Source organism: Xanthomonas sp. D-109 (assembly GCF_017746095.1).
Classification (GTDB): domain Bacteria; phylum Pseudomonadota; class Gammaproteobacteria; order Xanthomonadales; family Xanthomonadaceae; genus Xanthomonas_A; species Xanthomonas_A sacchari.
This window is the reverse complement of the sequence record NZ_JAGHWV010000014.1, coordinates 53,207-110,481: the sequence shown is the minus strand read 5'-3', so window position 1 is coordinate 110,481 and position 57,275 is coordinate 53,207. Positions and strand designations below refer to the sequence as shown.

Genomic DNA, 57,275 nt, shown 5'->3' with positions numbered 1-57,275 from the left:
GCATCGCCGCCGAGACCCCGGGGGCCTACTTCATCAACCAGTTCGGCAACCCCGACAACCCGGCCGCGCACGAGTTCGGCACCGGCCCGGAGATCCTGCGGCAGATGGACGGCCGGCTGGACGCGATCGTGTTCGGCTGCGGCAGCTCCGGCACCATGACCGGCCTGTCGCGCGCCTTCGCCGCCGCCTCGCCGCACACCGAACTGGTGCTGGCCGACCCGGTCGGCTCGATCCTGACCGAGTACATCGAGCAGGGCACGGTCAGCGAGAAGTCCGGCAGCTGGCTGGTGGAGGGCATCGGCGAGGACTTCCTGCCGGCGATCTCCGATTTCAGCCGGGTCAAGAAGGCCTATTCGATCAGCGATGCCGAGAGCTTCCACACCGCACGCGAACTGCTGGCCAAGGAGGGCATCCTCGGCGGCTCCTCCACCGGCACCCTGCTGGCCGCGGCGCTGAAGTACTGCCGCGCGCAGACCGAGCCCAAGCGGGTGCTGGTGTTCGTCTGCGACACCGGCAACAAGTACCTGTCGAAGATGTACAACGACTACTGGATGCTGGACAACGGCTTCCTGGAGCGCCCGCAGCACGGCGACCTGCGCGACCTGATCCTGCGCCCGTACAGCCAGCGCGACACCGTGGTGGTCGGCCCCAAGGACCTGCTGACCACCGCCTACCAGCGCATGAAGCTGTACGACGTGTCGCAGCTGCCGGTGATGGAAGGCGATCAACTGGTCGGCATCGTCGACGAAAGCGACGTCTTGTTGCACGTATATGGCGATGAAGCGCGGTTCCGCGACCCCGTGGCCACGGCGATGGTCAGCAAGCTCGACCGGCTCGACGTCAAATCGCCGATCGAGGCCCTGCTGCCGGTGTTCGACCGCGGCCAGGTCGCCATCGTGATGAACGAGGGCGCCTTCCTCGGCCTGATCACCCGGATCGACCTGCTCAACTACCTGCGCCGCCGGGTGCAGTAATCCCTGCGGTCTGAACGGCCCCGGCTGCATGGGGCCGTTCAGACCGCGCTGCTAGAATCACGCCCCTTTTCCGGTAACCCCACATGACGGACAACACGTCGAACCCCCATGGCGACGGCTCCGCGCTGGCGCTGGCGACCCTGGCCATCCATGGCGGACAGCACCCGGACCCGTCCACCGGCGCGGTGATGCCGCCGATCTACGCGACCTCCACCTACGCCCAGTCCAGCCCCGGCGAGCACCAGGGCTTCGAGTACTCGCGCACCCACAACCCGACCCGCTTCGCCTACGAGCGCTGCGTGGCGGCCCTGGAGGGCGGCAGCCGCGGCTTCGCCTTCGCCTCCGGCATGGCCGCCACCGCCACGGTGATCGAGCTGCTGGACAGCGGCAGCCACGTGATCGCCATGGACGACCTGTACGGCGGCAGCTACCGGCTGTTCGAGCGCGTGCGCAAGCGCACCGCCGCGTTGGAGTTCGGCTTCGTCGACCTGACCGACCCGGCCGCGTTCGAGGCGGCGATCCGCCCGACCACCAAGATGGTCTGGATCGAGACCCCGACCAATCCGATGCTGAAGATCGTCGATATCGCGGCGATCGCCGCGATTGCCCGCAAGCACGGCCTGCTGGTGGTGGTCGACAACACCTTCGCCTCGCCGCTGCTGCAGCGGCCGCTGGCGCTGGGCGCGGACATCGTGGTGCATTCGGCGACCAAGTACCTCAACGGTCACTCGGACATGGTCGGCGGCATGGCCGTGGTCGGCGACAACGCCGAGCTGGCCGAGCAACTGGCCTTCCTGCAGAACTCGGTGGGCGGCGTGCAGGGCCCGTTCGACAGCTTCCTGGCCCTGCGCGGGCTGAAGACCCTGCCGCTGCGCATGCGTGCGCACTGCGACAACGCCCTGGCGCTGGCGCAGTGGCTGGAGACGCACCCGGCGGTGGAGAAGGTGATCTACCCCGGCCTGCCCTCGCACCCGCAGCACGCCCTGGCCGGCCGGCAGATGACCGGCTACGGCGGCATCGTCTCGATCGTGCTCAAGGGCGGCTTCGACGCGGCCAAGCGCTTCTGCGAACGCACCCGCCTGTTCACCCTGGCCGAATCCCTGGGCGGCGTCGAAAGCCTGGTCAACCATCCTGCGGTCATGACCCATGCCTCGGTGCCGGTCGCGCGCCGCGAGCAACTCGGCATCAGCGATGCGCTGGTGCGGCTGAGCGTGGGGGTGGAGGATGTGGGGGATTTGCAGCAAGACCTGGAGCGCGCGCTGGCATGAGCGCGTGGCGGTGGAGCCCCTCCGGTGAATGACTTTCGCCGGCGCGGGCCGAAAGGCCTGCTTTTGCTCAATCTATCTGCCTGGATCAGGCAGCGTAGCGGGCTGGGCGTGCTCTATCGTAAATTGCCACTTTCCTGGCGTGTGGGCGCCGCCCGGCTGCTATCGGCGCCGTCCGCCGAGAGCGCGCGTTTTGCGCGGACGCCTGCATGGGATATCCCGTTACCGTCGGTGGTTGCCGGCCCAGTCGCACCGATGCAGGCTACTGCTGGCCCGGGGGTCAATATTCTTGGCTATGTCCGCGGACAGTTTGGCTTGGGCGAGAGTCTGCGCATGTACGCGCGTGCGCTGATCGAGGCTGGGTTGCCGGTGCGATTGTTCGATATCGACCTGAGTCTGCCGCATGGCTGGGATGACCACAGTTTGGATGCATGGATTGGCGATGATCTGCCATATCCAGTCAGTATTATGTTTGTTAATCCCGATTATCTGGAGCGGGCACTCGATTTCGTAGGCGTCGAGCGTCTCTCGGGAAAACATCTGATCGCCTGTTGGTTCTGGGAGCTCGAGCGCGTCCCTGAGGCTTGGCTTCCCGCAATTGGCTTGGTCGACGAAATCATGGTTGCCAGTCGCTTCATTGAAGATGCATTCTCCAAGGTCACGGACAAGCCGATCTTGCGCGCACCACAGCCACTGTCGGCCATTGGCGACAGCGGTCTGCAACGCGCAGATTTTGGGCTCGAAGAAGGTAAATTCATCTTTCTGACGACCTTCGACTTCAACTCCTGGGTTGAGCGCAAGAATCCCTATGCCGCGATTGCGGCGTTCAAGCGTGCGTTTCCGCAAGGACGTGATGATGTGTGCCTACTGGTGAAATCCAGCAATGGCTATCGCCACCAGGATTGGTTTCGGCGCTTGCTCAACGAGGCGGCGACCGACCCGCGGATCATCGTGCGCGACGAAGTGATTGATCGTGCTCATGTTTATGCGTTGCAGCGCTGCTGCGATGCGTATGTCTCGCTGCATCGGGCCGAGGGCTTCGGTTTGGGGTTGGCGGAGTGCATGGCGATGGGTAAGCCGGTGATTGCGACAGCCTGGTCGGGTAACCTGGACTTCATGGAGACGGGCAACGCGATGCTTGTGGGATATCGGCTCGTGCCCGTGCGCGAGGGCGAGTATCCACACGAGCCAGGCGATGTTTGGGCCGAACCCAGCTTGGAAGAGGCGGCCGCGTTCATGCAAAGGCTTGCCGACAACCCGGCCGAAGCAATGGAAATCGGACAGCGTGCGGCGGAGTCCGTTGGTGCACTTCTTTCGCCGCAGCGCGCTGCCCTCGTCATCGAGACTCGCTTGCGCGAACTTGCCGCCGGTCCGGCGATACATTCTTATTACGATACGGATACCTCATGTCATCATTGATTGCGGCAGCATGGCGCTACCGGGGCTTCATCGCCTCGTCGATCGCCAACGATTTCCGCTCCAGGCTTGCACGTAGCAAGCTGGGCACCCTCTGGATCGTTCTGCAGCCATTGGCGCAGGCATTGATTTTCGCGGTCGTGCTATCGAACGTCCTCGCGGCCAAGCTGCCTGGCGTCGACAATCGCTTCGCTTTCGCGGTCTACCTGCTTTCTGGTCTCTTGTGCTGGTCCGCTTTCGCCGAGATCGTGCAGCGTTGCCTCACCGTTTTCATCGACAATGGCTCGCTGCTCAAAAAGATGCAGTTTCCGCGGATCAGTTTGCCGTTGGTCGCGGTCGGTTCGGCGCTGGTCACTAACGTCGCCTTGCTCGCCGTCATCTTGGTGCTGGTGCCGATCTTGGGCGTCTCGCTGACACCGGCGCTGCTGTGGTTGCCCTTGTTGCTGCTGATCAACGTCGCATTGGCGACCGGAGTCGGCCTGCTCCTCGGTACGCTCAACGTGTTTGCACGCGACATCGGCCAGATCATGGCGGTGGTGATGCAGTTCTGGTTCTGGATGACGCCGATTGCGTATCCCGCACAGGTCGTTCCTGAAAGGTTCCAGGCGATCCTGCGACTCAATCCTGTCGCCGCACTGGCGACTGGATACCACGACATCTTCCTTTATGGTCGTGCGCCGCAGAACTCGCTTGTCTATCCGGCCGTTTGTGCATTGGTCGCACTGGCCCTTTCGTTTTTCGTTTTTCGGCGCGCTTCGGCCGAGATGGTGGATGCGCTATGAGCAATTCGGTACTGGTTGTCGATGGAGTGGGTAAGTGCTACCGAAGTTACGGGAGCGAACTGCAGCGCTTCGCCAGTTGGTTCGGCATTCCCGTCAAGCCGCAGTCCGAGCATTGGGTGCTGCGGAATATCTCATTCCGGATTGGACGCGGTGAAGCCGTGGGCCTGGTCGGACAGAACGGCGCTGGCAAGAGCACGTTGCTCAAGATCATCACGGGGACCGTCCGCCCAAACGAAGGTTCTTTGACGGCCAATGGGCGCATTTCGGCGCTTCTGGAGCTTGGACTGGGTTTCAATGCAGAGCTAACCGGTCGCGAGAACGCCCGCCATGCTCTCGGCCTGATGGGGACATCGAGCCATGAAATTGAATCGATGCTCGAATCGATCGAGGAGTTTGCCGAGGTTGGCGAGTACTTCGACCAGCCGATCCGTGCCTACTCGAGCGGCATGCAAATGCGCGTGGCCTTCAGTGTGGCGACTGCTGTGCGGCCGGAGACCCTGATTGTCGACGAGGCGTTATCGGTCGGAGACTCGTACTTCGTACACAAGTGCTTCAAGCGGATACGTGAGTTTCGTGAGGCCGGCACGACGTTACTGATTGTTTCCCATGATCCTGGAGCCATTCAGGCCTTGTGCGATCGCGCGCTGTTGATCGAGGGGGGGCGGCTGATCAAAGATGGCGATCCGCAGGAAGTCATGGATTACTACAACGCCCTGATTGCCGAAAAGGAAAATAAGAGCGTCAGGACTGCAAGTACCGATGACGGTCGTACGGCGACCGAATCGGGCACTGGCGAGGCAGTGTTTGAGTCGATTCAACTTCTCGACGAGGCGGGTGATCCAGTTGAGTATGTTGGCGTGGGCGATGCGGTGACCCTGCGCTACAAGATTCGCGTTCACGAGCCTATCGACCGGCTCGTGCTCGGCTACATGATCAAGGATCGTCTGGGCCAGCCGGTTTTCGGCACGAATACCCACCACACCGGCCAGACTCAAGAGCGGCTGCAGGCGGGGGATCAATTAATCGCCGAGGCGCGCTTCCCGATGAACCTAGGCCCTGGGACGTACTCGGTCTCTGTGGCGTTGGCTAGCGCCGAAACCCATTTGGTCAAGAATTACCATTGGCGCGACTTGGCCTTGGTGTTCAATGTCGCCAATATCCGCCACGATACCTTTGTTGGTACTGCCTGGATTCCACCAATCCTGTCGATCGAAGTCCCGCGCGGAGAGCACTTGCCGTGACGCCGCAGCCGAAGCCCGTTGTCACCTCCTCGCCAGCGCTGATGGAAATGAGCGTGGGCGAGATCCTGCGGAAGATCAATACGGCCGTACTCAGAAAAACGGCAACCGGAGTCACCGGCGTCGATTCCCTGTTTTGGCCGGAAAACTTTGAAATATGGACTGCGGCCGCACCCGCAACGCCGCCGCGAGAAGTCTATGACTTGGCCGATCTGCTTTCTCAAGACGATGCCGACTTCGTCAGCAATGCATATCGTGTGCTGTTGCGTCGTGCGCCGGACTCGGCCGGGTTTCTCGGAAATATCGAAGCGATACGTCGAGGTGCGCAGACCAAGCTGGAAGTCATCGCCTCGCTGCGCTTTTCGCCCGAGGGCATGGCCGTCGGCGTACCAGTACGTGGGTTGCGTCTTGCCTGGTTGCTGCATCGCTGGAAGCGCAAGCCGCTGGTGGGTCCCATTCTCTCCTGGGCCTATGAGCTGCTCTGCCTAGGGCGTCGCGGAAAACAATTGGACTGGCTGGAGGTGCGCGGAGCGCGCGAGGTTCATCGATTGGGGCGGCACGTCAATCATGTTGTCCTTGAGGCGGGTGGCCGGCTTGAGGCGATCGAGCATGAGCTCTCTGCGTTGCGGGAGGCTCGCAAGGCGCTGGAGATTCTGGTGCAATCCAACGTGTCCTCGCTTGTCGAGATTGCAAGTTTTGCGCGAGAGCTGCCCGCGCGCCTGGAGCGTGATCAGGCAATCCTGTCGCGTCTGGAGGCGCGCGAAGGCCAACTGGCTGAGGAGGAAGCGCGGCGTGCCGCTCTTGCGCCACAGTTGGACGCGCTCTATGCATCTTTCGAAGATCGTTTCCGTGGACCCGAGTCGCTGATTCAGGCGCGTGCACGTCCCTATTTGCAGTTCGTTCGCGAGTGCGGCGCGGGGACGTTGGAGGCCCCGGTCATCGACGTTGGCTGTGGGCGTGGGGAGTGGCTCGCATTGTTGCGTGACGAAGGACTGCATGCGCGCGGCGTCGACCTCAGTTCACGTTTCGCCAATGATGCGACGGCGCGAGGTTTGGATGTGATCGAGGGGGATGCAGTCGACGTGCTCCGCGCCATGCCTGCGGGCAGCGTTGGCGCGGTCACCTCGATGCACTTGGTCGAGCACTTGCCATTTGACCGTGTTGTGGAATTCCTTGACGTGTGTCGTCACGTGTTGCGGCCCGGCGGCCTGTTGATCCTGGAAACGCCGAATCCCGAGAATCTGGATGTGGCGACGATCTATTTCTACATGGATCCCACCCATCGCAATCCACTGCCGCCAGAGATGTTGCGTTGGGTCGTCGAGGCGCGTGGTTATCCGGATGCAAGGATCGAGCGGCTCAGCGAGGCGCGCGAGTTGAGCGCCCCCTCTCTGCTTCCCGACGCTCTGCCTGGATCGCCCTCTGTCAACAGCCTCATCGCACGCACGCACGTCGCTCCCGACTACGCGATCGTTGCCCATCGTGGGGAAAATTCACATGAATGATGTTCGCAAGAAGCTTCTTGTCACCGGTGCCGGCGGGTTTGTCGGAAAGCATCTGCTGGATGCCGTGGCTCATGGGTACTTTGGTGATGTCGAGGCCGTGCTGTTGCAGGCCGGAACCGACTTGCGCGATATGGCCGCAACCGAAAGTGCATTGGGTGACGCGTGCCCTGATGCGGTAATCCACCTCGCTGCACAGAGCTTCGTACCGCAGTCGTTCGACGACCCTGAGGAGACGCTGCAGATCAACTTGATCGGCACGCTGCATCTGCTTCAGGCACTTGCTCGAAAAGGCTTCACCGGGCGGTTCTTGTATGTCAGCTCCGGTGATATCTACGGGCGCGTGCCCGAGTCCAATCTCCCTGTCGACGAGGCGCTCTTGCCGGAGCCCCGCAACCCGTATGCCGTCAGTAAATGGGCCGCCGAGCAACTCTGCCTGCAGTGGCACCGCAGCGAAAAGCTCGACGTGGTGATTGCGCGCCCATTCAATCACGTGGGCGCTGGCCAAAATGATCGTTTCGTGCTTTCTTCTCTCGCCAGGCAGGTGGTCGCCATTGCTGCGGGGCGGCAGCCTCCGGTGATCGAAGCTGGGGATATCGATACGACGCGCGATTTCAGCGATGTGCGCGATGTCGTCTCGGCCTATGCTTCTTTGCTGGCGCGTGGCAAGTCCGGCGAAACCTATATTGTTGCGTCTGGCGTAGAGCGCCGCGTCCGCGATTTGCTCGTTGAAATGTGCCGTCTCACCGGCATCGAAGTGGAAGTCCGCCAGGACCCCGCCAAGATGCGACCGGCCGAGCAGAGGCGCATGGTGGCCAGTTCGGCAAAACTCCAGCGCGATACCGGCTGGGCCCAAGCTTTCGACATACAATCAACGCTGTCTGAAATTCTCGAACATGCAAGGAAAAATCAATGAGTAAGAACGCTCTGATCACTGGGATCACCGGCCAGGATGGTGCCTACCTATCCCGGCTTTTGCTGTCCAAAGGCTACAAGGTGTATGGCATCCTTGCCCGGCGCAGCAGCGACACGCTGTGGCGCCTGCGCGAATTGGAGATTGCCAATGACGTCGTCCTGCTCGATGGCGATCTGACGGACCTGTCCTCGCTTATTCGCGCCATGCATGTGTCCAAGGCCGACGAGGTTTACAACCTTGGTGCCCAGAGCTTCGTCGGGTCGTCTTGGCAGCAGCCGATCCTGACGGCCCAGGTCGATGGAGTTGGCGCGCTCAACGTGCTTGAGGCCGTGCGCATTGTCAATGACAAAGCCCATTTCTACCAGGCATCCACCAGCGAGATGTTTGGCCTGATCCAGGCCGAGATGCAGAGCGAGTCGACGCCCTTCTATCCGCGCAGCCCATACGGCGTTGCGAAGTTGATGGCGCACTGGGCGACGGTGAACTACCGCGAGAGCTTTGGAATGCATGCTTCGAGCGGCATCCTTTTCAACCACGAGTCCCCGCTGCGGGGTATCGAGTTCGTGACCCGCAAGGTCACCGACGCCGTGGCTCGGATCAAGCTGGGCAAGCAGCGCCAACTGCGCCTTGGTAATATCGACGCGAAGCGAGATTGGGGCTTTGCCGGAGACTACGTCGAGGCGATGTGGCTGATGACGCAGCAGGCGGAAGGCGGCGACTATGTGGTTGCCACCGGCCTCACCACGACGGTGCGCGACATGTGCAAAATCGCCTTTGGCCACGTAGGCCTGAACATGGACGATCACTTGGTGATCGACGAGAAGTTTTTCCGTCCGGCCGAGGTGGACGTGCTGCTCGGAAATCCTGGTAAGGCGATGGAGAAGCTTGGTTGGAAGCCCAAGACCTCCCTGGAACAGCTGATCACAATGATGGTGGACGCGGATATGCGTCGACTCTCCATCTGAACGACTAAGTAGGGGGAGTACGGTGCGTCTAGCTATCGACATGCAGGCGTGCTTGACCGATTCTCGCGATCGCGGCATCGGCAGGTATGCTGACAACTTAGTTGCCGAAATGGTGCGTCAGCGTCAGGACGACGAGATCCTGTTGGCGCTTGATGGCGCGGACCCTTCGCGTCTGCGTCAAGCGCGATCGCGCCTGCGCCATCAGTATGTGCGTGCGGCAACGACAGTGATGCACTACCCCACAAACGCTTTTGTCGATCATGATGCGCTGCGGATGCAAAGTGCCGCTCGTCTTCGTGGCAGATTCTTCGAATCATTGGGTGTGGATGCACTGTTGCATACCAGCCACTTTGAAACGCGTGGCAGCTACACAACCGCAATTGACTGGGCAGCAGATCCACGACCCGGAACGGCCGTCATTGCATACGATGTGATACCGCTGCTTTACCCCGATCGTTATCTTGAGCCGGATCCGTTTTTGGCTGAATGGTATCCGCGCAAGTGTGAGAGCTTCAGTAAATTCGATTGTTTTTTGTCCATCTCACAAGCTACACGCGTAGATTTGATCGAGAAACTGGGTATTTCTCCAGAAAAGATTCACATAATCAATGCCGGACTCGATCCGGACATGCTTGCCATTGCGCAGGCCGATTTACCTGTGGATGAGACCATCTTGGCGCGTCGGGGCATCGACGCGCCCTTCGTGCTGATGGTCGGCAACGGGGACTGGCGCAAGAACACCATGGGGGCGGTCGAGGCGTTCGCACGGTTGCCGCGTAGCCTCCAGAAGAAATATCTGCTTGTACTCACCCAAGTCGGTACGGATGTCAAAGAGGCGCTCGCAGGGGCCTTCTCGCAGATAGCACCGCGGGTGCGCGTGCTTGGCCGGGTCGACGATGTCGAGTTGGCGACATTGTACCGGGCGTGTCGAGTGTTCTATTTTCCTTCGTTTTATGAGGGCTTTGGTCTTCCTGTGCTTGAGGCAATGGCGTTTGGTGCGCCTGTTTTAAGTGCCAACACAGGCAGTCTGCCTGAAGTCGTGCACGATCCGCGTTGCCTGTTCGACCCGCACGACATCGACGCGGCTGCATCGCTTCTTGAAGCCGCGCTGGAAGATGTGGCCTTTCGCGAGGTGTTGGTTTCCGGCGTCAAGGCTCATGCTTGGAAGTATGACTGGGCGTCCTGTGCTGAAACCGCGCTCACGGCGATGCGGACTCTGGCAGGCGAAGCGAAAGCGGCGCAGCCTCAGTTTGGAAAGGTCGACGAGTTCGACCGCTTGCGAGTGACGCAGGACGACATCGATGCCTGGTCAGAGCTTCTTATTGCTGCGCCCGATGCGGGTGGCTCTTTGGAGGGAAGCCTGACAGCCGCCGCTGCGCGAGGTCGGCGCCGAATACTAGTTGATGTCAGCGAGGTGGTGCGACTGGATGCACGCAGCGGCATTCAGCGTGTTGTCCGCAATTATTGCGCCGGCCTTCATGCGCTAGCTGAAGATGCCCAGGTGGAGGTTCAGCCTATTTGCTGGACTGAGCACGGCATCCTATACGCAAGTGACTACGCCTCCAGCCACTTGGGTATGCCAATTGACACGGTCAACGCCGGCATGCGAGTTGCGGTGAAGCCGAACGATCTGCTGTTGATGCTCGATTCGTCGTGGTGGAGTCCGGAACGATTCGATGCCCTGCATGCACAGGTGGCGGCTGCAGGCGGCGAGGTAGTCTGGATGGTCTACGATCTGATCCCCTTGCTGGTGCCACACACCTGCGATCCTGGCATGCCGCCGGCCTTCCGGAGATGGCTTGAGCATGCTGCCGCCACTGCGGATGGGTTTGTCTGCATTTCTGAGGCGACGCGGCAGGATCTTGAGCGCTTCCTGGATGAGCAGCCTGCTCATCCGGTGGCAAGACCCTGGACGCGTGCGATGCACCTGGGCAGCGATCTGGAGTCTGGCCAGGTCGTCGGCCACGCTTCAGAAACGATTGCTTCGCTGCTGGAAGGATTAGGGGCCAGACCGTTGGTCCTGGCAATTGGTACGGTCGAACCGCGTAAGGACTACGCCACTATCCTTGCTGCCTTCGAAAAAGTGTGGGCACGTGGCGGTGATGTCGCGTTGGCCATCGTCGGCAAGCATGGATGGAATGTCGAAGAGCTTGTGCTGCAACTCAAATCGCATCCGCAATTGGGCACGCGACTTTTCTGGTTGCAGGGAGTTTCCGATACGGACCTTCACCATTTGATGGACAGGGTGGACGTCTTGGTTCAGGCGTCGATCGCGGAAGGGTTTGGTTTGCCCGTGGTAGAAGCAGGTAGTCGCGGCAAGCCGCTTTTGCTCAGCGATCTCGACGTTTTCAAGGAGATCGCGGGCGAGGAGGCAAGCTACTTCCCGGTAGGTGATGCAGAGGCGCTGGCAGCTGAAATCGAACGCGGTGTGGCTGATGGGTGGAAGGTGCCGGCCGATATCCGGACTTTGACGTGGCGCGAATCGTCGCGTGGATTGATGGAGAAGTTGCTGTATTAGAGCGCGCCTTGGCGCTAGAGGAGCCGCCCGGTACTCCTTTGAATTTCAGTTCGGCTCGCAGCCATTCCCGGAGGAATGGCCGCGAGAAAGGATTACCCGACAACCGTGCTCGGATGTAAATCGATGGCCGGGACAGAGCTTCGCTTCGCCGTTGGGTCGGTTAATCGCTCTTCCATCACGGCGCTGTTGTAGATCTGGCGCTGGTCGTTCATGTCATCAAACACCATATTTTTTCACAAGGTGCTGGGACGCTTCAGTATGCGTCCATGACATGGTGTTCTTGCGAGCCGCGCTAATAACAGGCGCTATTTACTGTCGATGGATTCGAACAGCGCCCCACTTGAGCAATGTGCCGCCGGCATTGATGATTGGAAAATCCAATTCCTACCCGAAATGTGGTCTGCATGATCGGAATGGATGCAGTTTTTCCACCATCAGTTTTCTGGGTGATGCCCTTCCGAAAAGCTATCCGATTGTCGTATCAGATCCAGATGAACCCTGCTTGGCATGCATGGCGCCCTTTTACTGAGCGAGTAAGTCATCTGGCTAGTCAGGCAAATGACGTCGGCGGCGATCGCAAAAGCAGGCGCCGCCGACGTCGCGTTACTCAGTGGACTGGCTCGATAGCGAGTCGCTGCAATGCAAAGCCGAGTTGTCGCCCATCCCCGCCAATCCCAGCGGAAACAGGGCTAAACGCATTTGGCGTTCTGATTTCGAGTGTGCACAAGTCACAATCAAGTGTGGCTTCCACGGAAGCGGAACCCTTCAGCGTAGCGGAGTAGATCTGCTTACCAGAGAGCAGGACTTCAACCTGTTGCTCCTTGATGTTTCCTCCTAGGAAGGGCGCAACTTGTAAGGTCATGCGATCGCCTCGATGCGCTTTGAACTGCAGGGCGGCGCCACTTCCCAGGGAGTAAACGAAATCGCCTGTCGGTTCAGTGGTTGAAAACGAAGCGATAGAACAGTCCCTAATAGCCTCGCCGATGGCGTGGTCTCCTGCGTACATTTTTTGAGCCATTGCTGGTACGCAAAATGCATCCAGGTTGAGCGGCGATTGCTTCGGGGGATTCTCCCCGCTGCGCGGATTGATGAATATGGGGCTGGAAACCGTGTTGAGCGATAAAAGATCAAGGGAGTGCTGTTTCCCGAACATGAACTCCCAGTCGCGGTTCACGTAGACCGATGCGCCTTCACGGACCAGCTCAAGCACCAGTGCGGTCGTCATGGGCCATGACTCAGTTGTCACATCAACGAGCACGGTTTTCCCCTTCGCGGAGGGCATGATCTGAGACGGAAGCGTATATGTTTCCGCGCTCGAGAATGCCGGGTGGGGTTTGTAACTCAAGATAATGAAAACCCCAGCAAGCAAAAAAACTGCGGGGGCGATGGGTTTCGCGTACTTCTGTAGTAGCGCTGCGGCTCCTTCCATGATCAGGAAGAAGCTGATGGCGACCAAGGCGTAGACATAAAACGAGTTGAATTCATAGAGAGGGCCTGTAATACGCGTGGCCCAGAATATGGACATGACCAATGCGATCACAGCGGCGAGTGCCACATTCCTGTACCCGTGAGTTCGCTGACGCAGGGGGCCAAAGAGAATCGCTAGAGCGGAGATGCACAGAAAAACAGCTGCAGGCCACGCGCTTGCCAATGTGACATTGTTGCTTGCGGCGGCCTCTGGATACGCGTCAAACAGCCAGAAACCCAGGATGTAGCGCAGGGCGGAAGGAAAAGATGGGCGCGGATCTTGGTTGGCGTGTAGGTAGGCAAGAACTTCCTGGATATTGGATGGCCTTATAAAGATCGCGTTAATGAGAATGGGGAGCGCAAAAATGAACGACATCACAAGCAGCCACGTCAGCGTCCGAGCATGCGGTCGCCAATTCTTACCCGTGCTCAGGATCCAGCCGACGGTTCCATAAGCGGCAACGGGAATGACCAGTGCCGCCTGCGCTATGTGTCCATGTACGCAGAATCCGAAGGCAAGCGCCAGCGCGATTAGACCCGAATCCTTTCCTCTAGATGCTGCGGCTGCCGCAATCACCAGCAGAAGAAACGGTCCGAACAGAACGTGAGGCGGCCAGATGCTTGAGAGACTTCCGAAGGTCGTCAGGCCGAGGACGACGATAACAGCCAGTACCAAGGTGCTTGCAGCCCGCTTGGAGTCGCACACGAGCGCACAGAGGCTGGCCGAGAGGGCCACAAAAAAGCTCTGCAGGAGTATGCCAGCCAGGACATGCGCTTGATGCGGGCTGTTTACCAGGTGTAAAAGCTTGAAAAAGACCAGTTCGCCGAGCGCATAGACGTAGAAGAATGCCGGGCCAGGGTGGTGGAAGTGCCAGCGAGAATAGTTTCCCAGCAGCTCCTTCAACGCTCCTGCGTTGGCAATCTGCAGGCCATTCGCCGCGAAGTCGCCGGATTCAAGGACTGCGGGGCCAAAAAGGAACTGGAATGTTCCGACGAACTGGGTGCACAGGATCACCACGAACGCGGTAAAGAAGATCATCCGCAGATCTGGCTTGGTCAAGCTACTTGTGGATGGCCCTTTGGGGAAAAGGAGGGCATTGGTATATTTCATGAGCATCGTATTTATGATATCGGTGAAGGGCGAATTCAACGAGGCGCGTTCATTGCGGTGAGGCGATCTTGAAGCTCAGATGCTTGTGCCCAATAAAGCTCGTGAAGATGGGAGTGATCACGCCCACGGCGTGTGCAACGGCTTCGGGATAAAAATTGAACCCGACTGATGGGAAAAGCCAGCGTGCCAGCAGCAAGCTGATCGCGATCGTCTGCAATATGGCGAGTATGTTCACGGTCACGAACCAGAACGCCTGCTTATGCAGCGCGTTTCCCGCTTTTTTGAACACGAACTGGCGGTTAAGCACGAACGCGATCGTCATGCCAATCAGGTAGGCCAGCGCGATAGCGGGGACATAAGCAAGCCAATGGCTCAGGAGGATTCGCGAGGAAAAGTTGGCCGCGGCAGCAATGCCTCCCACGACCACAAAGCCGATGAACTGACGACTGATCATGCCTGCGACAGCGCCGTTCGCGCGAGCTGGCTCCCTACTGCAATGCTCTCATTGATCGAGCGATCTTCCGGGTAGTAATACGCCGTATCGGCCATGTAGAAGCCTTCCAGCGGCGTCTTCATCGGCGGCAGCATGTCCTGGAAACCAGGCGGGCAGATGGTCTGCGCGTACTCGTAGCGATGGCAATGGGTGGCGCGGATCCACTCCGGCTTGAAGTCCGGATTGATCATCGGCAGGTAGCTGATGACTTCGTCGATCAGCTGCTGGTTGCTCCATTGCCACTTCGGATGGGTCTTGGGCATGTAGTAGGGCGCATACACGATGTGCTCGCCGGGGCCCTTGCCGGGATTGAGGTTGCTGTACTCGATCAGGCCGGGGATGGCGATCCGGTCGTCGCTGATGTTCATCCAGAAGTTCTCGCTGACCGGCTTTGACAGCTTCAGGATCACGCAGGCGACCGGGATGTTCTCGATCGCGGCGACCTGGTCGGCGAAGGTCTTGGGCAGGCCGGGCACCATGCCAGGTACGTACTGGATCGGTGCGGTCGACACCACGCCATCGTAGGCATGATGGCCGTCGCGGGTGCGGATGCCGGTGACCTTGCCGTCGACCGAGGCGACCTCTTCGATCGGTTGCGACAGCAGGATGTGTCCGCCCAGACGCGTCACTTCCGCGGCCATGCGTTCCAGCAGCACGGCCGAGCCGCCTTCCAGATAGCCCATGCTTTCGTTGAACAGATTGCGGCGCGACAGCGCCACGCGCTTGATACGGGTACCGATCCACGACGCGGACAGGTCGTTCTGGTACTCGAAGAACTTCAGCGCGAAGGCCTTCTCCCACATCACCTTGTAGGCCTTGGGGCCGATCCAGCGGGTGATCCAGTCGCGCGCGTTCTCCTTGTCCAGCGCGGTCCAGTCGCTGATGCCCTTGGTGTGCATGACATGCAGGGCATAGCGGATCTTGTCGACCAGGCCCAGGTGCGGGAAGCCGAGCAGCGCGAACGGCGTTCCCCACTTGTGCAGCTTGCCCTGGTAGTAATACCCCATCTTGGTGTCCGTCCAGTGCAAGCGGTCGGACAGCTTCAGGTCCTCGAGCAGCTTGAACAGCGGGAAATCGGTCTTGCAGATGAAGTGGTAGTAGCGCTCGATGCGCAGGCCGTCGAAATCGAAGTCCGCGGACATGCCGCCGATGCGGTCGTCGCGTTCGTAGACGTCGACCTGGTGGCCCTTCTTCAGCAGTTCCATGGCAGCCATCAGGCCCATGGGGCCGCTGCCGACAATCGCGAATGTACTCATAGTTCCAAGTCTCGTAGGACGGTTCAGCGCTTGAGCACGATGTGGCTGTAGCGCGGGTCGGTATAGCTTTCGCGGATCGCGTCTTCGAACGGGGTCTGGCGCACGCCGAACACCGCTTCGGTATCGACGCCCTTGAAGTCGTCGCCGGCGCTGAGCGCCTTCAACTGGTCGGCGGTGAACGGCGGCTTGGAGCTGAAGAGCGAATACACGCGCAGCAGGAAGGCGAAGAAGCCGATCGGGATATGCACGATCAGGGTGTGCAGCTTCTTGACCCGCTTGATCGTCTTGATGATGTCGACGTAGTCCACGCGGGTATCGCCTACGATGTCGTAGACCTCGCCATCCGGTTCGCGTTCGATGCACTTGGCGATGCAGCGGCAGAAATCCCGCTCGTACAGCGGCTGGCGCATGAAGCGGCCATCGCCCGGGATCGGGAACACCGGCGTCCTGGCCATGAAGCGCGACAGCCAGCCCAGATGCTTGGGATCGAACCAGCCGAACATCAGGGTCGGGCGCAGCACGCAGTGCCGCAGGCCGCTGGCGACCACCATCTCTTCCTGCGCGCGTTTGGTGTTGGTGTAGTCGTCCTTGGCCACCGAGTTCACCACCGAGGAGCTGATGTGCACCAGGTACGGCACCTTCGCCGCGCGGCAGGCATCGAGCACGTGCGCGGTCGCGGTCAGGTTGTTGCGGGTGAACAGGTCGGTGGTCTTGCCGGTGATCTGCGCGTGCAACTGGGCCACGCACGCCGCGCCCTCGAATTCGCGCGCCCAGTCGCCAGGCTCGGCCAGATCCGCCTTGACCACGCGCACGGCCGGATGCAGTTCGCGCAGGATCTGCAGGTTGTGCGCATGCTTGTCGATCGCCACCAACTGGGTGTAGCCCTGCTGCTCCAGTTCGACGATCAGGTTCTGGCCGACCAGGCCTGCGGCGCCGGTAATGACGATCTTGGCGTGTTTGTCGGTCATGTCAGAGCTTGATCCTGCGGAAGACGAATTCGGGAATGGATTTGATGACGAACATGATCGCCCACCAGAAACCGGGCAGGTAGGCGACCGCGCGGCGGCCGTCGACCGCGCGCAGGATGCCCTTGGCGACCTGGTCGGGCTTGGCCCACAGCGCGCCCTTCTTGAAGGCGGCGGTCATCGGCGTATCGACGAAACCCGGCTTGATCGTGAGCACGTTGATGCCCTCCGGGCGCAGGCGCTGGCCGAGGCCGCTCAGGTAGGCGCTGACCGCGGCCTTGGCGCTGCCGTACAGGTAATTGCTGGCGCGGCCGCGGTCGCCGGCCACCGACGAGATCACCGCCAGCGTCGCGCCCGTGCGCAGGCGCGGCACCAGTGCGGCGCACAGCGCGATGGTCGAGGTGCCGTTGGTGGCGAACTCGCGCATCGACAGTTCGACCGAGGCGTCGCACGCGGCCTGGTCGGGCAGCGTGCCGTGGGCGATCAGCACCACGTCCACGCCACCCAGCGCGGCCCAGGCGGCATCGAAGGCCGCGGCATGGCCGGCGCTGTCGTTGACGTCGAGCACGCCGACGCTGGCCTTGCCGCCGCGCGCCGACAGGTCCGACGCGATCGCGTCCAGGCGCGCGGCCTGGCGACCGAGCAGGTGGAGGGCCGCGCCGCGCGCAGCGTAGTGCCGGGCGGTAGCCTCGGCGATGGCCGAGGTGGCGCCGATGATGAGGACGCGTTGCATGTTCACTCCGTGACCCGGCGCCAGAAGCCGGAAGAAAAGCGGGGATCGAGATAGCGGCTGAAGTCCTGCCAGCGGGCATAGGCGCGCTGGAACGAGGCGGCGGACATGCGCGCGTCCTTGGCAGGGTACAGAGCGCCGCCAGCGGCGTCGACAATCCGGTCCAGCCGCTCCAGCAGGCGCAGCACATCGGCGCCGTCGTTGGGGAAATCCAGCGCCAGGGTGGTGCCCGGCCGCGGGAAGGACAGCATGCCGCGTGCAGGTATGTCGCCGAATTCCTTCAGCACGGCCAGGAAGGAGCCGCTGCCGCTGCGGGCGATTTCCGCCAGCAGCGCGTCCACGCCGTCGCGCGCGGTGGCTGGCGGCAGCACGCACTGGTATTGCAGGAAGCCGCGCGGGCCGTACATGCGATTCCAGTGGCGGATGCCGTCCAGCGGGTAGAAGAACGGCAGCAGGTGGCTCAGCCGGCGCTTGCTGCGCGCGGGCTGGCGCCAGTAGTACAGCGCGTTGAACGGCCGCAGCGACAGCTTGTTGACCAGCGAGACGGGCGGGGTCAGCGGCATCGCCAGGCCCTTGCCGGGCGAGGCCGGGCGTTCCTCGGGCAGGCCGGCGCAGTGATCGGCGCGGGTGAAATGGCCGCGGCCGCGGGCGCGACCGCTGGCCAGGCAGTCGATCCAGGCGACGCTGTACTCGTGGCTGTCGGCCGAGGCCGCGGACAACGCAAAGAATTCGTCGAGCGAGCCGAAGCGGATGTTCTCCGTCTCCAGCGCCGGACCCGGCACGCGGCGCAACTGGATCTCCGCCCAGGTGATCAGCCCGGTCAGGCCGAGTCCGCCGACCGTGGCCGCGAACCAGCCGTCTGCATCGGCGTCGGGCGTGCACAGGCGGCGGCTGCCGTCGCTGCGCAGCAGCTCGAAGGCGCGCACGTGGTGGCCGAAGTTGCCGGTGCGGTGATGGTTCTTGCCGTGCACGTCGTTGGCGATGGCGCCGGCCACGGTGACGTAGCGGGTGCCCGGCGTCACCGGCAGGAACCAGCCCTGCGGCAGGACCAGGTCGATGATCTCGGCGAGCGTGACCCCGGCCTCGCAGCGCAACACGCCGGTCGCCGGGTCGAAGCCGATGAAGCGGTCCAGGCCGCGCGCGCACAGCAAGGTGCCGTCGGGATTGAGGCAACTGTCGCCGTAGCTGCGGCCGTTTCCGCGCGGCAGCGCGTTGCCGGCGAAGGCCGGCAGGGCCGCCGCCCGGTCGGCGATCGGCAGCAGCGTCTGCGTCGCGCGCGGATAGCGTCCCCAGGACTGCCCGGCATCGGCCATCAGATGGCGCTCAGCGCGAACAGCCCGCACAACACCACGACCACCTGGCTGACCCGGTCGGTGGCGGCGAACACGATCGGGTCGTCGTGCATGTCGCCGCGGTGCGCCACGATCCAGACCCGGCTGACCCAGTACAGCAGCACCGGGCAGATCAGCCAGAGTATTTGCGGGTGGCGATACAACGACATGCTCGCCGGGCTGTTGATGTACAGCGCCATCACCAGCACCGCGATGTAGCCGGCGGCCGCGCCCATCGACTGCAGCAGCACCAGGTCTTCCACCGAATAGGCGCGCCCGCTGGCCTTGGTCTTGCCGCTGCCCAGCATCGCGTGCAGTTCGGTGTAGCGCTTGAGCAGCGCCAGCGAGAGGAAGATGAACATCGAGAACGCCAACAGCCAGAACGACAGTTCCAGGTCGATGGCCACCGCGCCGCCGATGATGCGCACGGTGTACAGCGCCGCCAGCAGCACCACGTCGATCATCACGATGCGCTTGAGCCGCAGCGAGTACGCCAGCGTCATCACGTAGTAGGCCAGCAACACCAGGGTGAAGTGCAGGTTGCAGGCCAGCGACAGCGCCAGTCCGGCCACGGTCAGCGCGGGGGCGGCGAACAGGCCCTGCAGCAGCGGCAGCCGGCCGGCGGCGAACGGCCGCTTGCGCTTGCGCGGATGCTGGCGATCGGGCGTGAGGTCGAGCAGGTCGTTGAGCACGTAGACGCCGGAAGCGCACAGTCCGAACGCCACCATGGCGATCACCGACTGCAGCACCGATTCGCCCTCCAGGAAGCGGTGCGCGGTGAGCAGCGGCACGAACACCAGCAGGTTCTTCAGCCACTGGTGCAGGCGCAGCGCCTTGAGCCAGGCGCGGGCGCGCGGCGGCGCCGGCCAGTGCCCGTGCACGGTGGTGCGCTGGGCGGCGGCCGCGCGCAAGCCGTTGCCGTTGTTGACCACCCAGGCGCCGCCGGCCTTGTCCCACACGTGCAGGTCCACGCGGCCATTGCCGGCATAGTCGAAATTGCCTTCGCCGAATCGCTGCACCAGCACGTCGGCCTTGTTGCGGCCGGACAGGTTGCGCTGGCCGTCGCTGGCGATGACCTCTTCGAACAGGCCCAGGTGCGCGGCGATCGGCGCGACCAGCAACTGGTCGGAGGCGGTGCACAGCACGCGCGGGCGCTGCGGCGTGGTGCGCAGCAGCTCCAGGACGTGCTCGTTGTAGGGCAGGGTCTCGGCCGGGAGGGTGACCCGGGCGGCCAGTTCGCGCTTCAGCGCGGCCTTGCCGCGCAGCAGCCACAGCGGCAGCAGGAACACGTACAGCGGGTTGCGCGCCAGCAGGGCCAGCAGGGACTCGTAGAGGATGTCCGAGTTCAGCAGCGTGCCGTCCAGATCCACGCAAAGCGCGCGCCCTGAGACAGCCGGGCGGTCGGCGGAAGGGCTGGGTGGGAGGGACATGCTGCGGCCTGGGGATGCATAGCGGGGCCGCGATTATAACCAGCGGTTCAGGCGGCCTGGCGTCGTTGCAGGAATTCGGTGGCCCCCATCGCCAGGGCGCCCACGGCGACCGCGTACCAGAGCGTCACCAGCCGCGCGGCGACCGCGACCGCGATCGCATCGGCGGTGGCGACACCGAGCCGGTCCAGCATCAGCACGATCGCCAGTTCGGTGGTGCCGACCCCGCCTGGGACGAAGGACAGCGCGCCGATCAGCATCGCCAGCGGGTAGATGCCGAACGCGACCAGCGGGTCCAGGTCCAAACCAAGGCCGCTGCACAGCCCGACGAAGACCGCCGAGGTCAGGCCCCAGGCGCCGGCGCCCGCGATCAGGCTGCGCACCATCTGCGCGGTGCCCAGGCAGGCGCGCAGCTCCGTGGCGGCGAACACCGCAAATTGCGCGGCGCTCCGCAGCCAGCGCCCGGGCAAGCGCCGGCCCACCCCGTCCAGCCAGGCCAGCAGGGCCGGCCAGGCGGCGGCGCCGAACAGCAGGGCGACGAAGCCCAGCACCACCGCGGCGAGCGTGCCCAGGGTGGGGAAGACCGGTGCGGCCAGCAGCGACAGCGCCAGGATCACCAGCAGGTCGGAGGCGCGCTCGAACACGAACACCGCCAGCGTCCGTCCCGCCGGTACGCCCATGCGGGCGAAATAGCGGATGCGCAGCAATTCCCCGGCCTTGCCGGGCGTGGCGGTCAAGGCGAAACCGGACAGATAGGCGGCCCAGCCCAGCCAGAACGGCACTGCGTGGCCTTGCCGTTGCAGCAGCCAGCGCCAGCGCCAGAAGCGGAACAGGTAGCTGGCCGAGACCGGCAGCACCGCCACTGCCAGCAACGGCCATATCGTGCCCAGCCTGGCGAACGTGCCGTTGCCGCGGTCCACCCACCACAGGGCGGCCAGGTAGCCGCCGCACAGCAGCACGACGAACAGCGCCAGATGATCCGCACGGTGGCGCGGCGCGGGCACGCCGTCGGCGCCGTGCGGCATCATCCCCAGGTCTCGCGCGCGGCTCAGCCCAGCGCCTTTTCCAGTTCCGGCAGCACCGTGAACAGGTCGCCGACCAGGCCGATGTCGGCGATCTCGAAGATCGGCGACTCCGCGTCCTTGTTGATCGCGACGATGGTGCCGGCGTCCTTGATGCCGGTCAGGTGCTGGATGGCGCCGGAAATGCCGACCGCCACGTACAGCTCCGGGGCGATGATCTTGCCGGTCTGGCCAACCTGCAGTTCGTTGGGCACGTAGCCGGCGTCGACCGCCGCGCGCGAGGCGCCGACCGCGGCGCCCAGCTTGTCGGCGAGCTGATAGACGATCTGGAAGTTCTCCGCCGAACCGACGCCGCGGCCGCCGGAGACCACGCGCTTGGCGCTCTGCAGGTCGGGACGGTCGGACTTGCCCGCGGCCAGGCCGACGAAGCGGGTGTGGCTCGGCAGCGTCGCATCGACGTTGGCCGCTTCGACCGCCGCGCTGCCGCCTTGCGCCGCTTCCGGCCACGAGGCGCTGCGCACGGTGGCGACCACGATCTGGTCGGCCGGGGCCTGCACGCTGATGATGGCGTTGCCGGCGTAGATCGGGCGCTTGAACGCGTAGTCGCCGTCCACCGCCATCAGGTCGGAGATCTGGTTGACGCCGAGCAAGGCGGCCACCACCGGCATCAGGTCCTTGCCGAAGGTGGTGGAGGGACCGAACACATGGGTGTAGCCGGTCGCCAGCGCGGCGATCTGCGGGCCCAGCACCTGCGCGATGGCGTGTGCGTTGGCGGGGTTGGCGACGGTGAGGACGCGGGCGACGCCGGCGATCTGCGCGGCCTGGGCAGCCACCGCGGCCGGATCGGACGCCAGCACCACGATGTCGATGGCCTCGGCCGACAGCGCCTGCGCGGCGCTGACGCACTTGGCGGTGGCGGCGTTGAGCTGCCCGTTGAGATGTTCGGCGACGATGAGGATCTTGGCCATTACAGCAACCCCTTCTGCTTGAGTGCGGCCACCAGTTCGGCGGCATCCTTGACCATCACGCCGCGGCTGCGCTTGGCCGGCGGGGCGTAGTGGGTGGTGGTGAGGCTGTCGTTGGCCTCCACGCCCAGGTCGGCGAAGGCCAGCGTCTGCAGCGGCTTGCTCTTGGCCTTCATGATGTCCGGCAGCTTGATGAAGCGCGGCTCGTTCAGGCGCAGGTCGGTGGTGACCACCGCCGGCAGGTCCACTTCCAGGGTCTCCAGGCCGGCGTCGACCTCGCGGGTCACCGTCGCCTTGCCGTCGGCCACCACCAGCTTGCCGGCGAAGGTCGCCTGCGGCCGGCCCCACAGCGTGGCCAGCATCTGCCCGGTCTGGTTGGCGTCGTCGTCGATCGCCTGCTTGCCCAGGATCACCAGGTCCGGCTGCTCCTGCTCGACCAGCTTGAGCAGGGTACGCGCGGCGGTCAGCGGCTGGATCGCCGCGTCGGCGACCACGTGGATGGCGCGGTTGGCGCCCATGGCCAGGCCATTGCGCAGGTGCGCGGCGGCGTCGGCCGGGGCGATGGTGGCGACCACCACCTCGCTGGCGATACCGGCGTCGCGCAGGCGCAGGGCCTCTTCCAGAGCGATTTCGTCGAACGGGTTGGCAGAGAGCTTGACGCCCTCGGTGACCACGCCGGAGCCGTCCGGCTTGACCTGGATGCGGACGTTGTAGTCCACCACGCGCTTGTAGGCGACGAGGATTTTCATCGTGTACGAGATCCTTCAGCAGTGCGGGAAGGCCCGGCCGCGGCGGCTGGCACGGGGCAGTCGGAGGATTCTAACCGGGCGCGGGAGACCATGCGAGGGCGTATGGTCAAGTCCGGTCGGCGGACTGAACGGCGCCCGTCGCGCAGGCGCATCGCACTGCCTCCTGGGCGTTATCCTTACTGGTTACGCTCCAGCGATTCGGTCTGGCGCGCCTGCCAAGACACAGGAGAAAGGCATTGGCGACGTGGCTCGTAACCGGCGGTGCCGGTTTCATCGGCGGCAATTTCGTGCTCGAGGCAGTGGCGCGCGGCGTACGCGTGATCAACCTGGACGCACTGACCTACGCCGGGAACCTGAACACGCTGGCGTCGCTGGAGGGCAACCCCGAACACGTCTTTGTGCACGGCGATATCGGCGACCGCGATCTGGTGGGCCGCCTGCTCACCGAGCACCAGCCCGACGCCGTGGTCAATTTCGCCGCCGAGAGCCATGTGGACCGGTCGATCGACGGCCCCGGCGCCTTCATCCAGACCAATGTGGTCGGTACCCTCGGCCTGCTGGAGTCGGTGCGCGATCACTGGAAGGCGCTGCCGGACGGCCGCCGCGACGCGTTCCGTTTCCTGCACGTATCCACCGACGAGGTCTACGGCTCGCTCGGCGAGACCGGCAAGTTCAGTGAAACCACGCCGTATGCGCCGAACTCGCCGTACTCGGCGTCCAAGGCCGCGTCCGACCACCTGGTGCGCGCGTTCCACCACACCTACGGCCTGCCGGTGCTGACCACCAACTGCTCCAACAACTACGGCCCGTACCACTTCCCCGAGAAGCTCATCCCGCTGGTGATCGCCAAGGCGCTGGCATGCGAGCCGCTGCCGGTGTACGGCGACGGCAAGCAGGTGCGCGACTGGCTGTTCGTCGGCGACCACTGCGAGGCGATCCGCACCGTGCTGGCCAAGGGTAAGGTCGGCGAGACCTACAACATCGGCGGCAATTCGGAGAAGCAGAACATCGAGGTGGTGCAGGCGATCTGCGCGTTGCTGGACGCGCGGCGTCCGCGCGAGGACGGCAAGCCGCGCGCCAGCCAGATCACCTACGTCGCCGATCGGCCCGGCCACGACCGCCGCTACGCCATCGATGCGTCCAAGCTGAAGAACGAGCTGGGCTGGGAACCGCACTACACCTTCGAACAGGGCATCGCGCTCACCGTGGACTGGTACCTGAGCCATCAGGACTGGGTGCAGGGCGTGCTCGATGGCAGCTATCGGCTGGAGCGCATGGGCGCAGTTGCCTGATGTACACGACGTTTGACGTCCATGCTCACTGTGGCGCATATCGCTTCACCAGGACACGCACATGACCGAACGCAAGGGAATCATCCTCGCCGGAGGGTCCGGCACCAGGCTGTATCCGATCACCCAGGCGGTCAGCAAACAATTGCTGCCCGTCTACGATAAGCCGATGATCTACTACCCGCTCAGCGTGCTGATGCTCGCGGGCATTCGTCAGGTGCTGGTGATCAATACGCCCCACGAGCAGGCGCTGTTCCGCAGGCTGCTGGGAGACGGGGCGCAGTGGGGCATGGAGATCCAGTACGCGGTGCAACCCAGCCCCGATGGATTGGCGCAGGCTTATCTGATCGGGCGTGATTTCGTCGACGAAAAGCCAAGCTGTCTGGTGTTGGGCGACAACATCTTCCACGGCCATGGGTTGACCGAGACCTTGCGTCGCGCCGATGCCCGCACGCACGGCGCGACCGTGTTTGGCTACTGGGTGAACGATCCACAGCGTTATGGCGTGGCGGAGTTCGACCAGTCCGGCAAGGTGATCGATATCGAGGAAAAGCCCACGGTGCCGCGGTCCAACTATGCGGTGACGGGCCTGTATTTCTACGACGGCGATGCCAGCCGGCATGCCGCAGAGCTGAAGCCCTCCGCCCGAGGCGAACTGGAGATCACCGATCTCAATCGGCGCTATCTCCAGGAAGGACAACTGCACTTGGAAGCGCTGGGACGTGGCTATGCGTGGCTGGATACCGGTACGCATCAATCGTTGCACGAAGCCTCCAATTTCATCGAGACCATCCAGGCGCGCCAAGGGCTGCAAGTCTGCTGCCCGGAGGAGATCGCGTTCCTGCAGGGATGGATCGACGCCGAGCAATTGCAACGTTTGGCGCTTCCAATGGTCAAGAACAGCTATGGCCTGTATCTGCAGGCGCTGGCAAAACGAGGAAAGCTTCTTTGAACCTGATCGAGACCGCGATACCCGGCTGTGCCGTCATCGAACCCAGGGTGTTCGGCGACGCGCGCGGCCATTTCTTCGAAAGCTGGAACGCCGAGCGGTTTGCGCAGGCCGGTTTGCCGGCCGCGTTCTTGCAGAGCAACGTTTCAGTCTCTTCAAAGGGCGTGCTGCGCGGCTTGCACTATCAGTGGCCGCGGCCGCAGGGCAAGTTGGTCAGCGTCCTGGAGGGCGAGGTCTATGACGTCGCCGTGGACATACGCCGCGGTTCGCCTTACTTCGGTCGCTGGGTTGCCGCCATCTTGAGCGCGGAGAACCACAAGCAATTCTGGATCCCGGAGGGCTTCGCCCATGGGTTCGCAGTGCTGTCGGAGCGCGCGGTATTCAGCTATCTCTGCACCGATGTCTACGTCCAGGAAGCGGATGCTTCGGTGCGCTGGGATGACGCCGATATTGCCGTGGACTGGCCGATCAATGCACCGTTGCTGTCGGCCAAGGACGAAAAGGCGCCCTTCCTGAAGGACATTGCGCAGGACCGTTTGCCGGTCTACCAGCCATGAGCGTGCTGGTCTTCGGCGGCAACGGCCAGGTCGGGCAGGAACTGCTGCGCGCGCTGGCCGGGCAGGGACCGGTGATCGCGACCACGCGCAGAGGCCAGCTGCCCGACGGCAGTGGCTGTGAGCGTGCCGATTTCGACCAGCCGCAGACCCTGGGCGAACTGCTGGACCGGCTGCGGCCGACGGCGGTGGTCAATGCCGCGGCCTATACCGCGGTCGATCGCGCCGAACAGGACGCCGAGGCGGCGCACCGCGCCAATGCCGAAGCGCCGGCGGCGATCGCTGCCTGGTGCGCGGCGCATGGCACACCGCTGGTGCATTACTCCACCGACTATGTGTTCGATGGCCAGGGCACACAGCCCTATCCCGAGGACGCGCCGACCGCGCCGCTGGGCGTGTACGGCGCCACCAAGCTGGCCGGCGAGCAGGCGATCCGCGCGTCCGGTGCGCAGCACGTGATCTTCCGTACCGCCTGGGTGTATGCCGCGCACGGGAACAATTTCCTGCGCACCATGCTGCGCGTCGGCGCCGACCGCGACGAACTGCGGGTGGTCGCCGACCAAGTTGGCACACCGACGCCAGCGGCGCTGATCGCCGATGTCACCGCGCGGGTACTGGCGCAGCGCGCGACGCTGCCGTCCGGGATCTGGCATCTGACCGCGACCGGCGAGACCACCTGGCACGGCTTCGCCGAGGCGATCTTCGCCGAGGCGGTGGCGGCGGGGCTGTTGCCGCGCGCGCCGCGGCTGCTGCCGATCACCACTGCGGAGTATCCGACCCCGGCCAGGCGCCCGGCGTATTCGCGCCTGGACGTGTCCCGCCTGCAGCGCGATTTCGCGCTGGAACTGCCGCAGTGGCGCGATGGCCTGCACCAGGTGGTCGGCACACTCGCTGCGGCAGCGCCGGCGGCCTGAGACGGCGCGCACTGCAAAACAGCATCGATGAAAAACAAAGAGCCGGGCAGTGCCCGGCTCTTTGCGTTTGCGGCGGATGCCGGACTCAGGTGCGCCCGTAGGTGTCCTCGAAGCGCACGATGTCGTCCTCGCCCAGGTAGCTGCCCGACTGCACTTCGATCAGCTCCAGCGGCAGCTTGCCGGGGTTCTTCAAACGATGCGTCACCCCGAGTGGGATGTAGGTGCTCTGGTTCTCGGTGAGCAGCAGCACCTCGTCGCCACGGGTGACCTCGGCGGTGCCGCTGACCACGATCCAGTGCTCGGCACGATGGTGATGCATCTGCAGGCTCAGCGTGGCACCGGGCTTGACCGTGATGCGCTTGACCTGGAAGCGCTGGCCGTTGTCGATCGAATCGTAGGCGCCCCACGGGCGGTACACCTTGCGGTGCCAGGTGGCTTCGGAACGGCCGTTGGCCTTGATCTTGCCGACGACGTCCTTCACTTCCTGGATGCGCTCCTTGTGCCCGACCAGCACGGCGTCGTCGGTCTCCACCACCACCACGTCCTGCAGGCCCACCATCGCGATCAGGCGCGAGCCGTAGGCGTAGGTGTTGCGGCAATCGATCTCGATGACGTCGCCGTGGTGGGCGTTGCCGTTGGCGTCCTGCGGCGACACGTCCAGCAGCGCCGACCACGACCCGACATCGCTCCACTTCGCGTCCAGTGGCACCACCACCGCGTCGGCGGTCTTCTCCATCACGGCGTAGTCGATGGAGTCGGAGGGGCTGGCGGCGAAGGCGTCCTTGTCCAGGCGGGTGAAGTCGGCGTCGCGCTTGGCCGACTGCCACGCCTTGGTGCAGGCGTCGGCGATAGCCGGTTGGAACTTGCGCAGCTCTTCCAGATAGCGCGAAGCGCGGAACAGGAACATGCCGCTGTTCCAATAGTATTCGCCCGAGGTCAGATACCCCTGAGCGGTGGACAGGTCGGGCTTTTCGACGAAGCGCTCGACTGGGCGTGCGCCGACGCCGGCAGCCGCCTTGATGTAGCCGTAGCCGGTCTCCGGCGCGGTCGGCTTGATCCCGAAGGTCACCAGCTTGCCGTCGGCCGCCGAAGACGCGGCGGCCTGGACCGCGGCCTGGAATGCCGCTTCGTCCAGGATCACGTGATCGGATGGCAGGACCAGCAGCAGCGGGTCGGCACCATCGCGCATCGCCTCCATCGCCGCGACCGCGATGGCGGGGGCGGTATTGCGGCCTTTTGGTTCGAGCAGGATCGCGCCCGGCTGGACGCCGAGTTGCTGCAATTGTTCTGCGGCAATGAAGCGGTGTTCTTCATTGGCCACCAGGATGGGGGCACGCCCGGCGATCGGCGCAGCGCGCAGCCAGGTCGACTGCAACATGGTGGTGTCTCCCACCAGCGGCAGGAACTGTTTGGGATACGCCTCGCGCGACAGCGGCCAGAGACGGGTGCCGGAACCACCGGACAGGATGATGGGCAGAATGTCGCTCATGAACGGAAGGACTCCATGGATCCGTTGAAGGGGGAAGAGAAAGGCAACCGCGCGATCATGCTTTCAGCAGATCGGAAATCTCCTGCGTCCGCTGTTCCAGCAGCGCCGCATCGCCGCGGGTTTCCACGTTCAGGCGCAGCAGCGGTTCGGTGTTGGAACTGCGCAGGTTGAAACGCCAGTCGGCGAATTCGGCGCTGACGCCGTCGGTGTAGTCCAGCGTCGGCGCGTGCGAGGCGAAGTGCTCCATCACCCGCGCCACCGCGGCCTTGGCGTCGGCGACCTTGAAGTTGATCTCGCCGCTGCACGGGAACTTGCGCATGCGCGCCTCGACCAGGTCGGCGAGCGAGCGGCCGGACTGCGACACCAGCTCGGCGATCAGCAGCCACGGGATCATGCCGGAGTCGGCGTAGGCGAATTCGCGGAAATAGTGGTGCGCGCTCATCTCGCCGCCGTACACGGCGTTCTCGCTGCGCATCTTCTCCTTGATGAAGGCGTGGCCGCTCTTGCACAGCACCGGAATGCCGCCGGCCTCCTCGACCTGCTCGATCGTGTTCCAGGTCAGGCGCGGGTCGTGCACGACCTTGCCGCCCGGCTGCTTGGCCAGGATCGCCTGCGCCAGCAGGCCCACCAGGTAGTAGCCCTCGATGAAGCGGCCGTCGGCATCGAAGAAGAAGCAGCGGTCGAAGTCGCCGTCCCAGGCGATGCCGAAGTCGGCGCCGTGCTGCTTGACCGCGTTGGCGGTGGCGGCGCGGTTCTCCGGCAGCAGCGGGTTGGGGATGCCGTTGGGGAAGTGCCCGTCCGGCTCGTGGAAGACGCGCACGAACTCGAACGGCAGGTGCGGCGCCAGCAGATCGACGATGGCACCGGCGCCGCCGTTGCCGGCGTTGACCACCAGCTTCAACGGCTTGAGCGTGGCGCGGTCGACATAGCTCAGCAGGTGTTCGATGTAGGCGCTCTTGTCCGGACGGTGATGCTCGGCGGCGGTCGGCTCGGCGGCCGCCGCGGTGTCGGCGGCGACGGTGTCGCGGATCGCGAACAGGCCGGTATCGGAGCTGATCGGGCGCGCGTTCTCGCGCACCAGCTTCATGCCGTTGTAGTCCATCGGGTTGTGGCTGGCGGTGACCATCACGCCGCCGGCGGCCTGCAGGTGGTCGGTCTGGAAATACACTTCCTCGGTGCCGCACAGGCCGATGTCGATGACCTCGCGGCCGCTGGCGCGCAGGCCGGCCGACAGCGCGTCCTGCAGCCCCTGGCTGGCCAGGCGCACGTCGTGGCCGACCACCACCGGCCCGCTGCCCAATTGCCCCGCCAGCGCCACGCCGATCCTGCGGGCCAGGTCCTCGTTCAGTTCGTCGGGAACGCGGCCGCGGATGTCGTAGGCCTTGAATGCGGGAAGCGACATGGAAGAGGGTCCTAGTTGGGGGAACCCCGAGTGTAACGTTACGGCGCTTAATCGGTCGTTGCGGCGGTGCGGCGGGGGGCGCAGTCCCCGAGCGGCTAAACTAGCTGTCTACATTCCAACGCGGAGCTGGCGAATGGGCGACACCTCTACCCCTGCGGGCGGGCGGCGCGGCAAGCTTTTCCCCGATGCGGCCACGGCGCTGGCCGATGTGGTGGCGGACGGACAGACCCTGGCGGTCGGCGGGTTCGGCCTGTGCGGTATTCCCGAGGCCTTGATCGCGGCCTTGCGCGACAGCGGCGTCAACGGTCTCACGGTGATCTCCAACAACGCCGGCGTCGATGGCTTCGGCCTGGGGCAGCTGCTGGCGACGCGACAGATCCGCAAGATGATTTCGTCCTACGTCGGCGAGAACAAGGAGTTCGAACGCCAGTACCTGGCCGGCGAGCTGGAACTGGAATTCAACCCGCAGGGCACCCTGGCCGAACGCCTGCGCGCCGGTGGCGCCGGCATCCCGGCGTTCTTCACCGCCACCGGCTACGGCACGGTGGTCGCCGAGGGCAAGGAGACCCGCGAATTCGACGGCAAGCACTATGTGCTGGAGACCGCGCTGCGCGCCGACGTGGCCCTGGTCAAGGCGTGGAAGGCCGATGCCGCCGGCAACCTGGTGTTCCGCAAGACCGCGCGCAACTTCAACCCGGCCTGCGCGATGGCCGGCAAGCTCTGCATCGCCGAGGTCGAGCAGGTGGTGGAGACCGGCAGCCTGGATCCGGACCAGGTGCACTTGCCCGGCATCTACGTCGACCGCATCGTGCACAACCCGCATCCCGAAAAACGCATCGAACAGCGCACCCTGCGCCAGAAGGACGCCTGACATGGCCTGGACCCGCGACGACATGGCGCAGCGCGCCGCCCGCGAACTCACCGACGGCGCCTACGTGAACCTGGGCATCGGCCTGCCGACCCTGGTCGCCAACCACATCCCCGAGGGCGTGGACGTGTGGCTGCAGTCGGAGAACGGTCTGCTTGGCATCGGCCCGTTCCCGACCGAGGACGAGGTCGACGCCGACCTGATCAACGCCGGTAAGCAGACCGTCACCGCCCGCGCCGGCGCCAGCTACTTCGGCAGCCACGATTCCTTCGCGATGATCCGCGGTGGTCATATCGATCTGGCGATTCTCGGCGCGATGCAGGTCAGCGCGAAGGGCGACCTGGCCAACTGGATGGTGCCCGGCAAGATGGTCAAGGGCATGGGCGGGGCGATGGACTTGGTGGCCGGGGTCAAGCGCGTGGTCGTGCTGATGGAACACGTGGCCAAGGACGGCAGCCACAAGATCCTGCCGGCCTGCGATCTGCCGCTGACCGGCGTCGGCGTGGTCGACCGCATCATCACCGACCTGGCGGTGTTCGACGTCACCGACAGCGGCCTGGTCCTGGTCGAGACCGCCGAGGGCGTGGACGCGGCGGAACTGGCCGCCAAGACCGGCGTGCCGTTCCGACGCGGCTAAGCGCCGGAACAGCGCCGCTCAGGTGCTGCGCTGCGCGTAGGCGTAGTCGGCGGACACCGCTGGCGGTTGGCCGAGCAGGTCGGTTGCGGTGGCGACGCGATAGCCGACGCACTCGGCCAGCGGCGCGATCAGCCGCTCAACCGCATGCGCAAGAGTGGCGTCGAGCTGCCCTTGCTCGGGCTCGAATTCGGACGGGCACAGGCCGCTGTCCAGCAGCGGCCGCAGCGCCTGCAGGCGTGCCCAGAACATGCTGCCGGAGATGAACTGCGCCTGCGTCAGGCGCGCGTCGCTGTGGCCGGTGCGGCGCAGCAGATAGTCGGCGCCCGCGCGGTTGCCGCCCCAGAAGTCGGCCAACGGCAGCAGATGGCCTTCGGGGGCGACCAGGCCGAGCGCAGGATCCTGGGCGAAGGCCTGCAGCACGCGCGCGGCGCGGTCGGCGCCGGCCAGGCGCTGCAGCAGTTCGCTGCGCCAGGCATCGCCGTTGGACAGATGGGTGCTGCGCTTTGTGTGCAGTTTCAGCACCACGTCCACGCCGTCGCGCAGCAGCCGCTCGGCCGCGTGCAGGAACGGCAGGATGTCGCGGCCGCGGTTCTCCAGCACCATCAGCTCGAACGGGAACGCGCACGCGTGCAGGTGCGCGCGCACGGCATCGGCCTGGTCGGGCGAGGTGGTGACCAGCAAACGCCAGGGCAGGGCGCTCGCGGCGAGTTGCGCCAGCAGTTCCGGCAGCACCTGCGGATACCACGCGTGGATGATCGCGTGGGGTGTCGTGTCTCGCGCCGGCAGCGGTGCAAGTGCGCGACGGGTGGCGTCGAGATAGGCATGCCCCAGTCGCGCATCCGGCTCCAGCACGGCGCCTTCGGCCCATTCGTTCCAGGCGTTGACGAAGACCAGGCGCTGCTCGGCGCGGCGGCCCTGCAGCCGCGTGTGGACCGTGGTGCGCAGCCAGTCCTCGTAGCCGCGCGGCGAGGCATGCAGATAGACGCGGCCGGCACCGGGGCGGCGCGCTTCGTTGTCCCAGCCCGGGTTGACGCCCGGATACAGCAGGTAGTCTGGCAGCGGGCGCGCGGCGATCTCCGCGGCCAGGGCGCGCCAATCCAGCACGGCACCGCTGTAGTCGGGATTGAGCAGGTGCTGGTCGGCCGCCAGCGAGCGCGGATTGCTCATGTTCGGCGGGAACTCGACCGCCGCGTCGAAACCGATGTCGCGCGGGTCCGGCCGCTCGAAGCCCTGCACGTAGGCCAGGTGCAGTTCGCCGATGCCGTGCGCGCGGCACCAGTCGCGCCAACGCGTCGCGGTTGCCTGCGGATCCGGCAGCAGGTGCGGGCGGTACACCAGCAGCATCGGCCGGCCGTCCACGCGCAGGCAGCGCGCATCGCGCAGGTAGTCGGCGACGTGCGCGATGAAGTCCAGGTCGTCCTGCGCGCTGTGCGCCTGCGCCATCAGCACGTCGTCGCCGCGGCCGTCCCAGCGCCGCGACCATTGTTCGTTGGCCCAGCACAGGCAGAACGGCAGCTCCAGCGTGGGGTCGTCCAGCCACTGCCGCAGCGGCGTCTCCAGCAGGGTCTTGCCGCCGAACCAGTAGAAGTAGAAGCAGAACGCGCCGACGCCGTACTGCTTCGCCAGCGCCACCTGCTGACGCATGCTGTGCGGGTTGCGCAGGTCGTAGAAGCCCAGGTCCGCCGGCAGCCGCGGCTGCACGTGTCCCTCGAATTGCGGCAGCGCGCGGGTGACGTTGCGCCATTCGGTGAAACCGGCGCCCCACCAGGCATCGTTCTCCGGGATCGGATGGAACTGCGGCAGGTAGAACGCCACCACGGTGGCCGGCAGCGGTGTCGGCAACGGCGCCTGCTGCGAGGCGACATGGCCGATCGCGCGCTCGTCGGCGCGCGCGCGCGGCCGGCGTTCGCCGAACCCACTGCCCACCTGTCCGCGCGGCGGTGGCGGCACCAGGTCCGCATGGCGTTCCAGGAACCGCGCGCGCAGGCGGTCGCGCTGCGCCTGCGACAGCGGCAGGGCGCGGAAGCCGGCACGCAGCGTCAGGAACAGTGCGGTCTTCAGGCGCGCGGGCAGGCCTGCGCTCACAGGTTCTGGTAGTTCGGCCCGGAGCCGCCTTCCGGCGTCACCCAATCGATGATCGCGTAGGGATCCTTGATGTCGCAGGTCTTGCAGTGCACGCAGTTGGCGGCGTTGATCTGCAGGCGCTTGCCGGCCGTGTCGTCGACGATCTCGTACACCGCCGCCGGGCAGAAACGCGTGCAGGGGTTGCCATATTCCTCGGTGCAGCGGGTCACGCAGATCTGCGGGTCGCGCACGTGCAGGTGCACAGGCTGGTCCTCGTCGTGCTCGGTGGCGGCGAAGTACACGCCCTGCAGGCGGTCGCGCGGGGCCAGTTCGCGCTGCACGTAGTCGCGCTTGGGCTGCTCGTGCTCGCCGAGCCGGTCCAGGCTCTTCCAGTCGGCGCCCACCTTCAGCGTCCACGGCGAGGCGCCCTTGACCAGGGTCTCCCAGGCGCCGTTGAGCAGGCCGAACCACAGGCCCTTCTTGAAGCCGGGCTTGATGTTGCGCACCTGGCGCAGTTCGGCCATCACCTCCGAACCGCGCAGGCGCGCGTCGAAGCCGGCCGGGTCGAGCGCGGCGCCAGCGGCGAGGTGTTCGGCGGCGAGCATGCCGCTGCGGATCGCCTGGTGGGTGCCCTTGATCTTGGGCACGTTGAGCAGGCCGGCGGTGTCGCCGATCAGCAGCGCGCCGGGCATCTCCACCTTCGGCAGCGACTGCCAGCCGCCGCTGGCGATGGCGCGCGCGCCGGCCGAGAGAATGGTGCCGCCTTCCAGCAGCGACTTCATCATCGGGTGGTTCTTCCACTGCTGGAAGGCCTCCCACGGGCGGTATTCGGGATCGTGGTAGTCCAGGCCGCTGACGTAGCCCAGCGCCACCTGGTTGTTCTCCAGGTGATACAGGAAGCTGCCGCCATAGGTCTTGCTGTCGGCCGGCCAACCGAGGGTGTGCACGATCTTGCCGGGGCTGACCCGGCCTTCGGGCAACTGCCACAGCTCCTTGATGCCGATCGAGAACGCCTGCGGATCGTGCCCGGCGTCGAGCGCGAAGCGCGCGATCAGGCGCTTGGTCAGGTGCCCGCGCGCGCCTTCGGCCAGCACCGTGACCTTGGCGCGGATGTCGATGCCGGCGGTGTAGCCGGGCTTGTGCGATCCGTCCTTGGCCACGCCCATGTCGCCGATGCGCACGCCCAGCACCGTGCCGTCCTCGGCGTGCAGGGTCTCGGCGGCGGCGAAGCCGGGGTAGATCTCCACACCCAGCGCCTCGGCCTGCGGCGCCAGCCAGGCGCACATCGCGCCGAGGCTGACGATGAAGTTGCCGTGGTTGCGCATGCCCGGCGGCACCATCGGGAACTTGTGCCCGCCGTCCTTGCTCAGGTACCAGAATTCGTCCTCGGCCGCGGGTACGCAGATCGGCGGCGGGTTGTCGCGCCAGCCCGGCAGCAGCGCGTCCAGCGGCGCCGGTTCGATCACCGCGCCGGACAGGATATGCGCGCCGATGGTGCTGGCCTTCTCGATCACGCAGACCGAGATGTCGGGGTTGAGCTGCTTGAGCCGGATCGCGAACGCCAACCCGGCCGGGCCCGCGCCGACGGTGACGACATCGTATTCCATGACGTCGCGCTCCACTGGCTCCGGCGCATTGGCGCCGCCCTCGGTTCCCGTCATCTGCTCCGCTCCCGTTGGCTCGTTCTGGCTGCCCGCATTTTCAGGGTTTGCGCGTGAAGGGGCAAATTCCGCACGCCGGCGTATGGTGGCCGCCAGCATGCTAGCGTGGTGCGATGGAACTGGACCTGCCCGGCGCCGATCTGCGCTGGTATCCCGAGTGGCTGGACCCGGCCGCGGCCGCGGCGCTGTGCGCGCAGTTGCTGCAGGAAGTGCCGTGGGAGGTGCACCGCATCCGCCTGTTCGGCAAGCTGGTCGATTCGCCGCGGCTGAGTTGCTGGATCGGCGACGCCGACGCCAGCTACCGTTATTCCGGCACCCGCTTCGCGCCGCATCCGTGGCCGGCGGCGCTGCTGCCGCTGCGTGCGCGGCTGGCGGCCGAGACCGGGGTGGAATTCAACAGCGTGCTCGCCAACCGCTACCGCGACGGCCGCGACGCCATGGGCTGGCACAGCGACGACGAGCGCGAACTCGGTCGGACGCCGGTGATCGCCTCGTTGAGCCTGGGCGCCACGCGTCGCTTCGTGCTGCGCCATCGTCAGCAGCCGGCGCTGCGCCAGGCGCTGGAGCTGACCTCCGGCGGCTTGCTGCTGATGGCGGGCGACACCCAGCGCCTGTACCGACACGCCCTGCCGCGCACCGCCAAGCCGGTCGGCGAGCGGATCAACCTGACGTTTCGCCGCATTGCGCTTGATCCCTTCTCCCTTCGGGAGAAGGTGCCCCGGAGGGGCGGATGAGGGTTGGGTGGCCAGGGAGCTGTCTGGAGAGGACTCCGCGGCCCTCGCACCCTCACCCCCAACCCCTCTCCCACCGGGAGAGGGGAGCGAAGCCTTGATCCCTTCTCCCACTGGGAGAAGGTGCCCCGAAGGGGCGGATGAGGGTGCGAGTTGTCAGGGAGGTGTCTGGGGGAGATGGCTCCCTGGCGGCCGCACCCTCACCCCCGACCCCTCTCCCGGTGGGAGAGGGGAGCGAAGCCTTCATCCCTTCTCCCTCCGGGACCACGGCCCCCTTTTTGGGGGAAGGTGCCCCGAAGGGGCGGATGAGGGTACGAGTTGCCAGGGCGGCGTCTGGGGGAGAGGGCTCCCTGGCCGCCGCACCCTCACCCCCGGCCCCTCTCCCGGTGGGAGAGGGGAGCCATCAGCGTCGTGGCGGCTTCGGGCTCGCCGGCGGCGGCACGCTGGGCGCCAGCGCGGTCGCCGCGTCGGCCTGGCCCTGCTGCAGGGTCCAGCCGACCACGTCGTGGCCGAGTTGCGACATGGCCTGGCCGAAGGCGTCGACCACCTGCGATTCGGCGGTGCCGGCGGCGGGCTGGGTCACCAGGAAGGTGCGCGAGGCGACCACGCGCTGGTCGGCGCTGTACAGCAGCTTGGCATTGAGTTCGATGGTGGCCGACGGCACCGTGCGCCCGGCGTAGTCGGCTTCGAAGCGGCGCAGGTCCAGCAGCAGCTTGTAGTCGGCGCGGATCCCGGTGCCGAGCCGGGCCACGCCCGGAATCCGCCCGGAATCCTCGAATGCGCGCAGCAGCATGTCCTCGAGCATGTCGGTGGCCGGCTGTGCCCAGCTGACGCCGCCGTACACCTGCAGTTCGTCCGGCGTCGGCCGCACGGCGATGCGCGAACTGTCGACCACGCGCGCGGCGCTGGGCTTGGTCAGCGCCAGTTGCCAGCTCACTTGCGGCCAGGCCGGGTCCGCGGTCACCCGCACGTCCGGCGCGTAGATCGTCACCGGCTCCTTGCTGCCGCCGGGCAACGAACAGCCGGCCAGCAGCAGGGCCGGGACGGCGAGCAGGAGGAAGGCGCGCATCGGCTTCATTTGGGTTTGAACTCCTTCGGGGCGTCGCGGCCGAGCAGGTAGCGCGCGGGGTTGTTGTCCAGGCGGTCGCTGACCCGGCGCAGGTCGCGGATCAGACCGCGCAGTTCGGTCAGGGTCGGGCCGAGCTGGCCGAGGCCGTCGTTGGCGAAGCTGTTGATCGCCGAGCGGTTCTCGCCAAGGATCTTGTCGGCATTGCCGGCGGCCGAATCCAGCTTGCTCAGCGTGTCCTCCAGCTTGTCCAGGATAGGCGGCAGCTGCTGCACAAGGTTCTGGTCCAGGCGCTGGATGGTGCCGTTGGTGGTCTTGAGCGTGGTGTCCAGGTTGCGCGCCGCATCGCGCGCGCTGACGATCAGCGACTGCATGCCCTGGTCGCGGTCGGCCAGGCCGCCGCTGATGGTTTCCAGGTTGTGCAGGGTGGCGGTGATGCTGGCGACGTTGCGGTCACTGAGCACCTCGTCCAGGCGCTCGACGATGCGGTTGGCGGTGTCGGTGATGTTCTGCAGCGCCGAGGGCGTGGTCTGGATGATCGGCGCGTCGCTGTTGTCGATCGAGGTCAGCGCCGGCGCTTCCGGGGTGCCGCCGGAGAGCTGGATGATCGACGGGCCGGTCAGGCTGGTGATGCCCAGCTTGGCGCGGGTGTCGCTCTTGATCGGCGTGGTCGAGTTGACCCGGATCCGCGCCACCACCTGGCGCGGATCGTTCGGCGCCAGGGTCAGCTCGGTGATCGAGCCCACCGCGATGCCGTTGTACTGCACCGGGCTGCCGACCGACAGGCCGGTGACCGCCTCGCGGAACACCACGCGGTACTCCTGCCAGGTGCGGTCGGAGGAATACTTGGCGGCCCAGAGTCCGAACAGCAGCAGCGCGATCCCCACCACGATGGTGAAGGCGCCGATCAGCACGTAATTGGCTTTGGTTTCCATGGGCTCAGGGGGTCTCGGTCCAGGCGGTCTTGGCATCGCGCGCGGCGCGGGCGCGCGGGCCGTGGAAATACTCTTGGATCCACGGATGGTCCACTTGCTCGATCTCGGCCAGCGGCGCGTTGGCGATGACCTTGCGGTCGGCCAGCACCGCCACGCGGTCGCAGATAGCGTACAAGGTGTCCAGATCGTGGGTGATGAGGAACACGGTCAGGCCCAGCGCTTCCTGCAGGGTGCGGATCAGCCGGTCGAAGGCGGCCGCGCCGATCGGGTCCAGGCCGGCGGTGGGTTCGTCCAGAAACAACAGGGGGGGATCCAGCGCCAGCGCGCGCGCCAGCCCGGCGCGCTTGCGCATGCCGCCGGACAGCTGCGAGGGCAGCTTGTTCAATGCATCGGCGGGCAGTCCGGCCAGCTTCACCTTCAGCAGCGCCAGCTCGTAATGCCAACTGTCGGGCAGTTCGCCGAAATGCTCCTTCAGCGGCACCTGCACGTTCTCGCCGACGGTCAGCGAGGAGAACAGCGCGCCGTCCTGGAACAGCACGCCGGTGTTGCGCTCCACATGCAGGCGATCGGCGCGGCGGCCGGAATCGGTATCCACGCCCAGCACCTGGATCTTGCCGGCATCGGGGTCGCGCAGGCCGAGGATGGTGCGCATCAGCACCGACTTGCCGGTGCCCGAGCCGCCGACCACGCCGAGGATCTCGCCACGGCGCACGTCCAGGTCCAGGTCCTCGTGCACGGTCTGGCTGCCGAAGCGATTGACCAGGCCGCGGACGGAGATGGCCAGTTCCTGGTCGGGAATCGGGAGTGGGGAATCGGGAATGGTCAAGGCATGCACTCCCGGCCGACGTCGCTGACGCAGCCGGCGTTTTCCATTCCCGATTCCCGATTCCCGATTCCCGGCTTCAACTCACCACCCCATGTTCATGAACCACAGCGCGGCGATCGCGTCGATGATGATCACCAGCGAGATCGTCTGCACCACGCTGGAGGTGGTGCGCTCGCCGACGGACTGGGCGGTGCCTTCCACGCGCAGTCCCTCCAGGCAGCCGATCAGGCCGATCACGATGGCGAAGATCGGCGCCTTGGACAGGCCCACCAGCATGTGCCGGATCTGGATGGTGTCGTGCATGCGCGCCAGGTACATCTGCGGCGGGATGCCCAGGTCGAAGGCGCCGACGGTGACGCCGCCGGCCAGGCCGGCGATCATCGCCACGAAGGTCAGCAGCGGCAGCATCAGCAGCAGCGCCACCAGCCGCGGGATCACCAGCAGGTCCATCGGGTCCAGGCCCAGGGTCTGGATCGCATCGACCTCCTCGCGCGCCTTCATCGCGCCGATCTGCGCGGTGAAGGCGCTGGCGGTGCGTCCGGCCAGCACGATCGCGGTCAGCAGCACCGCGAACTCGCGCAGGAAGGCGATGCTGACCAGCTCCACCACGTAGATCTCGGCACCGAAGTCGCGCAGGATCGTGGAGCCGAGGAAGGCGATCACCGCGCCGACCAGATACGACAGCAGCGCCACCAGAGGCACCGCGTCCAGGCCGACCTGCTCCATGTGGTGCACGGTGGCGGTCAGGCGGAACCGGCGCGGCGCGTGCAGCAGCCGCAGCAGCTTGACCAGGGTCTCGCCGAGGAAGCCGACCAGGGCGACGATTTCCTTGCCGTTGCGGTGTACCGCGTAGCCGAGGCGTTCCAGCGCCGCGGCGAAGCCGTAGTCGCGCTTGCGCTTGGGGCGGTCGTCGGCGACGTCCTCGATGGTCGAGACCAGCGCGCGGTGATCCTGGCGGAAATCCAGCGCCTCGTGGGCGATGCCGTTGCGCGTGGCATAGCGCATCAGCTGCAGCACCCCGGCCGAATCCAGCTGGCCGATGCCGCTGGCGTCGATGCCGGTGGTGCCGGCCGGCATGCCGCGCAGCACTTCCGAGGAGGCCAGGGCGGTGGCCAGGGTCCAACTGCCGGTCAGCCGCACCCGCGAGGGGTCTCGGTCGTCCTGGCTGAGTTTGGGCGGTTGCGGTTCGATCATGGGGGCGTCCGGTGCGCGAGCATACCTGTTTCACCCGTGTTGCAGATGTGGTGATCGCGGCGGGGTGGCCGGGCGCGGCGTTCGCGCCATACTAGCCGACATGCCCGCCGCTCCGACCGTCAGCCCCTCCGCCACCGCGACCTACGCGCAGCGCATCGCCTTCGTCTCCGACATCGCTGGGCGACTGCACACCTACGGCACCACCGCGCAGCGGCTGGAGGCGGCGGTGGTGGCGCTGTCGCAGCAACTGGACCTGGACTGCGAGCCCTGGTCCAACCCGACCGGGCTGATCCTCAGCTTCAGCGACCCGACCAAGGCGATCGGGTCCAGCGACATCACCCGCGTGGTGCGGCTGGCGCCCGGCGACAACGATCTGCACAAGCTCAGCGTCGCCGACCGCATCGCCGACGACGTGGCCAGCGGGCGCATGAGCGTGGCCCAGGGCCACACCGCGCTGCGTCAGCTGGACCAGCCGCCGGGACGGCGCTGGATGGCGATGCAGGTGCTCGGCTTCGGCCTGGCCGCGGCCGGCGTGGCCGGGCTGTGGCGCCTGCCGTGGCTGGACATCGCCACCGCCAGCGCCATCGGCCTGCTGATCGGCGTGCTCACCCAGCTCACTGACAAGCGCCCGGCGACCAAGGAGGCCAATGATGCGCTGGCGGCGCTGCTGGCCGGTTTCGTCGCGACCCTGGTGGCCAGTTTCGTGGCACCGCTGAATCTCAATACGGTGATCATCGCCTCGCTGGTGGTGTTGCTGCCGGGTATGGCGCTGACCAATGCGGTCAACGAACTGACCAGCCAGCACTGGGTCTCGGGCACGGCGCGCTTCGCCGGCGCGGTGACCACCATCCTCAAGCTGACCGTCGGCGCGGTGATCGCGGTGACGCTGGCGCAACTGCTCGGCCTGGAGCCGATGGTGCAGGCATCGCGCCCGCAGCATGGCTGGGTGGAGTGGGGGTCGCTGCTGGTGGCCGCCTACGCGTTCGCGCTGCTGTTCAAGGCCAGCGGCCGCGATTATCCGTTCGTGATGGCCGCCTCGGTGGCCGGCTACGCGATCGCGCGCTTCGCCGGCGACGCCTGGGGCAGCCCGGTCGGCATCTTCCTCTCGGCGATGGTGCTGACCGCGGCCGGCAATCTGTTCGGGCGCATCGTGCAGCGGCCGGGCGCGCTGGTGCGGCTGCCGGGCATCATCATGCTGGTGCCCGGCAGCGCCAGCCTGCGCGGGCTGCTGACGATGGTCCAGCAGCAGGACGTGATCGGCGGTCAATCGGCGCTATTGACGGTGACCAATATCGTGATGGCGCTGGTCGCCGGCCTGTTGTTCGGCAATCTGTTGGTACCGGCGCGCAAGAATCTTTGAATGCTGAAAAGAAAAACGCCGGCATGTGCCGGCGTTTTTCGTTACGGTCGTCGCGGCGCATCAGGCCTTCGGCGCGGCGCTCTTGCTGGCCTTCTTGGCGACGCGCTTGGTGGCCTTCTTGGCGGTTTTCTTGGCCGGGGCGGCGGATTTGGCAGCGCCGCCGGCGATCAGGAAATCCTCGACCTTCTTGCCCTTGGCGACCAGGTCGGCCAGCCAGCGCGGCTGCTTGCCGCGGCCGGTCCAGGTTTCGGCGGCATTGGTGGGATTGCGGTATTTCGGCGGAACCTTGCCCAGTTTGCGGCCCGGCTTCGGACCCGGCTTGCCGGCCTTGCGGCCGCGCGCGGCGGGAGCGCCGCCGAAGACTTCCTCGATGCTGTAGCCGTGGCTCTTGGCCAGGCGCGCCAGCTGGGTGCGGACCTTGGCGATGGGGGTGCGCTTGGCGACGATGGACTGCTGCTTCTTGGCGGTCTTGATGAGAGCGCCCAACTGCTTGGCCGACAGGCCACTGAGATCGATGGTCATCTTTACTCCGGAAAATGGGTGGTGGCTTCCGCCATTCCCTGGCCAGCGCAGGATCATAATGATGCTTTATCGGATTGACAAATATCCGGCTTATTCGCTGCGGGTATTTCCAGTCGCAATGCCGTTGGAATATGTCCTTATGGATCCATGTCGGGCGTATTCAATTGCGAACGTGCCGCTCCGGTTTCCCCCATATGACGTGACGGCGGCGTAAAGAAAAAGGGCCGGGATATCCTCCCGGCCCTTTCGTCACGCCTGCAGGCGTGCCAGCAAGGCGCTTCGATCCAGGTGCTCGGCATCGCCGCCGCTGCGCGCGCGATATTCGAAGGTGCCGGCGGCCAATCCCCGCTCCGAGACCACCACCCGGTGCGGCACGCCGATCAGCTCGATATCGGCGAACATCGCGCCGGGGCGCAGGCCGCGGTCGTCCAGCACCGCGTCCAGCCCGGCCTGCTGCAGCTCGGCCAGCAGCGCCTCGCCGGCGGCGTCCACCGCCGCATCGCGCTTGGGATTGATCACGCACACCGCCACCGTCCACGGCGCCATCGGCTGCGGCCAGCGGATGCCGGCATCGTCGTGGTTCTGCTCGATCGCCGCGGCGACGATGCGGGAAATGCCGATGCCGTAGCAGCCCATCGCCAGCGTCACCGTCTTGCCGTTCTCGTCCACCACGGTGGCGTCCAGCGCCTGCGCATACTGGCGGCCGAGCTGGAATACATGGCCGACCTCGATGCCGCGGGCCAGGCGAATCTCGCCGCCGTCGTGGGCGCGCTCGCCCTCGACCACGTTGCGCAGGTCGGCGACGGCGTCCGGTTCCGGCAGGTCGCGGCCCCAGTTGACCCCGGCCAAGTGGAAGCCGCGTTCGTTGGCACCGACCACGAAGTCGGCCAGCGCCGCCACGTCGCGGTCGGCGACCACGCGAATCGGCTGGCGCGGCCCCAGCGGACCGAGGAAGCCCGGCTCGCTGCCCAGATGCGCAAGGATCTCGGCCTCGTTGGCCATGCGGTAGCCGGCCAGGCCGGCGACCTTGCCCAGCTTGATCTCGTTGACCGTGTGGTCGCCGCGCACCAGCGCCAGCACGAAGGTCTCGCCGGCCATCACCGCCACCGACTTGACCGTGCGCTGCAGCGGGAGGCCGAGCAGCTCGGCCACCGCCTCGCAGGTCTTCTGGGTGGGCGTGGCGACCTTGCGCAGTTCCTCGCTTGGTGCGGCGCGCGGTGCCGGGGCCGCGGCGATCGCGGCCTCGACGTTGGCCGCGTAGTCCGAACCGGTGGAGAACGCCAGCGAATCCTCGCCGGAGGCGGCCAGCACGTGAAATTCCTGCGAGGCGTCGCCGCCGATGTCGCCGGAATCGGCCTGCACCGCGCGGAACTGCAGCCCCAGGCGGGTGAAGATGCGGGTGTAGGCCGCCTTCATGTTCTCGTACTCGCGCGCCAGGTCCTCGTCGCTGATGTGGAACGAGTAGGCGTCCTTCATCAGGAATTCGCGCGCGCGCATCACCCCGAAGCGCGGACGGATCTCGTCGCGGAACTTGGTCTGGATCTGGTAGAAGTTGACCGGCAACTGCTTGTAGCTGCTCAGCTCCTGCCGCGCGAAATCGGCGGCGGCCTCTTCGGCGGTCGGGCTGTAGCAGTAGTCCTGTTCCTTGCGGTCCTGCATGCGCAGCATCAGCCCGCCGAACTTGCTCCAGCGCCCGGTGGCGTCCCACAGCTCGCGCGGCTGGATGGTCGGGAACAGCACTTCCACCGCGCCGGCGCGGTTCATTTCCTCGCGCACCACCGCTTCCACCTTGCGCAGCACGCGCAGGCCCAGCGGCGACCAGGTGTACAGGCCGGAGGCGAGCTTGCGGATCATGCCCGCGCGCAGCATCAGCTGGTGGCTGACCAGTTCGGCGTCGGCCGGGGTTTCCTTGGTGGTGTGCAGGTGGAACTGGGAAAGGCGCATCGAGGGGCTTCGCAGACGGCGGGTCGCCCATTTTGCCAGTCATTGCCGGCGCTGCGGGCATTGCCCGCGGCCGGCTCTGCGCGTTCGGCTTACTTGGCGGGTGCGGCCGCCGGGCTGCAGTAGGCCTTGATCGCGGCCTCGGCCAGGGCCTTCTGCGCGCCGCGCTGGGATTCGTCCAGTTCCCCGTCCGGCTTGCCGTCGCCATCGCTGTCGGTGGTGATCTTGCCGGGCTTGTTGAGGATGTCCAGGTTCTTGCGCGCGGTCAGGCACTGGCCGTTCTCGGCCGGGGACGCCGCGGGCGTCTCGGCCGGGGCGTCGCCGCGGGTGTCGACCTTGCGGACCTGGTACTTGCCGCCGGTCGGCGGGGTCTCGGCATAGTGGGTGACGCCCTGGGCGTCCTTCCATTGGTACAGGGTGGTGGCGCCGAGCATGCCGCTGACGGCGAGCAGGGACAGGCAGCAAAACCGGGGCAGGGCGCGCATCTCGGTCTCCAGGGCGCGGCGGGAGCGCCGATTGCAGCACCCGCCGACGGGCCTGGCAAGTCGATTAGACTGGCGGGATGGACCCATCCCGACCGCCCCCCCGTTCGCGCACCATCTACCTGCTGCCGAACCTGTTCACCACCGCCGGCCTGTTCTCCGGTTTCTACGCCATCATCGCCGCCGCCAACGGCCAGTTCGTGCACGCCAGCGTGGCGGTGTTCGTGGCCGCGGTGATGGACGGGCTGGACGGGCGGGTGGCGCGGCTGACCGGCACCAGCAGCGAATTCGGCGTGCAGTACGACTCGCTGGCCGACCTGGTCAGCTTCGGCATGGCGCCGGCACTGGTGATGTACCACTGGTCGCTGTCGGCGCTGAAGTTCGACGGCAGCATGCTCGGCCGGGTCGGCTGGTCGGCGGCGTTCCTGTACGCGGCCTGCGCCGCGCTGCGCCTGGCCCGCTTCAACACCCAGGTCGGCACGGTCGACAAGCGCTGGTTCGTGGGCCTGGCCAGCCCGGCCGCGGCCGGGCTGATGATGGCCTTCGTGTGGTCCTTCGCCGACGGCTCGCTGGGCTGGGACGGCGAACAGCTGCGCTACGTGGCGCTGGGCCTGACCGTGACCGCGGCGCTGCTGATGGTCAGCCGCATCCGCTTCTGGAGCTTCAAGGGCAGTGGCGAGAAGGGCCCGCGTACCGACCGGGTGCCGTTCCTGATGCTGGTGCTGGCGCCGATCGTGCTGGCGGTGCTGGTCATCGACCTGGCCCGGGCGCTGCTGGCGATCGGCGTGCTGTACGCGCTGTCCGGGCCGTGCCTGTGGCTGTGGCGGCGCTGGCGCAAGGTGCCGGACGCGGCATGAGCGAGCAGGCGTCCATGCATGCGCCGTTGTGGTCGGCCGAGCAGGTCGGCTGGCTGCAGGCGCTCGGCCACACCGTGTACGTGGATGCCGCGGCCGTGGTCGAGCCCGAGCCCATTCCGTCGCCGGCGATCGAGCCGGCGCCGCCGGTGCAGCGCGCGCCATCGGCATCGGCACCGCCGCGTGGCGGCCATGCCGCCGCCATGCCGGCCGGCGACGCACCGGAACGGCGGCGGGCATCCGCGCCCCCTGCACCGGCGGTGCAGCCGGACGCGCCGCGTGCGGCGCCTGCGGCCGGGGCGCGCCGGGTCGGCCTGCGCCTGCCCGACCGCCTGCAGATCGCCCTGCTGCGCGCTTCCGGCCTCAATCCCAACGATCCGGCCACGCAGGCGCTGATGGCGACCTGGCCGCTGGACGAACTGCGCGGCAACGCCGCGGCCAAGCGCGCGCTGTGGCCGCAGCTGCGCGCGCTGCGCAAGCGGGCGCCGCGATGAGCGCGCTCGGCTCGGCGTCGGCGCCGCCGGCCACGCTGCGCGCCCTGCGCGAGGCCGACCTGGACGCGGTGATGGAGATCGAGCGCCGCGCCTATCCGTTCCCCTGGACCCGCGGCATCTTCCGCGACTGCCTGCAGGCCGGTTACCCGGGCTGGGTGCTGGTGGAGGAGGGCACGATCGTCGGCTACGGGGTGATCAGCGTCGCCGCCGACGAGGCGCATATCCTCAACGTCTGCGTGGCGCCGGAGCGGCAATCGCGCGGCTACGGCCGGCTGCTGCTGCGCGCGCTGATCAAGTACGGCGTCGACCTCGGCGCGCGCCGGGTGTTCCTGGAAGTGCGGCCGTCCAATCCCAATGCGATCGCCCTGTACCACAGCGAAGGTTTCAACGAGATCGGCCGGCGCCCGCGCTACTACCCGGCCGCGAACGGCCGCGAGGACGCACTGGTGATGGCGATCGAGCTGTTCTTCGACGGCATGTCCTGAGGCGCGTTCGCGCGCCGCCGCTTCGTCTGGGTGGCGGGGATTCCATGCCGCACCACGCCGCCTGCTTGCGTCCCGCGTTTGCCTTGCCGCTGCCGGGATGCCGAACTGCGCACCCGGTGCGGCACACCCCCGCCGAAGCGGGCCACGCCGCCACGCCGGCAGCGTTCCCGCGACGAGCGCGCTCTCCGGCGGCGATAACGCACGCCTGGTCCGCGTCCGCCATGCGCGTTTTGCGCGGTCCTGGTGCGGCTGCAGACTGCTTTGCAATGTCGCCCTGCTGTCGGTGGGACAGCGTTGTTGTCCCGCAGCGTGGGCACCACGGGGCGTTGCCGCCCACGGCCGATTTGTGCGACGCATCTCACACATCCTGCTGCTGGATCGTGGGTGTCTACAGCGGCGCTTTACAGCCGCCGCGCGCTGCCTACAGTGCGCGCCTCTTCGGCGCCTGCCTCCCACGAAGGCATGACCCGCAGTTGTCCGAGGGGACAGCGACCGCGCAGGCGTCGCCGTGCATTCCGCCGTGGCGGAGCGCGCGCGCCTGCGTCCAAACCACGCATGCTCACGAGGTTTCCAGGATGACCACGCAGTCCCGCATCGCTTCATCGCCGCGCTCGCCGCTGCGCACGTTCGGCCTGGCCCTGTGCCTGGCCGGCATCGCCGGCGCAGCCCATGCCGACGCCAGCCTGGAGGTCGCCAGCACCGGCTGGGCGACGCAGAACGGCGGCACCAAGGGCGGTTCCAAGGCCGCCGCGGCCGACATCTACAGCGTCAGCACCGCGGCGCAGCTGAAGGCTGCGCTGAAGGCCAGCGCCGGCAGCAACGGCCGCATCATCAAGATCAACGGCATCATCGACATCAGCGAGGGCACGCCGTACAGCACCACCGCCGACATGAAGAGCCGCGCACGCCTGGACGTCCCGACCAAGACCACGCTGATCGGCGTCGGCAGCAATGCCGAGATCCGCGAGGGCTATTTCTACGTCAAGGCCAACGACGTGATCGTGCGCAACATCACCATCGAGAATCCGTGGGATCCGCAACCGGTGTGGGATCCGGACGACGGCAGCGCCGGCAACTGGAATTCCGAATACGACGGCATGACCATCGAGGGCGCCAGCAACGTGTGGGTGGACCATGTGACCTTCACCGACGGCCGCCGCACCGACGACCAGAACGGCACCGCCAACGGCCGGCCCAAGCAGCACCACGACGGCGCGCTGGACATCAAGAAGGGCGCCAACTACGTCACCGTGTCCTACTCGGCGTTCAAGTCGCACGAGAAGAACAACCTGATCGGCTCCAGCGACAGCGCCTCCAGCACTGACAGCGGCAAGCTCAAGGTGACCATCCACAACACCTTGTTCGAGAACATCTCCGCGCGCGCGCCGCGGGTGCGCTTCGGCCAGGTGCACCTGTACAACAACTACCACGTCGGCAGCACCAGCAATGCGGTGTATCCGTTCTCCTACGCGCACGGCGTCGGCAAGGAATCGAAGATCTTCTCCGAGAACAACGTCTTCGACATCAGCGGCGTGAGCAGCTGCGACAAGATCGCGGCCGACTACGGCGGCAGCGTCTACCGCGATTTCGGCTCGCTGCTCAACGGCAAGGCGCTGACCTGTTCGTGGAACAACAGCATCGGCTGGACCCCGCCGTACACCTATTCGCTGCTGCCGGCGAACAAGGTGGCGGCCGACGTCAAGGCCAAGGCCGGCGCCGGCAAGCTCTGAGGGATCGTTGCGCCGCCGCCTGGAAGGCCGGGCGGCGGTGTGATGCGGCTATGGGGCGTCAGTCGCGATGCCAAGCCGAGATGACGTTGGAATGGTCCGAGGCCGTCCGCATCGCTGCCAATGCCCGGACGTGGCACGGCGCCGCGTCGCCGGTGCTTGTGTTGTAGGAGCGGCTTCAGCCGCGACCCGTTGGGGACAGAGGTCGCGGCTGAAGCCGCTCCTACACCCTGTGTTGCGCTACAGCTTGGCGCGCTGCACGCGCAGGCCGTCCAACTGCGCGCTCCAGTCGACCAGGCGCTGGCGTTCCTGCTCGATCACCGCGGGCGGCACCTTGTCGGTGAACTTGCCCAGCTTGGCCTCGCTCTTGTCCTTTTCGGAGGCGACGCGGGCGATCTCCTTGTCCAGGCGCAGGCGTTCGGCATCCAGGTCGACCAGGCCTTCCAGCGGCACCAGCAGCGTCAGTTCGCCGACGATCGCGGTGGCCGCGGCCGGCGACGGCGCGCCGTCGTCCAGCCACTGGATGGACTCCAGCTTGAGCAGGAAGCGCAACTGCGCCGCGAAGCGTTCCACCCGCGCACGGTCCTGCGACTGGCCGCCCTGCAGCAGCAGCGGCACCTGCCGCGACGGCGCCACCTGCAGTTCGCTGCGCACGCGGCGCAGCGCCGACACCATCGCCTTCAGCCATTCGACGTCGGCCGCTGCGCCGGCGTAGGCGGTCACGTCCATCGCCGCCGCCTCCGGATACGGCTGCAGCGAGATGGTCGGCGCGGCGATGCCCAGGCGCGGCGCCACCTGCTGCCATAGCTCCTCGGTGAGGAAGGGGGTCAGCGGGTGCAGCAGGCGCAGCAGGGTTTCCAGCACGTGCAGCAGGGTGTGGCGGGTGCTGTCGGCGGCGGCCGCATCGTCGCCGCTCAGCGCCGGCTTGGCCAGTTCAAGGAACCAGTCGCAGAACTCGTTCCAGGCGAATTCGTACAGGCACTGCGCCAGCAGGTCGAAGCGGTACGCGGCGAACTGCGCCTGCGCCTCGGCGGTCACCGCCTGCAGGCGCAGCAGGATCCACTTTTCGGCATCGGTGACCGGCTGATGCGATTCCCGACTCCCGACTCCCGACTCCCCACCCTGCGTGTTCATCAACACGAAGCGGCTGGCATTCCACAGCTTGTTGCAGAAGTTCTTGTAGCCCTCGGCGCGGCCCAGGTCGAACTTGATGTCGCGGCCGTGGCCGGCCAGCGCGGCGATGGTGAAACGCAGCGCGTCGGCGCCGTGGGCGATGATGCCCTCGGGGAATTCCTTGCGCGTGGCCTTCTCGATCTTCTCGGCCATGCGCGGCTGCATCAGCCCGGTGGTGCGCTTGGCGACCAGGTCCTCGATGCTGATGCCGTCGATGATGTCCAGCGGGTCGAGCACGTTGCCCTTGGACTTGGACATCTTCTGCCCGTCCTTGTCGCGGATCAGGCCGGTGATGTAGACGTCGCGGAACGGCACCTTGCCGGTGAAGCTGTCGGTGGCCATGATCATGCGCGCCACCCAGAAGAAGATGATGTCGAAGCCGGTGACCAGCACGCTCGACGGCAGGTAGCGGTCGAAGCCGCGCTCGGCCATCGCCTGCTGATCCGGCCAGCCCATGGTCGCGAACGGCCACAGCTGCGAGGAGAACCAGGTTTCCAGCACGTCGCTGTCCTGGTGCAGGGCGACGTCGGCGCCGAGGCCGGCCTTGGCGCGCGCGTCGGCCTCGTCGCGGCCGACGTAGTACTTGCCCGTGTCGTCGAACCAGGCCGGAATGCGATGGCCCCACCACAGCTGACGGCTGATGCACCAGTCCTGGATGTTCTCCATCCAGTGGCGATAGGTGTTGATCCAGTTCGGCGGCACGAACTGGATCTGCCCGGACTCGACCAGTTCCAGGCCGCGCTTGGCCAGCGCATCCATCTTCACGAACCACTGGTCGGTGAGGTACGGCTCGATCACCTGGCCGGTGCGATCGCCGCGCGGCACCTGCAGCTTGTGCGGCTTGGTCTCGACCAGGATGCCGAGGTCTTCCAAATCGGCCAGCACCGCCTTGCGCGCATCGAAGCGGTCCAGGCCGCGATATTTTTCCGGGACACTGTCGTTGAGCGCAGCGGTCGGGGTGAACAGGTTGATCATCGGCAACCCATGCCGCACGCCGACCTGGTAATCGTTGAAGTCGTGCGCCGGGGTGACCTTGACCACGCCGGTGCCGAACGCGCGGTCGACGTAGTCATCGCCGATCACCGGCACGCGGCGGCCGGTCAGCGGCAGGGTCACGGTCTTGCCGATCAGGTGCGCATAGCGCGCGTCTTCCGGATGCACCATCACCGCGGTATCGCCGAGCAGGGTCTCCGGGCGGGTGGTGGCGACCACCAGGTAGTCGCGGGTCTCGCGCAGGGTCTCGTTGCCGTCGGCGTCGTGCTCGACGTGTTCGTAGCTGGCGCCGTCGTCCAGTGTGTAGGCGATCGACCACAGGAAGCCGTCTTCCTCGACGTTCTCCACTTCCAGGTCGGAGATCGCGGTCTTCAGCACCGGATCCCAGTTGACCAGGCGCTGGCCGCGGTAGATCAGGCCCTGTTCGTGCCAGCGCACGAAGGCCTCGATCACCGCCGCCGACGGCTGCGGATCCATGGTGAAGGTGCTGCGCGACCAGTCGGCCGAGGTGCCGAGGCGGCGCATCTGCCGCTCGATGGTGTCGCCGGAATGCTGCTTCCACTCCCAGACCTTGGCGATGAAGCCGTCGCGGCCCAGCGAATCGCGGGTCTCGCCCTTGCCCTCCAGGGTCAGGTTGCGCGACACCACCATCTCGGTGGCGATGCCGGCGTGGTCGCTGCCGACCTGCCACAGCGTGTCGAAGCCGCGCATGCGGTGGTAGCGCACCAGCGCATCCATCAGCGTCTGCTGGAAGGCGTGGCCCATGTGCAGCGTGCCGGTCACGTTCGGTGGCGGCAGCAGCACGGTGTACGGCGTGCCTTTCCCGGACGGCACGAAGTAACCGGACGCTTCCCATTGCGCGTACAGGCGCGATTCGAAGGAGGTGGGATCGTAGCTGGAGGCGAGGGTGGTCATGGGCTGGGAATCGGGAATCGGGAATGGGGAATCGATGGAGCGCAGAGCAGGGACCGCCTCAATGCGGCGCTTGGAGAAACGATTCCCGATTCTCCATTCCCGATTCTCCGCTTCATCACATATCGTGCTTGTTGACCGCGTAGCCCTGGGCCTTGTACTGCTTCCAGCGCTCGCGCAGCGGGTCGCGCGCGGACGGGTCGGCCGGCACCACTTCCAGGACGCGGTCGCAGGCGCCCAGGTAGGGCGCATCGCGCAGGTTGATCACCAGCGGCCGCTGCGGCGCGTCGACGCCGGGCGGGACGATCAGCACCTGCGCCTCTTCCTCGTCGGCATCGGCGTCGGCGATCTGGTGCGGGATGTAGGCGTCGGCATCGAACGCCCACAGCAACTCGTCCAGTTCCTCGGCCTGGGCCATGTCGCGCGCCAGCACCAGCGTCCACAGGTTGGCGTCGTTGGCCTTGCGCGCCAGCTCGCACACCAGCCGCAGCGGTTCGTTGAGGAACCGCGGCTTGGCGATCAGATAGAAGTCGGCGCGCATCAGGGCTGGGAGTGGGGAATGGGGAATAGGGAATGGGAACAGCGGGTGGCGGCGCGTGCGCCGCCTCCGGTTGGATCAGACAGGGCGCTTTTCACGATTCCCGATTCCCGATTCTCAATTCCCGGCCGCAACACGGTCGAGCAACCACTGCGACAGCAAGCCCACCGGGCGGCCGGTGGCCATGCCGCGCTTGCCTTCGTCGCTGGCCACGCCGGCGATGTCCAGGTGCGCCCAGCGCTGGCCTTCGGTGAAGCGCGACAGGAAGCAGCCGGCGGTGATCGCGCCGGCCCAGCGGCCGCCGATGTTGTAGACGTCGGCGAAGCTGGAATCCAGCAGGCCCTGGTACTCGTCCCACAGCGGCAGGCGCCAGGCGCGGTCGAACACGTGCTCGCCGGCGGCCAGCAGTTCGGCGGCCAGGTCGTCGTGCTTGCTCATCAGGCCGGCGGTCTGGTGGCCGAGGGCGACCATGCAGGCGCCGGTGAGGGTGGCCACGTCGATCAGCGCCGCCGGCTTGAAGCGCTCGGCGTAGGTCAGCGCGTCGCACAGGATCAGGCGGCCCTCGGCGTCGGTGTTGCCGACCTCGATGGTCTTGCCGGACATGCTGGTGATCACGTCCGACGGGCGGTAGGCGTTGCCGTCGATCGCGTTCTCCACCGCCGGCACCACCACCACCAGGTTCAGCGGCAGGCGCGCGGTCGCGGCGGCGACGAAGGTGCCGATGACGTTGGCGCCGCCGCACATGTCGTACTTCATCTCCTCGATGCCGCCCTGGGTCTTCAGGTTGACGCCGCCGGTGTCGAAGGTGATGCCCTTGCCGACCAGCACGTAGGGCTGGGCGTCGCCGCCGCCCTGCCACTTCAGCACCAGCAGGCGCGGGCGGTTGGCCGAGCCGCGCGCCACCGCCAGCAGCGAGCCCATGCCCAGGTCCTGCATCTGCGTCTCGTCGAGGATCTCGGCCTCGGCGCCGTCCACGCCCTGGGCGAAGGCGGCCGCGGTCTCGGCCAGGTAGGCCGGGGTGCACAGGTTCGGCGGCAGGTTGCCCAGTTCGCGGGCGAATTTCACGCCGGCGGCGATCGCCTCGCCCTGGGCCAGCGCGGTGGCGTCGTCGCCGTGCACGGCCAGGCGGGCGAGGCCGCTGTCGTCGGGCTTCTTCTTGCCGAGGGTGGCGGTGTAGCGGTAGCAGGCGTGGTCGCTGGCGATCACCGCCTGGCGGATCGCCCAGGCGCGGTCGCGGCCCTTGACCTCCAGTTCGCTCAGGGTCAGCAGGGCGCTGGCCACCGGCCCGCTCCTGAGCGCACGCGCGGCGTCGCCGACCGCCTTCAGGTATTGCGGCACGCCGAACTTGGCGGCGTCGCCCAGGCCCACGGCCAGCACCCGCGGCGCGCTCACGCCCGGCAGGTCGTGGAGCAGGGCGGTGGCGCCGGTCTTGCCGCTGACGTCGCCGCGCTCGGCCAGGGCGGTCAGGCGTCCGCCGCTGGCCGTGTCCAGGGCCTGGGCGGCCGGGGACAGGCGCTTGTCGGCGAACACGCCGACGACGATGCAATCGAACGCCGCGGTGTCCGGGGCGTCGTGGTTCAGGGTGAATTCCAGGGCCATTGATCAGATTCCGTTGGCAAATCCGTACAATCGCGGACTCTTTACCCCCAGTCGGATAGGCTGGGTCCGCCGCGAACGAATCCGAGAGTTTAAATCAACCCACCCCCATGCCGAAGCTCGATCGATACCTGCTGCGCGATTTCGTCCAGAGCTTCTCGGCCACCCTGATCGTGCTGCTGGTGGTCAGCGTCGGTGGTGTGCTGGTGGACATCCTGGGCAACATCGCCGATGGCCGCATCCCGGCCAAGTTGTTGTTTTCCCAACTCGGCCTGCAGTTCGTGGTGTACCTGCCGCTGATCCTGCCGCTGGCGCTGATGCTGGGCCTGCTGCTGGCGCTGGCGCGGCTGTACCGCGACTCGGAAATGGCGGTGATCACCGCCATCGGCGTGGGCCCGCGGCGCCTGCTGCGGCCGATCCTGATGCTGGTGATCCCGGTGGTGACCCTGGTCGGCATGTGCTCGCTGTGGCTGGGCCCCTGGGCCGACCGCACCTCCGACCGGCTGATCGACGAGGCCAACCACAGCCTGCTCATGGCCGGGCTGGAGGCGGGGCGCTTCACCCCGCTGTCCGATGGCGGCATCGTCTACATCAGCACCCTGTCCGGGGACGGCACCAAGCTCAGCAAGGTGTTCATGCAGCGGCAGAAGGACGGCCGCCTCGACGTGGTCACCGCGCAGCGCGGCGCCATGTTCTTCGAGGGCAAAGCCGACCGCTACCTGCGCCTGGAGGACGGCTACCGGGTCGAGGGCCCGCTGGCCGGCGACGGGCTGGACTACCGGATGATGCGTTTCGTCAGCAACGACGTGGCGCTGCCCGACCGCAATGCCGCGCGCAAGGACGATGACCCGGAATTGCTGCCCACCGGCAAGCTGATCGGCGATCCGCGCCCGCAGGCCAATGCGCAGTTGCACGCGCGCCTGGCGCCGCCGTTGCTGGCGTTGGCCTTCGCCCTGCTGACCCTGCCGCTGTCGCGTAGTTCGCCGCGGCAGCAGCGCTATGGCCGGATCATGCTGGCGTTCCTGGCCTACCTGGTCGGCACCAACCTGATGTTCCTCGGCACCCAGTGGCTGAGCACCGAGAAGCTGCCGCGCGCGCTCGGCCTGTGGTGGCTGACCCTGCCGTTGCTGGGCTTGTCGGTGTGGATGTACCTGCGCGATGGCCGGCTGTCGCGGCCGCGGAGGCAGCCGGCATGAGGCTGCGTCCGAATCTGCACGATGTGTACGTGGGCCGCGCCGTGCTCGGCACGGTGCTGCTGACCTGGGCGGTGCTGCTGGGCCTGGACGTGATCATGGCCCTGTCCAACGAGTTCAAGGTCATCGGCACGGGCAGCTACAGCCTGGGCCATGCCGCCGCGTTCGTGGCCTACACGGTGCCGCGCCGCGCCTACACCCTGTTCCCGACCGGTGCGGTGATCGGCGTACTGATGGGCCTGGGCCAGCTCGCCGCCACCTCCGAACTGACCGCGCTGCGCGCGCTGGGCCTGTCGCGGCGCCGGCTCAGCCTGGCCGCGGCCTCGACCATGGCGGTGCTGACCGTGGTCATGGTGGTCAACGGCGAGACCCTGGCGCCGTGGGCGCAGAACCAGGCGGACGCGATCAAGGCCAACGCCAAGTACAACGGCGACATGAGCATGGCCCGCTACTCCGGGCTGTGGGCGCGCGAGGGCAACACCTTCCTCAATGCGCAGGCCGGCGAGGAACACCTGGAGGACGGCGGGGGCACCTGGCTGGAGCTGCGCGACGTGCGCCTGTACACGCTGGACGACAGTGGCCGGTTGGCCTCGCTGACCCACGCCGCCATCGCCGAACACCGGCATAGCGGCTGGACCCTCAAGCAGGCCTACCGTGACACCTTCGCCGAGCGCTCGGTGCAGCGCGACAAGTTCGACAGCCTGCCGTGGCAATCGCAACTGGATGCGGCGGCGCTGGCTTCGGGCCTGGCCAAGCCGCGCAACCTGTCGGCGCGCGACCTGCACACCAGCATCGAGTACCGCCGCCGCAACGGCCTGGACGCGCGCGACTACGAGGACCAGTACTGGAGCCGCTGGTTCTACCCGTTGAACGTGCTGGCGCTGTGCTTCGCCGCGATCCCGTTCGCGTTCGGCGCGCTGCGCAGCGGCGGCATGGGCAAGCGCCTGTTCCTGGGCATCCTGTTCGCCCTGGTGTTCTGGCTGCTGCAACTGTTCTTCGGACGCATGGCCGGCGCCCTGAAGTTCGACTACCGCATCGCCTACGCCTTGCCGCCGCTGGTGATGCTGACCGTGTCCTGGTTGCTGTTCCGCAAACGCAGCAGTTAGTCATGCGCCGGCCGGCCTGCTCGGCTTCGGTCTTTGCATGCTGTACGCGGTGCTGGTGGCGTCGTGCGTGTGGATGGCGCTTGGCGCCGATGAAAAGGGTCGCTTCGTGTTCTTGCAGTTGCCGTTGACGCCGCAGATGCTGGCATCGGAAGCGTTGGGCGTGGACCGCGCACTGCACGGACTGTCCTGGGTCGCCAGCTATCTGTTGCTGGTACCGCCGTTTCTGTTGCTGCTGTACCTGATGGGATGTGCGCTGCAGGCGCCGGGGCGGCGCGCGATCATGCGCTTGGTGCATGCCATGCGCGGTTCGGCGGCGAAACAATCCCGAAGTCGCTTGCAGCCTTGATCCGATAAGGCAAGAGCGGTTGGCGCGGCCGCGCGCCCATGTGCTGCGGTCAGGGCCTGGCTTTGGGCTGGCGGATCAGACAGGTACCGCTGGCCCTGTCATGCCGCGCCGCAGTGGTCTCGATGTGCTCGGAACGGTTGGCGCGCCGCCGCGCGCCCATGTGCTGCGGTCAGGGCTTGGTCTTGGGTTGGCGGCTCAGGCGGGTACCGCTGGCGCGGTCGTGCCACGTCAACCGTTCGCGATCAAAAAGTGCCCACCAGAACCCCAACCCACCCAGCAATAACGACACGGTACCGACCAGATAGCGGCGCCACAGTGCGCCCCAGCTCGGCGTGGTGCCATCGGCACCGTGCAGGCGCAGGCGCCACGGACGCATGCCCAGGGTCTGGCCGCCGCGGCGCCAGCTCAGCGTCGCGTACAGGCCGGCCACCACCCAGCAACACAGCCACAGCAGCCACTGCAGGGCGCTGAAGGGAGCGATGTTCTCGCGCGGCGCATGGCCTTCCAGCGTGTAGCCGAGGGTGAACAGCGCCGAGACCACGAACCACAGCGCCAGCACCGGCCAGGCATCGTAGAACAGCGCCAGCAGCCGCCACAGCAGCAGCGCGCGCGGGCGGGGGGCGGGATCGGGAGGCGAGGCGCTCATCGGCACAGCTTAGAGCCAGTGGCGCGCTTTGCGGTGGACCGCGTGTCGTGCGGCTCGCGCATGCGCAGCCCTGCGCTCGTCCCGCCCACATCGACCTTGCGCCCCCCGGCGAAGCCGCTAGGCTTTCCCGATTCCCGATTCCCGATTCCCGATTCCCGATTCCCGATTCCCGATTCCCGATTCCCAATCCCCAATCCCCAATCCCCAATCCCCAATCCCCAATCCCCAAATGCCCACCCTGCATTCCCCCGCCGAACGCCGCCAGCAGACGCAACGGCTCGCGCCGCTGCGCGAGGCCGATGCACTGGCGATCCAGCAGTTCCTGGATGCGGCCTGGGCCGAGCAGGGATTGGCGCGGCAGAGCCTGGACAGCTATCGCCGCGACCTGGAGGGATTCGCGCGCTGGCGCGACGGTGCGGGCGGCGGCCTGGCCGGGGCCGATCGGCAGGCGCTGTTCGACTACCTGGCCTGGCGCACCGAACTGGGCTATTCGCCGCGCAGCAATGCGCGCTGGCTGTCGTCGCTGCGGGCGTTCTTCGCCCTGCGCGTGCGCCGCGGCGAGCGCGGCGACGATCCGACTGCGCTGCTGGAGCCGCCGCGGCTGCCGCGTTCGCTGCCCAAGGCGCTGGCCGAAAGCCAGATCGATGCGCTGCTGGCGGCGCCGGACACGACCGCGCCGGCCGGCCTGCGCGATCGCGCCATGCTCGAGCTGATGTACGCCGCCGGGCTGCGCGTCAGCGAACTGGTGAACCTGCCGGCCAACGCGGTGAACCTGCGCCAGGGCGTGCTGCGGGTCACCGGCAAGGGCAGCAAGGAGCGGCTGGTGCCGCTGGGCGAGGAATCGCAGCACTGGCTGCAGCGCTACCTGGACAGCGCGCGGCCGGCCCTGGCGGCCGGGCAGGCGGTGCCGGCCAGCGATGGCGTGGTGCCGCTGTTCATCGACGCCGCGCGCCGCGCGCTGACCCGCCAGCAGTTCTGGGTGTTGGTGAAGCGCTATGCGGCGGTGGCCGGGATCGACCCGGCGCGGATCAGCCCGCACGGCCTGCGCCACAGCTTCGCCACGCATCTGCTCAACCGCGGTGCCGACCTGCGCGCGCTGCAGATGCTGCTCGGCCACAGTTCGCTGTCCACCACCCAGATCTACACCCTGGTCGCGCGCGAGCACCTGCAGAGCCTGCACCGCAAGCATCATCCGCGCGGTTGAAGGTCCCTGCAATCCGCCACGTGGGCTGCGCG

Annotated in this window: 50 protein-coding genes (1 of these 50 cut by a window edge); 25 read left to right on the top strand and 25 right to left on the bottom strand. The window is 66.4% G+C overall.

Translation table 11 applies throughout. From position 1 onward, the window contains the following. The 9 genes from J7357_RS14850 to J7357_RS14810 all read left to right on the top strand — a co-directional run. On the top strand, positions 1–974 hold the 3' portion of the coding sequence (locus J7357_RS14850) for a pyridoxal-phosphate dependent enzyme (RefSeq protein WP_010340227.1). Its footprint begins 397 nt before the window's first position; the window shows 974 of its 1,371 coding nt (coding positions 398–1,371); the start codon falls outside the window, past its left edge; it ends in the stop codon at positions 972–974. Positions 975–1,057: 83 nt separating this feature from the next. Further along, on the top strand, positions 1,058–2,242 hold the full coding sequence (locus J7357_RS14845; RefSeq protein ID WP_209247607.1) for a cystathionine gamma-synthase: 1,185 nt from the start codon (positions 1,058–1,060) through the stop codon (positions 2,240–2,242). A gap of 24 nt (positions 2,243–2,266) precedes the next feature. After that, positions 2,267–3,658: a glycosyltransferase family 4 protein gene (locus J7357_RS14840; protein WP_209247605.1), complete on the top strand. Its 1,392-nt coding sequence runs from the start codon at positions 2,267–2,269 to the stop codon at positions 3,656–3,658. Next, positions 3,646–4,437, top strand: coding sequence for an ABC transporter permease (locus J7357_RS14835; RefSeq protein ID WP_029561710.1), 792 nt, complete (start codon positions 3,646–3,648; stop codon positions 4,435–4,437). The genes J7357_RS14840 and J7357_RS14835 overlap by 13 nt, the downstream gene beginning before the upstream one ends. After that, on the top strand, positions 4,434–5,678 hold the full coding sequence (locus J7357_RS14830; protein ID WP_209247603.1) for an ABC transporter ATP-binding protein: 1,245 nt from the start codon (positions 4,434–4,436) through the stop codon (positions 5,676–5,678). Before J7357_RS14835 ends, J7357_RS14830 begins: the two co-directional genes overlap by 4 nt. Then, complete coding sequence (locus tag J7357_RS14825) at positions 5,675–7,180, top strand: methyltransferase domain-containing protein (protein WP_343237419.1); 1,506 nt, start codon at positions 5,675–5,677, stop codon at positions 7,178–7,180. The genes J7357_RS14830 and J7357_RS14825 overlap by 4 nt, the downstream gene beginning before the upstream one ends. Beyond that, positions 7,173–8,093: a GDP-mannose 4,6-dehydratase gene (locus tag J7357_RS14820; RefSeq protein ID WP_209247601.1), complete on the top strand. Its 921-nt coding sequence runs from the start codon at positions 7,173–7,175 to the stop codon at positions 8,091–8,093. The genes J7357_RS14825 and J7357_RS14820 overlap by 8 nt, the downstream gene beginning before the upstream one ends. Continuing rightward, on the top strand, positions 8,090–9,058 hold the full coding sequence (locus tag J7357_RS14815; RefSeq protein ID WP_209247599.1) for a GDP-mannose 4,6-dehydratase: 969 nt from the start codon (positions 8,090–8,092) through the stop codon (positions 9,056–9,058). Before J7357_RS14820 ends, J7357_RS14815 begins: the two co-directional genes overlap by 4 nt. Positions 9,059–9,110: 52 nt before the next feature. Continuing rightward, positions 9,111–11,576 (top strand): glycosyltransferase family 1 protein, encoded by a 2,466-nt coding sequence (locus J7357_RS14810; protein ID WP_244667553.1) that lies wholly within the window; start codon positions 9,111–9,113, stop codon positions 11,574–11,576. A 607-nt stretch (positions 11,577–12,183) separates the two neighbouring features. Here the strand turns inward: J7357_RS14810 and J7357_RS14805 are convergent. From J7357_RS14805 to J7357_RS14760, 10 genes are all read right to left on the bottom strand, one after another. Then, the gene (locus tag J7357_RS14805; RefSeq protein ID WP_244667552.1) at positions 12,184–14,154 is read right to left on the bottom strand and encodes a hypothetical protein; all 1,971 of its coding nucleotides are present in this window, start codon (positions 14,152–14,154) and stop codon (positions 12,184–12,186) included. A 49-nt stretch (positions 14,155–14,203) separates the two neighbouring features. Continuing rightward, entirely contained in the window at positions 14,204–14,608 is a 405-nt protein-coding gene (locus J7357_RS14800; protein WP_010340217.1) for a GtrA family protein, read from the bottom strand. After that, positions 14,605–15,903, bottom strand: coding sequence for an NAD(P)/FAD-dependent oxidoreductase (locus J7357_RS14795; protein WP_209247597.1), 1,299 nt, complete (start codon positions 15,901–15,903; stop codon positions 14,605–14,607). Before J7357_RS14795 ends, J7357_RS14800 begins: the two co-directional genes overlap by 4 nt. A gap of 23 nt (positions 15,904–15,926) precedes the next feature. Next, positions 15,927–16,871, bottom strand: a complete 945-nt coding sequence (locus J7357_RS14790) for an NAD-dependent epimerase/dehydratase family protein (RefSeq protein ID WP_209247595.1) — start codon at positions 16,869–16,871, stop codon at positions 15,927–15,929. Position 16,872: 1 nt separating this feature from the next. Beyond that, entirely contained in the window at positions 16,873–17,601 is a 729-nt protein-coding gene (locus J7357_RS14785; protein WP_209247593.1) for an SDR family oxidoreductase, read from the bottom strand. 2 nt (positions 17,602–17,603) lie between these two features. Then, positions 17,604–18,911, bottom strand: a complete 1,308-nt coding sequence (locus J7357_RS14780; RefSeq protein ID WP_209247591.1) for an FAD-binding oxidoreductase — start codon at positions 18,909–18,911, stop codon at positions 17,604–17,606. Beyond that, on the bottom strand, positions 18,911–20,299 hold the full coding sequence (locus J7357_RS14775; protein WP_209247589.1) for a UbiA family prenyltransferase: 1,389 nt from the start codon (positions 20,297–20,299) through the stop codon (positions 18,911–18,913). The genes J7357_RS14780 and J7357_RS14775 overlap by 1 nt, the downstream gene beginning before the upstream one ends. A 107-nt stretch (positions 20,300–20,406) precedes the next feature. Next, complete coding sequence (locus J7357_RS14770; protein WP_209247587.1) at positions 20,407–21,384, bottom strand: lysylphosphatidylglycerol synthase transmembrane domain-containing protein; 978 nt, start codon at positions 21,382–21,384, stop codon at positions 20,407–20,409. A 20-nt stretch (positions 21,385–21,404) separates the two neighbouring features. Further along, positions 21,405–22,346: an electron transfer flavoprotein subunit alpha/FixB family protein gene (locus J7357_RS14765; protein WP_209247585.1), complete on the bottom strand. Its 942-nt coding sequence runs from the start codon at positions 22,344–22,346 to the stop codon at positions 21,405–21,407. Further along, on the bottom strand, positions 22,346–23,092 hold the full coding sequence (locus J7357_RS14760) for an electron transfer flavoprotein subunit beta/FixA family protein (RefSeq protein WP_010340209.1): 747 nt from the start codon (positions 23,090–23,092) through the stop codon (positions 22,346–22,348). The genes J7357_RS14765 and J7357_RS14760 overlap by 1 nt, the downstream gene beginning before the upstream one ends. A 236-nt stretch (positions 23,093–23,328) precedes the next feature. On the opposite strand from J7357_RS14760, the gene rfbB reads away from it, so the two are divergent. From rfbB to rfbD, 4 genes are all read left to right on the top strand, one after another. Continuing rightward, positions 23,329–24,384, top strand: coding sequence for a dTDP-glucose 4,6-dehydratase (rfbB, locus tag J7357_RS14755; RefSeq protein ID WP_209247583.1), 1,056 nt, complete (start codon positions 23,329–23,331; stop codon positions 24,382–24,384). Between the two features lie 61 nt (positions 24,385–24,445). After that, positions 24,446–25,333, top strand: a complete 888-nt coding sequence (gene rfbA, locus J7357_RS14750) for a glucose-1-phosphate thymidylyltransferase RfbA (protein WP_209247581.1) — start codon at positions 24,446–24,448, stop codon at positions 25,331–25,333. After that, positions 25,330–25,887 carry a dTDP-4-dehydrorhamnose 3,5-epimerase gene (rfbC, locus tag J7357_RS14745; RefSeq protein ID WP_209247579.1) on the top strand — a complete coding sequence of 186 codons (558 nt, stop codon included), beginning with the start codon at positions 25,330–25,332 and terminating at the stop codon, positions 25,885–25,887. Before rfbA ends, rfbC begins: the two co-directional genes overlap by 4 nt. Further along, complete coding sequence (gene rfbD, locus J7357_RS14740; protein WP_209247577.1) at positions 25,884–26,798, top strand: dTDP-4-dehydrorhamnose reductase; 915 nt, start codon at positions 25,884–25,886, stop codon at positions 26,796–26,798. The genes rfbC and rfbD overlap by 4 nt, the downstream gene beginning before the upstream one ends. 85 nt (positions 26,799–26,883) lie before the next feature. On the opposite strand, the gene J7357_RS14735 is transcribed toward rfbD, so the two are convergent. Together J7357_RS14735 and J7357_RS14730 are read right to left on the bottom strand one after the other, a co-directional pair. Beyond that, a complete protein-coding gene (locus J7357_RS14735; protein WP_209247575.1) occupies positions 26,884–28,287 on the bottom strand; it encodes a mannose-1-phosphate guanylyltransferase/mannose-6-phosphate isomerase in 1,404 nt (467 codons plus the stop codon). A gap of 55 nt (positions 28,288–28,342) precedes the next feature. Continuing rightward, entirely contained in the window at positions 28,343–29,689 is a 1,347-nt protein-coding gene (locus J7357_RS14730; protein WP_209247573.1) for a phosphomannomutase, read from the bottom strand. Between the two features lie 133 nt (positions 29,690–29,822). Here J7357_RS14730 and J7357_RS14725 point away from each other — a divergent pair, with 133 nt between their 5' ends. Both J7357_RS14725 and J7357_RS14720 read left to right on the top strand, forming a co-directional pair. Next, entirely contained in the window at positions 29,823–30,560 is a 738-nt protein-coding gene (locus tag J7357_RS14725; protein ID WP_010340202.1) for a CoA transferase subunit A, read from the top strand. Between the two features lies 1 nt (position 30,561). Further along, positions 30,562–31,194 (top strand): CoA transferase subunit B, encoded by a 633-nt coding sequence (locus J7357_RS14720; RefSeq protein WP_209247571.1) that lies wholly within the window; start codon positions 30,562–30,564, stop codon positions 31,192–31,194. An 18-nt stretch (positions 31,195–31,212) separates the two neighbouring features. On the opposite strand, the gene J7357_RS14715 is transcribed toward J7357_RS14720, so the two are convergent. Continuing rightward, a complete protein-coding gene (locus J7357_RS14715; RefSeq protein ID WP_209247569.1) occupies positions 31,213–33,279 on the bottom strand; it encodes a glycoside hydrolase family 99-like domain-containing protein in 2,067 nt (688 codons plus the stop codon). Next, on the bottom strand, positions 33,276–34,919 hold the full coding sequence (locus J7357_RS14710; protein ID WP_209247567.1) for an electron transfer flavoprotein-ubiquinone oxidoreductase: 1,644 nt from the start codon (positions 34,917–34,919) through the stop codon (positions 33,276–33,278). Before J7357_RS14710 ends, J7357_RS14715 begins: the two co-directional genes overlap by 4 nt. A 113-nt stretch (positions 34,920–35,032) precedes the next feature. On the opposite strand from J7357_RS14710, the gene J7357_RS14705 reads away from it, so the two are divergent. Next, the gene (locus tag J7357_RS14705; RefSeq protein WP_209247565.1) at positions 35,033–35,653 is read left to right on the top strand and encodes an alpha-ketoglutarate-dependent dioxygenase AlkB; all 621 of its coding nucleotides are present in this window, start codon (positions 35,033–35,035) and stop codon (positions 35,651–35,653) included. 400 nt (positions 35,654–36,053) lie between these two features. On the opposite strand, the gene J7357_RS14700 is transcribed toward J7357_RS14705, so the two are convergent. From J7357_RS14700 to J7357_RS14685, 4 genes are all read right to left on the bottom strand, one after another. After that, the gene (locus tag J7357_RS14700; protein ID WP_209247563.1) at positions 36,054–36,728 is read right to left on the bottom strand and encodes an ABC-type transport auxiliary lipoprotein family protein; all 675 of its coding nucleotides are present in this window, start codon (positions 36,726–36,728) and stop codon (positions 36,054–36,056) included. After that, on the bottom strand, positions 36,725–37,651 hold the full coding sequence (locus J7357_RS14695; protein WP_010340196.1) for an MlaD family protein: 927 nt from the start codon (positions 37,649–37,651) through the stop codon (positions 36,725–36,727). Before J7357_RS14695 ends, J7357_RS14700 begins: the two co-directional genes overlap by 4 nt. Before the next feature lie 4 nt (positions 37,652–37,655). After that, positions 37,656–38,477, bottom strand: coding sequence for an ABC transporter ATP-binding protein (locus tag J7357_RS14690; RefSeq protein ID WP_209247561.1), 822 nt, complete (start codon positions 38,475–38,477; stop codon positions 37,656–37,658). 81 nt (positions 38,478–38,558) lie between these two features. Further along, positions 38,559–39,671 (bottom strand): ABC transporter permease, encoded by a 1,113-nt coding sequence (locus tag J7357_RS14685; RefSeq protein WP_010340194.1) that lies wholly within the window; start codon positions 39,669–39,671, stop codon positions 38,559–38,561. Positions 39,672–39,771: 100 nt separating this feature from the next. On the opposite strand from J7357_RS14685, the gene J7357_RS14680 reads away from it, so the two are divergent. Continuing rightward, positions 39,772–41,031, top strand: coding sequence for a threonine/serine exporter family protein (locus tag J7357_RS14680; protein WP_209247559.1), 1,260 nt, complete (start codon positions 39,772–39,774; stop codon positions 41,029–41,031). 60 nt (positions 41,032–41,091) lie between these two features. Here J7357_RS14680 and J7357_RS14675 read toward each other — a convergent pair whose 3' ends face one another. The 3 genes from J7357_RS14675 to J7357_RS14665 form a co-directional block, all read right to left on the bottom strand. Further along, complete coding sequence (locus J7357_RS14675) at positions 41,092–41,553, bottom strand: H-NS histone family protein (RefSeq protein WP_209247557.1); 462 nt, start codon at positions 41,551–41,553, stop codon at positions 41,092–41,094. Positions 41,554–41,802: 249 nt separating this feature from the next. Further along, on the bottom strand, positions 41,803–43,497 hold the full coding sequence (locus tag J7357_RS14670) for a proline--tRNA ligase (RefSeq protein ID WP_209247555.1): 1,695 nt from the start codon (positions 43,495–43,497) through the stop codon (positions 41,803–41,805). Positions 43,498–43,586: 89 nt separating this feature from the next. After that, on the bottom strand, positions 43,587–43,979 hold the full coding sequence (locus J7357_RS14665; RefSeq protein ID WP_209247553.1) for a DUF4124 domain-containing protein: 393 nt from the start codon (positions 43,977–43,979) through the stop codon (positions 43,587–43,589). Between the two features lie 77 nt (positions 43,980–44,056). On the opposite strand from J7357_RS14665, the gene pssA reads away from it, so the two are divergent. The 4 genes from pssA to J7357_RS14645 all read left to right on the top strand — a co-directional run bounded on the left by pssA (position 44,057) and on the right by J7357_RS14645 (position 47,539). Beyond that, positions 44,057–44,833, top strand: a complete 777-nt coding sequence (gene pssA, locus J7357_RS14660; protein WP_017913906.1) for a CDP-diacylglycerol--serine O-phosphatidyltransferase — start codon at positions 44,057–44,059, stop codon at positions 44,831–44,833. Positions 44,834–44,847: 14 nt separating this feature from the next. Further along, the gene (locus J7357_RS14655; RefSeq protein ID WP_209247943.1) at positions 44,848–45,324 is read left to right on the top strand and encodes an alanine acetyltransferase; all 477 of its coding nucleotides are present in this window, start codon (positions 44,848–44,850) and stop codon (positions 45,322–45,324) included. Then, positions 45,321–45,809: a ribosomal protein S18-alanine N-acetyltransferase gene (gene rimI / locus J7357_RS14650; protein WP_010343574.1), complete on the top strand. Its 489-nt coding sequence runs from the start codon at positions 45,321–45,323 to the stop codon at positions 45,807–45,809. The genes J7357_RS14655 and rimI overlap by 4 nt, the downstream gene beginning before the upstream one ends. A gap of 575 nt (positions 45,810–46,384) precedes the next feature. Then, entirely contained in the window at positions 46,385–47,539 is a 1,155-nt protein-coding gene (locus J7357_RS14645) for a pectate lyase (protein ID WP_209247551.1), read from the top strand. A gap of 237 nt (positions 47,540–47,776) precedes the next feature. On the opposite strand, the gene J7357_RS14640 is transcribed toward J7357_RS14645, so the two are convergent. The 3 genes from J7357_RS14640 to J7357_RS14630 all read right to left on the bottom strand — a co-directional run bounded on the left by J7357_RS14640 (position 47,777) and on the right by J7357_RS14630 (position 52,751). Continuing rightward, entirely contained in the window at positions 47,777–50,617 is a 2,841-nt protein-coding gene (locus J7357_RS14640; protein ID WP_209247549.1) for a valine--tRNA ligase, read from the bottom strand. 115 nt (positions 50,618–50,732) lie between these two features. Beyond that, positions 50,733–51,158 carry a DNA polymerase III subunit chi gene (locus tag J7357_RS14635; protein ID WP_029562175.1) on the bottom strand — a complete coding sequence of 142 codons (426 nt, stop codon included), beginning with the start codon at positions 51,156–51,158 and terminating at the stop codon, positions 50,733–50,735. A 111-nt stretch (positions 51,159–51,269) separates the two neighbouring features. Further along, a complete protein-coding gene (locus tag J7357_RS14630; protein ID WP_209247547.1) occupies positions 51,270–52,751 on the bottom strand; it encodes a leucyl aminopeptidase in 1,482 nt (493 codons plus the stop codon). A 107-nt stretch (positions 52,752–52,858) separates the two neighbouring features. On the opposite strand from J7357_RS14630, the gene lptF reads away from it, so the two are divergent. The 3 genes from lptF to J7357_RS14615 are packed head-to-tail and all read left to right on the top strand — an operon-like array spanning position 52,859 to position 55,393. After that, the gene (lptF, locus tag J7357_RS14625; RefSeq protein ID WP_209247545.1) at positions 52,859–53,944 is read left to right on the top strand and encodes an LPS export ABC transporter permease LptF; all 1,086 of its coding nucleotides are present in this window, start codon (positions 52,859–52,861) and stop codon (positions 53,942–53,944) included. Next, positions 53,941–55,047: an LPS export ABC transporter permease LptG gene (gene lptG, locus J7357_RS14620; protein ID WP_209247543.1), complete on the top strand. Its 1,107-nt coding sequence runs from the start codon at positions 53,941–53,943 to the stop codon at positions 55,045–55,047. Before lptF ends, lptG begins: the two co-directional genes overlap by 4 nt. Before the next feature lie 37 nt (positions 55,048–55,084). Further along, entirely contained in the window at positions 55,085–55,393 is a 309-nt protein-coding gene (locus tag J7357_RS14615) for a hypothetical protein (RefSeq protein WP_244667550.1), read from the top strand. Between the two features lie 169 nt (positions 55,394–55,562). Here J7357_RS14615 and J7357_RS14610 read toward each other — a convergent pair whose 3' ends face one another. After that, a complete protein-coding gene (locus tag J7357_RS14610) occupies positions 55,563–56,039 on the bottom strand; it encodes an RDD family protein (protein ID WP_209247541.1) in 477 nt (158 codons plus the stop codon). Positions 56,040–56,268: 229 nt separating this feature from the next. Here J7357_RS14610 and xerD point away from each other — a divergent pair, with 229 nt between their 5' ends. Next, positions 56,269–57,243, top strand: a complete 975-nt coding sequence (gene xerD, locus J7357_RS14605; RefSeq protein WP_209247539.1) for a site-specific tyrosine recombinase XerD — start codon at positions 56,269–56,271, stop codon at positions 57,241–57,243. Positions 57,244–57,275 lie beyond the last annotated feature (32 nt).

Excerpts from the sequence above, each read along its gene's own strand:
- J7357_RS14845 (WP_209247607.1), top strand. The coding sequence starts at position 1,058 with ATGACGGACAACACGTCGAACCCCCATGGCGACGGCTCCGCGCTGGCG.
- J7357_RS14835 (WP_029561710.1), top strand. The coding sequence starts at position 3,646 with ATGTCATCATTGATTGCGGCAGCATGGCGCTACCGGGGCTTCATCGCC.
- J7357_RS14830 (WP_209247603.1), top strand. The coding sequence starts at position 4,434 with ATGAGCAATTCGGTACTGGTTGTCGATGGAGTGGGTAAGTGCTACCGA.
- J7357_RS14820 (WP_209247601.1), top strand. The coding sequence starts at position 7,173 with ATGAATGATGTTCGCAAGAAGCTTCTTGTCACCGGTGCCGGCGGGTTT.
- J7357_RS14815 (WP_209247599.1), top strand. The coding sequence starts at position 8,090 with ATGAGTAAGAACGCTCTGATCACTGGGATCACCGGCCAGGATGGTGCC.
- J7357_RS14805 (WP_244667552.1), bottom strand. The coding sequence starts at position 14,154 with ATGAAATATACCAATGCCCTCCTTTTCCCCAAAGGGCCATCCACAAGT.
- J7357_RS14800 (WP_010340217.1), bottom strand. The coding sequence starts at position 14,608 with ATGATCAGTCGTCAGTTCATCGGCTTTGTGGTCGTGGGAGGCATTGCT.
- J7357_RS14795 (WP_209247597.1), bottom strand. The coding sequence starts at position 15,903 with ATGAGTACATTCGCGATTGTCGGCAGCGGCCCCATGGGCCTGATGGCT.
- J7357_RS14790 (WP_209247595.1), bottom strand. The coding sequence starts at position 16,871 with ATGACCGACAAACACGCCAAGATCGTCATTACCGGCGCCGCAGGCCTG.
- J7357_RS14785 (WP_209247593.1), bottom strand. The coding sequence starts at position 17,601 with ATGCAACGCGTCCTCATCATCGGCGCCACCTCGGCCATCGCCGAGGCT.
- J7357_RS14780 (WP_209247591.1), bottom strand. The coding sequence starts at position 18,911 with ATGGCCGATGCCGGGCAGTCCTGGGGACGCTATCCGCGCGCGACGCAG.
- J7357_RS14770 (WP_209247587.1), bottom strand. The coding sequence starts at position 21,384 with ATGATGCCGCACGGCGCCGACGGCGTGCCCGCGCCGCGCCACCGTGCG.
- J7357_RS14765 (WP_209247585.1), bottom strand. The coding sequence starts at position 22,346 with ATGGCCAAGATCCTCATCGTCGCCGAACATCTCAACGGGCAGCTCAAC.
- J7357_RS14760 (WP_010340209.1), bottom strand. The coding sequence starts at position 23,092 with ATGAAAATCCTCGTCGCCTACAAGCGCGTGGTGGACTACAACGTCCGC.
- rfbA (WP_209247581.1), top strand. The coding sequence starts at position 24,446 with ATGACCGAACGCAAGGGAATCATCCTCGCCGGAGGGTCCGGCACCAGG.
- rfbD (WP_209247577.1), top strand. The coding sequence starts at position 25,884 with ATGAGCGTGCTGGTCTTCGGCGGCAACGGCCAGGTCGGGCAGGAACTG.
- J7357_RS14735 (WP_209247575.1), bottom strand. The coding sequence starts at position 28,287 with ATGAGCGACATTCTGCCCATCATCCTGTCCGGTGGTTCCGGCACCCGT.
- J7357_RS14730 (WP_209247573.1), bottom strand. The coding sequence starts at position 29,689 with ATGTCGCTTCCCGCATTCAAGGCCTACGACATCCGCGGCCGCGTTCCC.
- J7357_RS14725 (WP_010340202.1), top strand. The coding sequence starts at position 29,823 with ATGGGCGACACCTCTACCCCTGCGGGCGGGCGGCGCGGCAAGCTTTTC.
- J7357_RS14720 (WP_209247571.1), top strand. The coding sequence starts at position 30,562 with ATGGCCTGGACCCGCGACGACATGGCGCAGCGCGCCGCCCGCGAACTC.
- J7357_RS14710 (WP_209247567.1), bottom strand. The coding sequence starts at position 34,919 with ATGACGGGAACCGAGGGCGGCGCCAATGCGCCGGAGCCAGTGGAGCGC.
- J7357_RS14705 (WP_209247565.1), top strand. The coding sequence starts at position 35,033 with ATGGAACTGGACCTGCCCGGCGCCGATCTGCGCTGGTATCCCGAGTGG.
- J7357_RS14700 (WP_209247563.1), bottom strand. The coding sequence starts at position 36,728 with ATGAAGCCGATGCGCGCCTTCCTCCTGCTCGCCGTCCCGGCCCTGCTG.
- J7357_RS14695 (WP_010340196.1), bottom strand. The coding sequence starts at position 37,651 with ATGGAAACCAAAGCCAATTACGTGCTGATCGGCGCCTTCACCATCGTG.
- J7357_RS14685 (WP_010340194.1), bottom strand. The coding sequence starts at position 39,671 with ATGATCGAACCGCAACCGCCCAAACTCAGCCAGGACGACCGAGACCCC.
- J7357_RS14680 (WP_209247559.1), top strand. The coding sequence starts at position 39,772 with ATGCCCGCCGCTCCGACCGTCAGCCCCTCCGCCACCGCGACCTACGCG.
- J7357_RS14675 (WP_209247557.1), bottom strand. The coding sequence starts at position 41,553 with ATGACCATCGATCTCAGTGGCCTGTCGGCCAAGCAGTTGGGCGCTCTC.
- J7357_RS14670 (WP_209247555.1), bottom strand. The coding sequence starts at position 43,497 with ATGCGCCTTTCCCAGTTCCACCTGCACACCACCAAGGAAACCCCGGCC.
- J7357_RS14665 (WP_209247553.1), bottom strand. The coding sequence starts at position 43,979 with ATGCGCGCCCTGCCCCGGTTTTGCTGCCTGTCCCTGCTCGCCGTCAGC.
- pssA (WP_017913906.1), top strand. The coding sequence starts at position 44,057 with ATGGACCCATCCCGACCGCCCCCCCGTTCGCGCACCATCTACCTGCTG.
- J7357_RS14655 (WP_209247943.1), top strand. The coding sequence starts at position 44,848 with ATGCATGCGCCGTTGTGGTCGGCCGAGCAGGTCGGCTGGCTGCAGGCG.
- rimI (WP_010343574.1), top strand. The coding sequence starts at position 45,321 with ATGAGCGCGCTCGGCTCGGCGTCGGCGCCGCCGGCCACGCTGCGCGCC.
- J7357_RS14645 (WP_209247551.1), top strand. The coding sequence starts at position 46,385 with ATGACCACGCAGTCCCGCATCGCTTCATCGCCGCGCTCGCCGCTGCGC.
- J7357_RS14640 (WP_209247549.1), bottom strand. The coding sequence starts at position 50,617 with ATGACCACCCTCGCCTCCAGCTACGATCCCACCTCCTTCGAATCGCGC.
- J7357_RS14630 (WP_209247547.1), bottom strand. The coding sequence starts at position 52,751 with ATGGCCCTGGAATTCACCCTGAACCACGACGCCCCGGACACCGCGGCG.
- lptF (WP_209247545.1), top strand. The coding sequence starts at position 52,859 with ATGCCGAAGCTCGATCGATACCTGCTGCGCGATTTCGTCCAGAGCTTC.
- lptG (WP_209247543.1), top strand. The coding sequence starts at position 53,941 with ATGAGGCTGCGTCCGAATCTGCACGATGTGTACGTGGGCCGCGCCGTG.
- J7357_RS14615 (WP_244667550.1), top strand. The coding sequence starts at position 55,085 with ATGCTGTACGCGGTGCTGGTGGCGTCGTGCGTGTGGATGGCGCTTGGC.
- J7357_RS14610 (WP_209247541.1), bottom strand. The coding sequence starts at position 56,039 with ATGAGCGCCTCGCCTCCCGATCCCGCCCCCCGCCCGCGCGCGCTGCTG.
- xerD (WP_209247539.1), top strand. The coding sequence starts at position 56,269 with ATGCCCACCCTGCATTCCCCCGCCGAACGCCGCCAGCAGACGCAACGG.